Genomic DNA, 57,671 nt, shown 5'->3' on the forward strand with positions numbered 1-57,671 from the left:
ATATAACCCCCTTTAAAGTGTACGTATTATACAATGCATACACCTCAAAAAGCAAGGGAAAAAAGCTTGATTTTTCAATTGAATAACGCAAATGAGAGTGGTTTTTTGGCTTAAGGTGTGCGCTTTATCCCATTTTCAGGATACCACGACGTCATTTTTGCCCTTACCAATAGGAGTGTCACTCGGTGTTATTGGACAAAAAAAGGGGTGCCGACCTCACCGCCGGCACCCCTGATATTTTTTCAACCGCGCTATTTAATCAAACGTAACAACACCACTGAACGTGGCTTCTGTCTCCTGCAGACCATCCCCACTAGCCTTGACGGTAATCATCACATCCCCAGGGGCCTCTGGCTCAGTAATTGAATTGGTAAGCGTCACGGCGTAGGTTATAATTTCAACCTGGTCAGCTGCGTTTTTTCCATATGCACCCGCATTATCAGGTATAGTAATTTTCTTAGGATAAACGGTCACCTCTTTACCCGCGCTATCTTTTGCAGAAAACGCAATGGAGGCACCCGCAGGAAGATGGTTGAAATTGTGATCGCAAACAATCACATTGACCGATCCCGAGCCACCATTAGCAATCGTCTTATTCGTCTTGTCCCATGCGATATAAGGCTGGTCCCCTGTCAGGATAAAAGTCACATTTCCAAAAATGAGCTTATCCGCATCCCACGTTTTATTAAAACTGTCCCGTTGATTATTTTCATTGGCATCTTTAAAATACTCGCCCCAGTCCAAGGCGCCATTTCCATTGGTGTCGGTATAGGTATCACCAGCATCGAAGATTCCATTGCTATTCTTGTCATCCCAAACTTCTTCAGGATCCCATTTTCCATTCTCATTCTCGTCAAGATAGGGATCATCCTCAGTATCTACAAAAAGCTCACCCGAATCATAACTGTCGTTATGATTCGCCCCTTCTTTCTCGGTGAACCACTCTTCGCCACGGGTGTACCAAAGAACCGAAACCCGCCCGCGACTGGGGACTCCTAAGGGGTTATCACCGCTCCACCATAGATAAGCAGGTATCTCCGCCGGAATAGTCGCCTCCCAGGCACCCGCGCCTTTAAGATACCCGCCATCATGGGACCGGAGTACCGCTGTGGCAATGCCATTCTCAACCGTCACCGATTCAATGGTTGCCGCCCCGTCTTCCGCTCTAAAATGAACATTATCTTTGTGAACCAAGTCAGAATAAACACCATACCGGTCCTTAAAATAGACACTAAACTCCATTTTCTCGCCAATACGGTTTAAATAGGGATAACTCCCCTTTTCAACCCCTACACCGGTCATCCATTCGCTGGGCATCCCACCAGTCGCGCTGGTCCCACCGCCGTCATCCTTATCGCCGTCATCCTTATCGCCGGTATCCGTGCCCCCATCACCTGAATCCACTACACCACCGCTGGAGGACGGAGCATCGTCGCTCCCGCACCCGTTGACAACCAGCACCAGCCCAAGAAAAAGGACCGCAAAAAGGGTCTTCATGACAATCGGTCTTACTCCGATCAGGGTTTGTCTTTTCATATTCCGTCATCACCTTTGTCGAAATGATTAAAGGGGGTCGACCACATTACCCACAAAAAAATCCCTTGCAGGAACCTCATGCAAGGGATTTTTAATGATTGCTTAAATCTTCAATTCATCCATCTTCACCACCCGCGGCGTCAGGAAGACCAGCAGTTCCTGCTTCTCTTCAGTTCGCGTGCGGTTCTTAAAGAGCCAGCCCAACACGGGAATTTGCGAAAGCACAGGGTAGGCAGACTCGGCAAAGGTCTTATTGGACTTGATGATGCCACCGATGACGATGGTCTCGCCATCGTTCATGATGAGCTCGGTCTCCACCCCTTTGGTGGTGAGGCCCGGGATCCCGTCGGTGATGCTTCCCACATCGTTCTTATCAATCATAACCTGAAGGGCCACACGATTGTCTGCCGTCACATGGGGCGTCACCTCAAGCCTGAGCTCCACTTTTTTGAACTGAACGTCCACATCCCCGTCTTCGACCGTCTGATAGGGAATTTCAACCCCCTGCTTGATGGTGGCCTTCTTGTTGTCGAGGGTGAGAATCTTCGGAGAGGAGACGATTTTACCGGTGCCCTTGGTTTCAAGGGCTGTGAGCTTGGCGTCCAAAATCAGGGTAGAACCGGTGAGCCGGGAGAAGTTGATCCCGATACTGTTGTTGGTGTCCACGCCGTAGTCCATGGCCACACCGTACCCATAGGTGCCCCCGAGACTTTGCTTGTAATTCCCCTCACCCAACTTCGGAAAATCTTTGGTGTTGGCATTCCATGTCACTCCAAAAGCGCGGGTAAAGTTGGACGAGGCTTCTACAATTCGAGCCTCGATGATTACCTGGGGGGTGATTCGATCGATCTGGGCCACGATTTCACGTGCTTTGGCGACTTTCTCCGCAGTGTCTGTAATAATCAGCTGGTTGGTTCGGGTGTCTACACTGACACTGCCCCGGCCCTGGGTCAAAATTCGCTCAATGTGGGGCTTGATATCCGTTTCGGCATTGGAGTAGCTGATCAGGATATACTCCGTACTCGCAGGCGCGAGGGCCTTTTGGATCTCTTTGGAAAATTGCTGGGAAGCGATGTATTGAAGGCGGGCCTTCTCCTCATCCTTCAAATTCTTCAGGGTAGCGATACGGGTAATGCCGTTTTCTTTCACAGACCCCAGCAGGTTCATCTTCAGCACCAGGTCCAGAATCTGATCCCATGGAACCGGGTTCTGAAGCGTCATGGTCACCTGCCCTGTCACATCTTTATCAATGGCAAAGTTCTCCCCACTGATGGCACGGATAATACGGAACACATTCTTAATATCGGTCTCAAAAAAATCTACGGCAATTTTTTCGCCGCTGTAGCTCTTGGATTTCCCGACAGAGATAACCGGTTCCGTCGATTCCACCGCTGGGAGTAGATCAGGCTCGGCAACCACGGCGACGACACTCTCCGCCTCAGCAGCGGGGACGACCATCACCTCAGCCTCTGTGATCGCCTTCTTCCAGGTCGGAAGCTTGGCCTGGTCCTCTTTAAGAGGAGGAATGCTGGAAGGATCGATACTCACTTCGATCTGGCTGCCGCTCTGGGTCACCAGATAGGGCACCGCATCTCTGAGTTCAATAATAAAAAGGGTGTCGCCACCCAAGGTCTCGGTTTGAACCGGCAATATTCGGTTTACAGCACTGTTGAAGCGTGTGGTAATGATGGGGCGTTTCCGTGAATCAGGCAGGGTTGTTTCAGCAAGCTTGAGATAAAGGGTGGTCTCATCCTTTTTGCTGACCGTGTAAGCCACCGGCCCTGTGGTTCCGATTAAAACCGTGGAAGCACCGCTCTGGGTGCTCGTAAAATCAATCTGACTGACCGTGGCGGGTCCCACCGCTACAGGAGAGACCTCACGAGGTGCCGCGGTGACCGTCTCTTCAGATTCAACGGTTCTTTCCATCATGGACGCTTCTGCCGGGATATCCCCCAGAACACCAGCGACCTGCGGATTTGATACGGCTGAAGACAAAAAGATCACCTTCAATCCGTTGCCGCTTCGCACCACTTCATACTCCGACTCTTCTTTAAGAAGAATCTTAAGTTGTGTCGCATTGCCTTGGCTGGAAACCTTAATCGCGTCGATCACAGCATTTTCTACCGCAGGCTGAACCGCCGTTTCTTCAAAAGCCGCATCGGGAAAATGAAGAACCACTCCCGGAGGAAGAGACTGAGGTATCGAGGCATAGGTGAGCATGGCACTGCCCTGAATGGAGACAATTACCTCACCGGACTCCACACGGGTTGTCACATCCGTAATGACCCGTTCAGCCATGACAGAAGGCGATGGCGAGTCGACCACAGGCTTGACGATGCCCTGGTCGGATGCACACCCTGCCGTCAACGCCGCAAGAGAAAAAAAGAGCACGACTGCAGCTGCCTGCCTGCGCAACATTAAGGTCTTGTCAAACATATTATTCTTCTCCAAGAGGTTTCTGAAGTTTAAGTTCCCGTGTCCGAACCACTATTTTTCCAAGGAAATTTTCAACTTCCTCTTCAATCACCAACCGATCCCTTGCGATTTCCACAACCTGTCCCGAGTTGACTCCCATATAGGTCCCTTTACGAACCACATAGCCCTTGCCGCCGGTCTCTTGGACCATCGCCATGCTTCGGCCGGACATGCTGACAATCCCCACAAGCTTGAGCTGACCAATATCCAGCTTTTCAAGGGGGGTTAATCGGGAAATCCTGCTCTGCCGCACTGTCGGCCGAGAATCACCGGTCACAACGGAGGTACCGCCTCTACCCTTGGCATACAGAGGTTCAAAGGGGTCTACCCGCCCGGCAGGGTCATAGCTGCTTTTCCCATAAAGCATCTCATCAGAGGCCTTTTCAGAGAGCACTTCAGGCTGTGCTGCCTCCGGTTCCCCGAGCGGCACCTCACCGACAGCGGGAATCACAATGGGTGTCGGCCCGACCAGGTCGGGCTGAGGCTTCGCATCTTCGGCCTCTGTCTCTTTCTTGGACACCTTAAAGGTCTTCACAGGATCCTGGGACCGGGTGGCCTCATCGGCCGTGTCACATCCCGAAAAGAATGGCCCTGCAAGAAAGGCTATCGTCACTATCGATGTAATGATCTTTTTTGACATGGCTCTCGATCTTTTGTTTTATTATTTCTTGGCTTTTTTACCCGACGGGGCCGCTTTCTTCTCGATAAATTTGTAGGTTACAGCCGTACACTTGGCTGTAATCTTGCCCTCTTTATATCCACCTATTTTAATATCCCGTATATTCACAATACGATTTAAACCGGTCACTTTATCAAAAAACATCACCGTATTATGAAAATTGCCTTTCATTTCAAGTCTGACGGGAATTTCCCCATAAAATTCTTTATTGACCTCTTTCTGGGGCTGAAACAAAATAAACTCCAAACCTGTGTCCTGCCCGGATTGCGAGATGCTCGTCAGAAGGGAAGGAATCTCTTTCTTTTCGGGAAGAGCTCGCATCACTTTCCTGAACTCCGCCTCCTTCATCTTCCACTCCCGCTGCAAGGCGGCAAGTCGACCTGCTTTCTTCCTCGCAATATCCAATTGAGTCCCCAAGGATTGGAGTGTCTGCTTCTGCTGATTGATTTCTTCGTATTTAGGCAGGATGGAAAAGTAGAAGACAGACCCGATCAGAGCAATGCAGGTGATCACACAAATCGCGATTCTCTGTATCTTGTCAAGTTCTTCAACCCTTTTGAACAAGGGGTCCATCGATTGAAACACTGAGGACTTGTTCATCATTTTACCTTCATACCGGTTGCGTTGGTGGATTTTTGTTTCAACTTGGCCCGGGTACACACGATCTCAAAGTTCTTCATGGGCACGTTCTTCTCCGAGGCTCCCCGCTTCAAAAACCGCAGACTGGCACTGGAAAAATACTCCGACATTTCAAGCTTCCGTGTAAAATCAGCCACGGTAATCTCATCCAGAGCCGCCCCCTTAAGGGTCACATTGTTCCCCACTTCATCGTAATTCCGAATCCACATACGGTCCGGAATCACCAGCTCTGTCATGGCCCCAAGGACCCTGACGGGCGTTTTGCGAACCACTTGGAGGGTTTCAATGATATCGATTTTCTTCTGAAGCATCTTATTCTTCTTGTTGATGGCGTCCACCTCTTTGGCCTTCTTCTTGAACTTGTTCAGTTCGGCCTGGGTGTCACTAACCTTCTGCCTGTACTCATCAACCTTGGCACTCACGCTCAGAGAGAACCCGCCCATTCCCACAACAATTAAAAGGATCAGAAGAAGAAAGATCGTCACTTGACGTCGGACATTCTCTTTCGTTCGAGCATCTCGAAAAGGGAGTAAGTTGATTCGTATCATTTGTCGTTCACTTTCCTTATCGCAAGCCCCATGCAAATGGCGGCCTGAGGAGCCATCTGCTTGAGATAGTCATCGTCAATGCGACCATCCCCTAAATCCATAGCCTTAAAGGGATCGATGGTCTCAACCTCTGTGGACGTTCTTAATGCCAGCATCTTCTTAAAATCGGTGATATTACCCCCACCGCCACTGATGAGAATTTTCTGAATTCTCTCTTCAGGATAGGTGGAATAAAAAAAGTCGAGCGCGCGGCTGATCTCCGTACACCAGTCTGCAATCACAGCCGTCTCTATATCTTTGAGTTCATCGTTAGAGATACGCTCTCCGTTGTTGTTGAGCTTGATCTCTTCGGCCTCATCTGCCGAACAATCCAGCAGGGTAGAGATTTTCTGGTTTATCTGGCCGCATCCAAGGGAGACATCTCTCATGAACAACGACGCCCGCCCCCGGAGAATATTGAGTGATGTTTTGCTGGCCCCCACATCAATAAGCGCCACAAACTCCTCGCCCGTGGTTTCAGGACCCATATATCCGAGTTCATAGATATTCTGAAGGGCGAAGGCGTCCACATCCACAATACAGGAGGCAAGACCCGCCATTTCCAAAACATTGACATAATCAGCAATCATCTCCTTTTTGGCGGCCACGAGAAGCACACTCATCTGATTCGGGTTGTGCTCACTTTCACCCAGAATCTGAAAATCGAGATTCACGTCACTGATATCAAAAGGGATATACTGCTCGGCTTCAAAATGGATGGTGGACTGCAGGGCCTCTTCCGTCATGGACTGCACGTTAATTTTTTTTACAACAACGGAATAGCCCCCAATGGAAATGGCGGCGTTGGGGGTTTTGATATTATGAGCACGGAGGGCTTCACGGATGGTTTCAGCCACTTCTTCAGGGTCTCGTATCACCCCTTCTTCAATGGCACCATAGGGCATGTCGTAAAGGCCAAAGCGTTTCAGCGCATACCCGTTTTTCGTCTCCGTCACCTCAGCAACCTTGATGGTGCTGGAACCGATATCAAGTCCGATGAGCTGATCTTTCTTGCCAAATATCATAAGTACATCCTTACAGGAATGGGATTGATGGACTTAATGCATAATGTATTGAACCCCGCAGGGCACATCATATTCCATGAGAAGACCACGCCGACTAACAGCACTCTTTTATTCTCAAATTTTCGCAAATAATTCAAGATAAACAAAGCCCCCCTTCGAAGCGAATCACTGTTGATGGCTTTGTTTAATTTCAGTTACATATATTCAAGTATTGCTACTATGAAGTCAAGAGAAATATATAACCCGCTCGGATGACTAACATATCTTGTACCCCCGCGGTAAAGGTTCTCAAGATATTGTATTCATGAACAGTCTTTTTTTCTTTCTCAGGTTGCCAGACCCTCAATAGAGACAAAAAAAGGGGGCGTTCTTGTCGACTCTTGATGAGCAACACGACGGACATATATACAAGCGGTAAAGGGGAAACATGCACGAAAAACAGCGATTCATCCCGCTGAAAGCGAGGCTCAATTTTACAGGACACTCCTCTCGGGGGGATAGAGAGATCAAGCCTGAATGGAGAATAAAAAATAATATGTCTTAACAGGTTAGCCGTGGATCCATGAGTCTGTCAAGACTTTTTGGGATCAGGCAAAATGAATCATGAAATTCAGGAAAAGGGCCGGAAAGATCCATGATATCTCAAAAAACCAACAGATATCAACCATGCGCACCCACACGAAACATGCGATGACCTTCCCTCGGAAGCGTCATCGCACGAAGCGAAGACCGGCCCTTACAACCCTGCGACTTTATCTGCTGCCAGTTTTTTATACACAGAGGCCGAGTCGCTCTCCGCAAGATCACGGTACAACACCTCAGCGCCCGGAGTATCACCCTGGGACTCTTTGATGCGGGCAAGAAGAAAGGTCGCCTCTTCACGCTTCACAGACAACGCGCTCTTTCGAATTTTTTCATACAAAGGGACGGCCTCGGCCAATTTCCCCTGCTGCTCCAGAGCTTGGCCCTGACCGCACCAGGCAATATTAAGCAGGGAGCTGCCCGAACGGAAGGAACCGGCGGCCGTTCCATACCAGCCAGAGGCCAATTCAAAATCACCGTTTTCATAGGCAAGACCACCATACCAGAGAAGCGCGGCGGCGTAAGAGGAAGCCCCTCTCTTCAAGGTTCTAAGGACATCCGGAGCCTCGCCCAACCATCGAGCTCTCGCCATCTCACGCCCCTCGCTGGCTTCAAGGGCCTGGAAATCTGATTTCAAAGCCTGAAACGCCAGAGAAGCTTCTCCAGAAGCTCTCTGGTTAGACAGACCCACTCCGGAAACAATCGCCAGCAGAAGAACGACCCCGGCAACGCCTAAGCTCACCTGGGTCCGGTTTGCTTTGGCAAAAGCCACCGTTTTCTCGAAAAATACAACAAAGCGATCTTTCTCTGTCACCGCCTGCGGACTCTCTTTCTGCATCTCACACCATCCTTTCCGTATCCTATTGAAACCCCATCCCCTTATGCCTGCGGCAGCGCCTCCTGGATGCGAGCCCACCCCTCCTCAGGGATATCAGCCCCTGTCACACGGCACACCTCGTACCCACACGCCGACGCAATCCGTCCGCATATATCAACCGAATAGCCCATCACCAGACCGTAAAGGAAGCCTGCGGCCCAAAGGTCACCAGCGCCGGTGGTATCCACAATATCCACGCCCACGACGGGGGCAATCTCCGTCACCACACCGCCAACGGCAATGCGGCTCCCACGGGCCCCGAGCTTCAGCACCGCGACATCGGCACATTGGCTCATGGCAGAAAGGGCCGTCGCCTCATCCGCCGTCCCGGTAAACGCCCTGGCCTCATCCTCATTGGCAATCAAAATATCGACGGAAGGGATCACCTCAGCCTTGATAAAATCCAAGGCCTCTTCAACCACCGTAAAGCTTGCCAGATCCATGGCAACAGCGGCCCCGGCATCCTTCGCAGCGCGAAGGGTTTTCCGCATCAGGTCCTGATTAAAAACCAGGTATCCCTCGATAAGAACAATCGCGGCATCTTTGAATTTTTCTGGGGTAATCTCATCCGGAATGAGCTCAGAGGCCGCTCCCAGATAGGTAAACATGGAACGCTGGGCGTCCGGGGTGATGATGGACAGAACACGCCCCGTCGACGTATCAGAGGTCACAAGATTCGGCGTCACGCCGTTCTTTTCCAGATCTTTTTCAAAGCTGTCCCCGTAGCTGTCCCGGCCGCGTTTCCCCACAAAGGTGGCCCTGCCGTTGAGGCGCCCCACCCCGACGATCGTATTGCACGCGGCCCCACCGGGTACCACCGTCACCTCCGAGGTGACCTTATCGAGCACCCCGTCAGCAAAAGAAGCGTCAACGAGGGTCATCCCCCCTTTGACATCGCTGATCCCTTTCAGAAACGCGTCGTCCTCAAACACCAGGAGATCCATCAACGCCGACCCCACCCCGACAATGCCTCTCTTGTCGCTGCTCAACTTATCATACATCATCAACCACTCCTGCGAACCCACCGAATTCTATGGACGGGGGCCATTTGAAAAAAGGTGCGACCTACCACACCAGAAATTTATAAATCCACCCCTTGTCACCGTCCGCGTGCTGAACCTGAATCCAGTTTCCTTTTCGGGTCAACACCTTGAAAGGAACGCCGCTGTCCACCACAAAGGCCAGGGGCTTCTTGGCACCCGGCCCTTTTCTTACATTGCATCTCTGTTTTTTGGTGATGACAGTCTGGGTTTTCTTGACCAGTTTTTTAAAAATCCAGCCGGTGTCGTTCTCAAAATCCTTGACATAATACCAGGATCCGGCTTGATCTAAAATGAGAAGCGGGTAGTGCTTTTCCACCCCTTTCCAGACAATTTCATACTTGGTTCCGGGGCCGGTCCGCACATTCGCGGATTCGACACTGACACTGACCCGCTGCCCAGCCAGACAAAACTGGGGCAACGCCAACAGCACAGCAGCCACCAAAGGAATAAACGCACGAATTTTCATGCCTCTCTCCATCTCTGAGGTTTGAAATATTCATCAAAAATCACAGCCTGACGCGTCTCACACCCCGTCCTGTTCAACGAATCGGCTCCACCATTATTTTCTGCGCCATCCCTCGCCCCAGGATGTACCGTTTATTCTCAACGGCAATGACAAACTGGCCCCGTCCCTGGCAGGTGATGACTTCAATCACATCACCTCGCCGAAGGCCCATGGAGAGCAAGCGCCCTTCAAGGTTTTCACCACACAGATACTCACGAATCATCAATTTTTCGCCAGGCTTGGCCAACATAAGCGGCATCAGGGCCACCCTTTTTTTCAGGCAGGCGGAGCAGATGCCATAGATGTCCATGCGATGCTGCAGCATATGAAACCCATGTCGAGAGGCGATCCCCTCCTGCAAGCGCTCCAGCTCGGGCTCGGAGAACTCCGTGATGTCACCACACCGGGTACAGATCATGTGATCATGATGATGTCCCAGGTGCCGATGCTCATACAGAACAGGCCCGTTATCGAACAGGTGTTCCTGGGCAAAGCCATAATGACACATCAACTCAAGGGTCTCCTTGAGGAAATCCCTGTCCACCGTGTGTCCCTCGTCACCAAGAAGGCGATGCAGGTCATCGGCGGTGATGTGTTTTTCTGTTTTTAAAAAGGTTTCGAGAACAATGAACCGTTCATCAATATTATCAATTCCCTCGCCTTTAAAAAGCGAGATAAACTGCTGTTTTTCAAGATCATGGATCTGTATTGTCATTATCTATGCCTCCGCCACGGAGGATAGTACAGTGCCTGGGAGATGTCAACCGGCCGAGACACGCGATCCGCGCTGTTTTCAACGGCCTCCCTCCGGCACGTCCGGTCCGTGGCTTGTGGGTTAAAAAAAAGGCCCGCCCTCCATCCCATGGAGAGCGAGCCTTTATAAACCCTGCCAACACGCCACACCAGGAGGAAACGTCCCCCCTCACCGCCCCATCAAAGACGAAAGGCATGGCGTGTTTCGATCCCTTACAGCGCCTTTGCCATCAAATCGCCCACGCGCTGGGAAAAGAGGGCCGGATCTTCGACACGTCCCCCCTCGCTGATGATGGCCAGATCATAAAGAAGCCGGGCATGATCGGGCAGCACGGGATTGCCCGCATCTTTTTCAAAAAGGCTCTTCACCGCCTCAACGAGGGGATGGTCGCCGTTGAGTTCCAAGACCCGCTTCTGCTTGGGCATCTCCTGGCCGGAAGCCTTCATGATTTTTTCCATGTAAGCGCTCATGCCCAGGGCGTCCCCGGAGAGACAGGAGACAGAATCTTTAAGGCGACTGGAGAGTTTCACCTCTTTGATCTCCTCATCCAACTGTTTCGTCAGGTACTCCATGAAATTCTTGAACGCGTCTTTTTTGTCGTCGCCCACCTCGGTCAGGTCAAGATCCCCCATTTCGGCACTTTTCAGCTTCTTGCCATCAAATTCGGGAAGAGACTGCACCACCCATTCGTCCACGGGGTCACTCATAAGCAGCACTTCATAGTCCTTGGCCTTCAAGGCCTCAAGGTGGGGGCTGCCGGCAAGAGAGGCGAGATTTTCACCGGTGATGTAATAAATAAACTCCTGATCCTCTTTCATGTTGGCCACGTACTCATCAAAAGAGACGTAGGCCCCTTCAGACTTCGTGGTCTTGTATCGGATCAGCTTGGAGATCTTCTCACGGTTGTCATGATCCATGGGGATACCGGACTTAATCGCGGCCCCGAACTCGTCAAAGAAACCGTCGTAGGTCTCTTTTTCCATCTTGGAAAAAAGCTCGAGGACCTTCTTCACGAGATTTTTACGAATATTTCGAACCAGACGGTCCTGCTGGAGGATCTCCCGGCTCACGTTAAGATTCAGGTCGGAGGCGTCCACCACCCCTTTGATAAACCCTAAGTATTCAGGCATCAGCTCCGTGCAGTCATCCATGATGAACACACGCTTGCAATACAGATGAATGCCCGTCTTCTTCTCGCTGTAGTACATGTCCATGGGTGCCTTGGCGGGCACGTAGAGAAGGGCGTCGTACTCGGTCGTCCCCTCAAACTTCATGTGGATCTTATCCAGAGGCGCGTTCCAATCGTGGCTGATATGCCGATAGAACTCGTCATACTCCTCGTCGGTTACCTCGCTCTTGGACTGAGTCCAGATCGCCTTCATGGAGTTCAGGGTCTCATCCGCCCGGACCTTCTTGGTGGTCTCGCCAATGGGCTTGCCCTCACCATCCTTGATAATCTCTTCGTCGGGAAGGGGCTCTGTCTTTTCGACGTCCATGATCACCGGGTACGCCACGAAATCAGAGTGCTGCTTCACCACACGCTTAATGGCCCACTCCTCGGTGAAATCTTCCTCAAGCCCCTCTTCCTTGAGATACAGGGTGATGGTGGTCCCGTGCTCTTTTTTAGAACAGGTTTCAATGGTATACGCGCCCAGACCATCGGACTCCCAACGCACGGCCTCGCCCTCACCCGCCTTGCGGGTTTCCACAACCACCTTGTCAGCCACAATAAAAGCGCTGTAAAAGCCCACCCCAAACTGACCGATCAGTTCCGGAGCGATCACGTCGGTTTTCTTGGACTCTTCCATGGCCTTCATAAAAGCAGCGGTCCCGCTCTTGGCGATGGTACCGAGGTTTGCCACCACCTCATCACGGGTCATGCCGATGCCATTGTCAGAGACAACGAGAACCTTCTTCTCACTGTCAGGGGCGATACGAATATGGAGGTCGCCCTCCCCTTCCAACAGCTCCGTGTGGGTCTGCGCTTCAAAACGGAGTTTGTCGATGGCATCCGACGCGTTGGAAATCAGCTCCCGGAGAAAAATCTCCTGATTGGAATAAAGGGAGTTAACGATCAGATTCATCAGTTGCTGAACTTCCGTCTCAAACTGACGCGTCTCTTTGCTCATGGTCTCTCCTCACATCTGTGTGTATTCATATAATTACCCTGGACCCGCAATAAAATACCCGCCGTTGACGGCGGACACGCCCTGCAGAGACCCAATATGTCCCCTCCACCTTCGGCAGAGATATAATCCACATAAAAATTTAGGCAGAATTGCGTGATGTCAAGCGACCCTGCCAAAAAAAATATCGGACCCGCCATCCCCTTGAAAGGACTTGCACCACCCCACGATTCTAAGATAATGTGGCGTAATCATTCGAACCGACGCCTGAACTTCCCATACAAACCGACCCGAGTCCGTTGATTTTGTTGGGGGTTCCAAAAGAAATAGAGAGGCCTGAACAGGCATACCGGGTATGCCGCCATGGCCTTTTTCATCCATTTTCTCTGCGCCGCGTTCACAACGACGACCGAAGCAACGCTTTTTTTTATTTTACGGGACGGCGTTCTTCCTCACCCGATCGGATACAACTATGAATGACTACGGCATGGATTACGAAGGCATGATTTTTCGCCCCCCTTCGGAGGCGTACAGCATCCTGCTTCAGGTGACGGTGGGCTGTTCCCACAATAAATGCACCTTCTGCGAGATGTACAAAGAAAAAAAAATCTTCAAAATCAAAAGCGACGAGCAGGTCATGAAGGACCTCGCCTTTGCGGCAAGGCACCATCGCCACACCCGGCGCCTCTTCCTCTGTGACGGCGACGCCCTCATTCTGCCCCAGAAACGCCTGGTGAAGATTCTCAATGAAATCAAGAAGCAGCTCCCCTGGGTGGATCGTGTGGGCACCTACGCCAACACAAAAAGTATCGCAAAAAAAAGCGTGGAGGAGCTCAAGGAGTTGAAAAGCCTGGGGCTGTCCATCGCCTACATGGGCCTTGAGACCGGGGACGACACCACCCTTGCCGCCATCAAAAAAGGGGCGGATGCCGACCGCATGATCGACATGGGCAAAAAAATCCGTTCGGCCGGTATTCACCTCTCCGTCACTGTCCTTCTGGGCATCGCCGGACGTGAGCGGACCATGATCCATGCCCGGGAAACCGGGCGGGTTCTCTCGGCCATTGATCCCGAGTACGTGGGCGCCTTAAGCCTCATGCTCACCCCGGGCACGCCCCTGTACGAGGATCATCTCGCCGGAAAATTTCCGGTGCTGGAACCCGACGAGCTGCTTCGTGAGCTGGGCGCCATGATCGCGGCCACCCACATGACCAACGGCCTCTTTCACTCAAACCACGCCTCCAACTACCTTCCCATACGGGCCAAACTGCCTGAGGAGAAGGAAGAGACGCTTGCGTTGATCAACCGCGCCCTGGACGGAAAGGTGGCCTTAAAGCCAGAGCACTTGCGCGCTCTCTAATCCATTGATTTGGTTTGACAAAGGCCGGGAACCCCTGTACAGACTGTGGGTCATCCAAGAATCCGAGCGAACCAGGCCTGCCGGAAAACCGGTGCACGGTGGATGAGGTATCCCTCCAAACGGGAGATCTCGGTTCAATGTTTCTGCGTATTTTTACCGGGCATTGCATCCAGAGGACACTCTCCCAAAGAGCGTACCTCCGTCTCCAGGCCATGATAAATGATCTATTCGTAAAACAGTAAGGAGACAGTACGCCATGAGCGACAGCCAGCTCACCCTTGACGATCTTTGCATCAACACCCTTCGCACCCTGGCCATGGATGCGGTTCAACAGGCCAACTCCGGTCATCCAGGTGCTCCCATGGGGCTGGCACCGGCCGCCTATGTGCTCTGGACCAAACACCTCACGCACAACCCCAAAAACTCTGCATGGCCTGATCGCGACCGCTTTGTCCTCTCCGGTGGGCACGGCTCGGCCCTGCTGTACAGCCTGCTCCACCTCACGGGATACGGCCTCAGCCTGGATGACCTCAAAGCCTTCCGCCAGTGGAACAGCAAGACCCCCGGACACCCCGAATACGGCCACACCAACGGCGTGGAGATCACCACTGGACCCTTGGGCCAGGGCATCGCCAATGCCGTGGGCATGGCCATGACCGAACGCCACCTCGCCGCCACCTACAACACCTCTGAGCATACCATTGTGGATCACCGCACCTACGTGATGTGCGGGGACGGGGACCTCATGGAAGGCGTGGCCCTCGAAGCCATCTCCATGGCTGGCCACCTGGGCCTTGGCAAACTCATCTGCCTCTATGACGACAACCAGATCACCATCGAAGGCGGCACAGAGATTGCCTTTACGGAAGATGTGGCGGCCCGTTTCGAAGCCTGTGGCTGGAACGCTATCCGCGTGGAAGACGGCAACAACCACGAAGCCATCGATGCGGCCCTGACCGAAGCCAAGAGCCAGGATGAAAAACCCACCGTCCTGCTGATGCGCACCACCATCGCCTACGGCAGCCCCAACAAAGGCGGCACATCCGGTGCCCACGGTTCTCCTCTGGGAGACGAGGAGATCCTCCTCACCAAGAAAAACCTCGGCTGGCCTTACACCGAGCCCTTCTTCGTCCCGGAAGCCGCCCAAGAGGTCTTTTCCGGCTGCAGCGCCAAAGGGGAAGAGGCAGAAAACGAATGGCAGGCCCGCTTCAACGCCTACGCCAAAGCCCACCCCAAACGCACGAACCAGTGGGTGGACGGTGTCAGCGGATTTCTCACCTTCGGCTGGGATAAAGAGATCCCCACCTTCACCCCCGAAGATGGCAAAATCGCCACCCGCTCCGCTTCAGGCAAGGTCATCAACGCCATCGCCCCCAACCTGCCGGGCCTCATCGGTGGCTCTGCCGACCTGGCACCTTCCAACAACACTTACATGAACTGCAGCCACGCCCTCCAGAAAGGCTCCTTCGATGGCCGAAACATCCGATTCGGCGTGCGTGAGCATGCCATGGGTGCGGTCATGAACGGCATGTTCGTCCACGGCGGCGTCCGCCCCTTCGGCGGGACCTTCCTCGTCTTTGCCGATTACATGCGCCCCGCCATCCGCGTGGCCAGCCTCATGAAGCTGCCCATTATCTATGTCTTCACCCACGACAGCATCGCCGTAGGCGAAGATGGCCCCACCCACCAGCCCGTGGAACACGTGGCGGCCTTAAGGGCCATCCCCGGCCTCACCGTCCTGCGCCCTGGCTGCGCCTCCGAGACCGCCGACGCCTGGCGCCTGGCCCTTAAAATCACCGACGGCCCCACGGCCCTCATCCTCTCCCGCCAGGCCCTGCCCGTCTCCGACCGCAGCCAGTCAGAAGGCTCGGTACCCAGCGGCGCCTACATCCTGAAGGACACCGAGGGCACCCCCGACGCCATCCTCATCGCCTCCGGTTCCGAGGTCCACATCTCAGTCGAGGCCGCAGAAAAGCTGGCTGAAAAAGGCGTAAAAGCCCGTGTGGTGAGCATGCCCAGCTGGGAGCTCTTCGAGATGAACCAGCAGAATTACAAAGACTGGGTCCTCCTGCCCGAGGTGAAAAACCGCGTGGCCATCGAAGCCGGCATCTCCATGGGCTGGGATAAATACGTCGGCGATAAAGGCACCATCATCGCCATGGACCGCTTCGGCGCCTCCGCCCCCGGTGGCACCCTCCTGAAAGAGTTCGGGTTTACCGCCGACAACATCGTCGAGAAAACCCTGGCACTGATCGAGAAGAACAAAGCATAAAAAACGCTCGCACCAGGCGCCCTGTGCCTGGTGCGGCCGTCACGTGATCACAAAAAAAAGCCCGACAGCGCATAACGCTGTCGGGCTTTTTTTATAAAATAAGGGGCCACGGACGACCTCTGCCAGGCATGCCACAGGACGCGTTAACCGCTCCTGTGACACCGCGACACGGCCGCCAGAAGGCTCTTAGTATCGGTAGTGATCCGCCTTGTAGGGACCATCCACAGACACGCCGATATACCCGGCCTGCTTTTCGGTGAGCGTGCTGAGCTTCACGCCCAGGCGATCGAGGTGAAGACGGGCCACCTCTTCATCCATCTTCTTGGAGAGGGTATAGACCTTCACCTCGTAGTTCCCGGTGGCCAACTCAATCTGGGCAAGGGTCTGGTTGGTGAAGCTGTTGCTCATGACAAAGCTGGGGTGACCGGTGGCGCAGCCGAGGTTCACCAGGCGGCCTTCGGCCAGCATGATAATGGAGCGACCGGAGTTCAGGGTCCACTTGTCCACCTGGGGCTTGATGTTCAGGCAGGTGCAGCCTTCGTTGGCCTCGAGGTACGCCATGTCAATCTCGTTGTCAAAGTGACCGATGTTGCAGACGATGGCCTCGGTTTTCATCTTCTCCATGTCCGCGCCGGTGATCACATGGTAGTTGCCGGTGCAGGTGACAAAGATGTCGCCCTGGCCCACGGCCTCATCCAGGGTCGTCACTTCAAACCCTTCCATGGCGGCCTGGAGGGCACAGATGGGATCGATCTCGGTGACCAGAACACGGGCACCGAACCCACGCATGGAGCGGGCGCAACCCTTGCCCACGTCCCCGTAACCGAAGACAACCACGACTTTACCGGCGAGCATGATGTCGGTGGCACGCTTGATGCCGTCAGCCAGAGACTCCTGACAGCCATAAAGGTTGTCGAACTTGCTCTTGGTGACGGAGTCATTGACGTTGATGGCGGGGAAAAGCAGCCCGCCTTCTTTTTCCAGCTGATAAAGACGGTGCACGCCGGTGGTGGTCTCTTCGGAGACACCCTTGATCTTGGCAGCCATCTTGGTCCACTTCTGGGGATCCACTTTGTAAGCAGCCTTCAGGCGCTCCAAGAGGCATTTTTCTTCCGCGTTGCCGGGCTCACGATCGAGAAGCGAGGGATCTTTTTCTGCCCTTACTCCTTCATGGACCAGAAGGGTCGCGTCCCCGCCGTCATCCACGATCAGGTCCGGGCCACTGCCGTCAGGCCAGGTAAGAGCCATCTCGGTGCACCACCAGTACTCTTCAAGGGTCTCGCCCTTCCAGGCAAACACCACCGCAGACTCATTGGCTGCAATGGCTGCCGCCGCATGGTCCTGGGTGGAAAAGATGTTGCAGGAGGCCCAACGAATATCCGCGCCCAGCTCTTTAAGGGTCTCAATGAGCATGGCCGTCTGAATGGTCATATGAAGGCTGCCGGTAACCTTCATGCCTGCCAGGGGCTTTTCCGGGCCATATTTTTTACGGGATGACATGAGACCGGGCATCTCCAGCTCGGAAAGCTGCATGTCTTTGTTGCCCCACTCCGCCAAAGTGATGTCGGCTACCTTATTTTTAAGGGTCAAATCGAGTTCCTGAAACGCCATCTTGCGTCCTCCTTGGATGTCTGTAATCAATGACTGTTTTTTTAAATCCCCCAAGGGACTCGGTGAGCCCTTTGAAAGCAGATCTACAAATACGATGTGGAGAGCCTCATGTCAGGCACCCCGCAGCCGCATATATTTAAAGAATTAAGGTTGCAGGAAAAAATAAAAGCAAGGCCTCCGGTGAGGCATTGTATCATTTTTATTCCCACCCACTTACGTGTTGAGTCTTCCATGTATCCAGTGACAACCACGGAGGTGGAAAGTCACCGGGATCACGCCTGCAACGCAGGGCAAATCACGTTCTCACCGCCTGGCAAATCATGACGGCAGGACCCCGGGCGGGGGAAAAATGCCGCGTGCTCTCCACGGAAAATCCCGCCTCATGAATCCACCCCAAAAGCTCTGCTTCAGAAAAACCCAGCCATCGGTCCCCGAACCGGTCCCGAAGGGATTCGTCGGCATGCTGGCCAAATTCGGCGATAAGAAGCCGGCCGCCTTCAGCCACCACCCGGCCGGACTCTTTCAGGGCCAGCCTCGGGTTATCCAGGTGATGCAGGGCCAGAGAGATCACGGCCAGATCCACTTCTGCGTCTCTCATGGGGAGGTGCTCCAGCTCGCCCAGGCGCAGGTCAAACCCGCCCCCCAGCGCCTGCAGCCTTGCCTCGGCCTCCTTGAGCATGTTGGAGGAGCTGTCCACCCCCACCACCTGTTCCACACACTCGGCAAGGCGGTTCATCAGCGCTCCGGTCCCGCAGCCAAGATCCACCGCCATGCGGCAGGGTTGGATATCCGCCATCAAGGCCTCATTCAGGTCAAAATCCCCTATGAGATCGACCTTGAGATGCTCCCAGCGAGGTGCAATATCGTCAAAAAACTTCTGCCGACGGAGTCTCCGGTCATGAATCACGGCCTCAGCCCGCTTGAAATCGGCCTGGATCAGAGGCTCGTCCATGGAGAGAGATTCAACCAGACTGGCCATCAGCGCGGTGTCTCCCACCTTTTCAGCCGAATAAAAAGCCCACACCCCGTCCCGGCGGCACACCAGCAACCCGCAATCCGTTAGAATCTTGAGATGCCTGGAGATGCGAGACTGTCCCATGTCCATCAAGGCGACAATCTCGTTCACGCTCATCTCGTGGTGAAGCAGGATATGATAGAGTCGAAGACGGGTGCTGTCCGCCATGGCTTTAAAATAAATAAGACTTTTCATCCCAGAATCTTCTCCCGCTCAGTGGCAATATCCATATATCAAGATGTATTGATATATAGACTTTCCATGCTCCTGTCAAGAGGTTACCCGGACCGTCCGGGCAGGAAAATGACCTTGCACCCAGATGACGCCACCGCTATAATAAAGGGTAACGCAGGCTCCATAGACACCCGGCACGCGGCCCCATCATGATCGGCAACCGCCTCCCCCTGACGAACCACCGAAGGACTGAAACCCATGGACTTAAAAGCGATCGGAGAAGATCTTGGCTTGGAAGAGAGCGAATTCCTTGAAATCGTTGAACTCTTCCTGGAAACAGCAGACATAGATATCGACCGTCTGAAACAAGCCATCATAAGCGGCGACCGGCAAACCCTGACCGAAGCCGCGCACTCCCTGAAAGGGTCTGCCGGGAACTTGGGGTTTACGGAAATCTATCGACTCTCCAAAGAGATCGAAGCCGCGGTCCGTGAAAATACCCTGGATAGCCTGGGCCCCGTCATGGAAGCCATTGAGGCATTCAAGGTGGGTATCCAGAAGGCTCTGGAGACCCGTACAACCTGACCACGCCCCCCGGCACATCGTCCATACCCGATGAGGTGATCCATGTCCCCAAGCTTCACCATCCTGGTCGCCGACGACAACCCTGTAAACCGCGCAATGATGTCCAAAACGCTCCAAAAAGAGGGGTACCGGATTGTCACGGCCGACTCGGGAAAAAGAGCCCGACAAATGGCGACGGCGGAGCCTCCGGACCTCATTCTTCTGGATATCTGCATGCCAGGCGAGAGCGGATTTGATGTGATCAAACATTTTAAATCCAATGCCCGCACCGCCTCCATTCCGGTGATTTTCCTCACCGCCCTCTCCGATGTCGACTCCAAGGTCGAGGGCTTCAACCTGGGAGCCGTCGACTACATCACCAAACCCTTTCACCCCCAGGAGGTCTCCGCACGCGTCAGCCTCCACCTGAAACTCTCCATCGCCACCAACTCCCTCATCAACAGCCAGGCCGAGAAACTCCGCCAGCTCACCGAAGCCCAGACATCCTTCCTCATCACCCCGGAGCAGGAACCTGGGGCTCATTTCGGGGTCCACTACATGGCTCTCCACGAAGCCGGGGGTGACTTTTATGATGTCCTTCACATTTCAGAAGACATCTACGGTTATTTTGTCGCCGATTTCTCTGGACACGACATCAGCACCGGCTACCTGACCTCCTCGGTCAAAGGGCTTTTAAAACAGAACTGCACCCAGATCTACACCCCCATGGAGAGCATGAACCTCATCAACGGCGTCCTGGTGGAGATCCTGCCTGCTGAAAAATACCTCACCGCCTGCTACGCACGGTTAAACCGCCGAAAACGCGTGATGGAGATCGTCTTCGCCGGTCACCCCCCGGTCTGCTACGTCCCCGCGGACGCCCCTGCCCGGCTCATCGGAGCCGAAGGGGACCCCATGGGCATCTTCAAAAGCACCCTGTTCGGCATCGTCTCCCTATCGGTCTCCGAGGGGGATCGCGTTTATATCTACACGGACGGCCTGGTAGAGTCTCCCGCCACAAAAAAAATGTGGCACAGCGAAACGGAAAAAATGCTCGACGCGTGTGAAAAGGGCCGCTCGGTTCCCATCGAGCAGGCCCCGCGCACCGTATCTGACCATCTCTGTCCCAACCGGGAAACCCAGGAAGACGACATGGTCATCCTCGCCATGGAGATCTGATACTTATGGAACCGTTCTCCCTGAAAAAAATGCCCGATGGCCTGGAAATTAGGATGAAGCCCTCCCTCATCCTGGTGGACCGCGCCGTGGAAGAGGTCAAGACGTTCTGCAGGCAGCGCGACCTCTCCCTCTCTCTTTTTGCCATCATCATCACCATGCGGGAAGGCCTCACCAACACCATCCGGCATGGATCGGTCCTCTGCCCCGATGACCCGATTCGGTTCTCCCTTCTCCTCGACGAAAACACCCTGCAGATGGAATTTGAGGATCAGGGTCCAGGATTTGACTGGCAAGCCACGATCAAAAAAAAACGAGCCACAAATTCTGAAGGAGGGCGCGGTCTTGAGATCATACAAAAATATTGCCACACCATGGTTTACAGCCAGCGGGGCAACCATCTCCACATTACCCTCCATATTTGAGGTGAAAATACCATGATACGATGAGATCCATTGAATCACTGACTTTTCGCGATCCCGTCGATTAAGATTGAAAAAACGCACACAATTCTCTACCTTTACACCCATGGGACATGTATTTGATTTTCAGGAAGCCGGGCAGTATGCTCAATGGCTTGAAATGGACCGCCACAGCGATGCGGCTGAACGCCAGAGCCAGCTGATGATAAAGCTCATCAACCCGGCTTATGGGGACCGGCTGCTGGATATCGGCTGCGGCACGGGGGTTACCCTTGCCGGCATGGATCGCATGAAACCGGGCCTGGATCTCACCGGCCTGGATGCCTCCACCTACATGCTTGATATCGCAGGTAAAAAATTAAGAAATCGCGCCGAGCTCTTCAAAGGCAATGCCGAAGCCCTCCCTTTTGAGGACAACGCCTTCAATTTTGCCGTCCTGAACCTCACCCTGGAATTTGTCGAATCCCCGGAAAAAGCCATCGCTGAAGCGGCCCGCGTGGCCAAAGATCGCCTCTATATCGGTTTTTTCAATCGACTGTCCCTGGGAGCCGTTCCCTCCCTTGGCAAAGGACTCCACGGCAACACGGTCTATTCGAAAGCGCACTTTCTCTCCACATGGGAGGTACGGCAACTGATTCGAGGACTTCTGGGCAAAGTCCCCATCTCCTCGCGGACCATCACCTACCACCCGCCCGCCGGCGGACGCCTCATCGGGCGTCTCTTTCGCCGTCTGCCCTACGGGGCCTACACGGGTATGTCCATCAGCCTGGTCCCCCGGTTCACGACCCGTCCCTTATCACTGTTTGCCGAAAAAACCCTGTCGCAAAACATGAGCATCGGGGAACAGTTTTTTAAACCCGATCCCCAGTAAAACCGGAGAGGTCCCAGGAGCCCATCATGGTCGAAGCCCTGCTGTATGAACGGTTGGAAAAAAATGCGGTCCGCTGCAACCTTTGCAGCCACCGCTGCACTATTAAAGAGGGAAGACGGGGGCGATGCAGCGTTCGCGAAAACCAGGGCGGCACCCTCATCTCCCTGGTCTACGGCCGATTGGTGGCCGCCGCGTCCGACCCCGTAGAAAAAAAACCAATCTGGCATCTGGCCCCAGGGAGTCTCTCTTTTTCAGTCGCCTCCGTGGGCTGCAACTTCAGCTGCAGCTTCTGCCAGAACGCCGACATCTCCCAACTCGCCCCGGACGAAAACGACCCAACAGGCATCACCGCCACCCCAGAGTCTGTGGTGGACCAGGCCCTCGCCGCAGGCGCACGCAGCATTGCCTTTACCTACACCGAGCCCACGGTGGCCTTTGAGTTTGTCCTCGACACGGCCCGCCTTGCCAGAGAAAAAGGACTCTTCACCATCCTGGTCACCAACGGCTACCTGACCTTTGAGGCCATCGACCTGCTGGCCCCCTATCTCACCTGTGCCAACGTCGACCTGAAAGCCTTCACCCACGATTTCTACAAACGCTACTGCCGTGCCTCCCTGGAACCGGTGAAAGACGCCATCCTCTATCTCAAGCAGAAAGGGGTCTTTCTCGAGATCACCACCCTTCTCATCCCAGACCTCAATGACAGCATGGACGAAATCGACCAGATCGCCCGATTTATCGCCAGCGGGACAGGTCCCGACACCCCCTGGCACCTCAGCCGATTCTACCCCACCTACCGCATGACCGATCGTCCACCCACGCCCATGGAAACCATCCTCATGGCACGAGATATTGGCATCAAAGCCGGATTGCGCTATGTATACACGGGCAACCTCCCGGAGAACACGGGGGAAAACACCTTCTGTTACGGCTGCGGCCGAGCGGTGATCCAACGATCGGGCTACCGTCTTGTTACCGTGGATATCAAGGACAACCGCTGCATCTTCTGCGGCACCTACATTGACGGTATTGATATTGATGGACAGACTTCGTAATCGGCTCAAAGCGGCCCTGGCCACCCCTTTTGCCGCAAAAATCAAAGAGACCCTCCTCGTTTACGGGCGCATGATCAAGTTCAGCCACACCATCTTCGCCCTCCCCTTTGCCCTCTCCGCCGTGGTTCTGGCCACCCTCGAAGCCCCCTTAACGGTTGGAAAGCTGTTCTGGATTCTCGTGGCCATGGTGGGCGCCCGAACAGCCGCCATGGGCGTCAACCGCATCGTGGATGCGGACATCGATGAGAGCAACCCACGGACCGCCATGCGAGCGATCCCCAAAGGGGAGATCGGGAAAAAAGAGGCGTGGCTCGTGGTGGCTGGGGCCGCAGGGCTCTTCATCTTCGCCGCGTGGATGCTCAGCCCCTTGTGCTTCAAGCTCTCGGTTCCCGTCCTGATCCTCCTCTGTGCCTACTCCTTTACCAAACGCTTTACCTGGCTCTGCCATATCTATTTGGGTTTTTCCATCTCCCTGGCCCCCTTAGGCGCCTGGATCGCCATGACCGGCGGGTTCTCCTGGAACATCCTCGTCCTCTCCCTGGCTCTGCTTACCTACATCGCCGGGTTTGACATCCTCTACGCCTGCCAGGACAGCGACTTCGACCGGGAAAAAGGGCTCCACTCCATCCCGGCAAATCTCGGCGTCAAAAAAGCGATGCAGATCTCCACCGGCATCCACACCGCCACCTTCGGCCTCATGCTCCTGCTCTGGCCCCTCTTTCGCCTGGGCTGGCCCTACGGCCTGGCCGTGGGCCTCATCGGCGTCCTTCTCGTGGTGGAACACAAACTCGTTAAGCCCGACGACCTCACCCACGTCAACATCGCCTTCTTCCACATGAACAGCCTCATTTCCCTGGTGCTCTTCGCGGGCATCCTCATCGGGCGCCTCACAGGAACCGTATAACATGGCTCGCATCGTCACCGCCTTCACCGGGGCCTCCGGTGCCCTCTATGGGCTTCGGCTGGTCAAAGCCTTGGCCGAAGCCGTTACCGAGATCGATCTCATCGCCTCAAAAGCGGCCCTGATCGTGGCCAAAGAGGAGCTGGGGCTCTCAGCAGAAGCGTTTATAGAGACCCTCCACGCGCTCGTCCGGTCAACCTCCGGCTCCACCCTCCACCTCCACGAAGTCAACGACTTCACCGCGGGCCCCGCCAGTGGCTCCTGCCCGGTGGACGCCATGGTGGTCGTCCCCTGCACCATGGCCACCCTGGCCGCCATCGCCACCGGATGCGGCAGTAACCTCATCCACCGGGCCGCCGACGTCACCTTAAAAGAAAAGCGCCCCCTGGTCCTCGTCCCCCGGGAGATGCCCTACAACCTCATCCACCTCAAAAACATGACCGCCGCAGCCGAAGCTGGCGCCACCCTCCTGCCCGCGTCACCGGCCTTCTATTCCAGACCCCAGACCCTGGAAGCCCTGGCCGATACCGTGGTGGCACGCATATTGGACCACATCGGCGTCACCCCGGCCGCAGACCTGGTGCCAAGGTGGAAGGGATAAAAAAACAGCCTCCGGCGGCGAGGTGAGCCACCTCGAAAGCGGATTGCGAATGCTCCCGCCCCTCGTTCCTCGGGTCGATCACATTCGCTGCGGGCTTCGCTCATAAACAACACCTTTGATTTCCCGTAGCAAAAAGCGACCCACCGGAGGCCTTTTTTTGAAAAAACCGACAGAAAAAGCAGTCAAACTACTCAACCACGCACACATCATGACCCTGGCCACGTCCTGTAACGGAAAACCCTGGGCGGCAGCGGTGTATTATGTGGCGTACAAGGGGAGCCTCTACTTTTTTTCGAGCCCGGAGGCCCGGCACATTCTGGAGGGGGAAGGGGAAGCAGCTGCGGCCACGGTCCATGAGAACCCGTTTCATTTTCAGGAGATCGAAGGTCTGCAAATGGAAGGAGAAATCACAAAGGCAGGGTTAACGCCTACGGCCATGGCGGCTTTTTCCCGGTATGTGAAACGCTTTCCCTTTTTAAAGGACCTTTTCGCGTTGAAGAATCTGGGCAGCCTGGCCGGATTTCTTGCCGCCGGCAAACCAAAATGGTACCGGTTTACCCCGGAAACCGTCCTCTACCTGGACAACAGCGAAGGGTTTGGCCACCGTGTGGCCTTGGAACCGGAAGATCTTTTTCCAGATGAGGGATAAAAAATGCCTCCGTGAATTGACGCGGAAGCACCGACAGCTCATGCACGTGCGACATCCGTTGTCACCCCTCACCCCTCGCGCGAATGCGGACGCATTTCAGCCCCGAGTGACGACTCCCGATGCGCATTCGCAAACCCGCTTTCAAGGTGGCGCCACCTTGCCGCCGGAGGCTTCTCTTTTTCTTTTGTTTGCTTTACCCAATATGGAGTTGACCCGAGCATGACCTATGCCAGCATGAGAGAGTGTGTGGAGGACTTGGAGACCCACGGCCACCTGATTCGGATTAAAGAGGAAGTCGACCCCTATCTGGAGATGGCTGAGATTCACAGGCGCGTTTACGCGGCAGGGGGACCGGCCCTGTTCTTCGAAAAAGTGAAAGGCTCGCCTTTTCCGGCGGTTTCCAACCTCTTCGGGACCTTGGAGCGCTCTCGGTTTATCTTCCGGCACACCCTGGACCGAGTCGCCCGGCTGGTGGAAGCCAAGGTGGATCCAAAATCCCTTTTGATGCACCCCATAAAAAATCTCATGCTGCCCTTCGCAGCCACCAAAGCCCTGCCCCGAAAGGTCAAGGACGCTCCGGTGATGGCGTGCACAACCTCCCTAAGCAAGCTCCCCCAGATCACCTGCTGGCCCGACGACGGCGGTCCCTTTGTGCTGCTGCCCCAGGTCTACTCTGAAGACCCCTCAAGCCCTCATATCTTACGGTCCAATCTGGGCATGTACCGCATCCAGCTGGCCGGAAACGACTACGTCCCGGACAAAGAGATCGGCCTTCACTACCAGATCAAACGGGACATCGGCCGCCACCACGCCCACGCCATCGAAAAAGGGGAGCCCTTGAAAGTCTCCATCTTTGTGGGTGGCCCACCCGCCCACACCTTTGCCGCGGTGATGCCCCTTCCCGAGAATCTGCCCGAAGTGGCCTTTGCAGGCGCCCTGGCCGGTCGGCGGTTCCACTACGCCAAAGAAAACGGCCACACCCTCTCCGCCGATGCTGATTTTTGCATCATCGGCACCGTGGACCCAAAAGCCGTAAAGCCTGAAGGCCCCTTCGGCGATCACCTCGGCTATTACAGCCTCACCCACCCCTTTCCCTTTTTGAAAGTGGAAAAAGTCTACCACCGGAAGGACGCCATCTGGCCCTTTACCGTGGTGGGACGGCCGCCCCAAGAAGATACCAGCTTCGGCGCCCTCATCCACGAGATCACCGGACCCGCCGTGCCCGACGCCATCCCCGGGGTCTCGGCCATTCACGCCGTGGACGCCGCTGGCGTGCACCCGCTGCTTCTGGCCATCGGCAAGGAGACCTATGTCCCCTACTGCGAGAATGAGGACAAAAAACCCATGGAGCTCCTCACCCTCTCCAACGCGATTTTTGGTTTCGGTCAGTGCTCCCTGGCCAAATACCTCTTTATCGTGGCCGAAGGGGATAATCCCCAGCTTGATATCCATGACGAGCGGGCCTTTCTCATCCATCTTCTCGAACGCATGGATTTCACCCGGGACCTCCATTTCCAGACCCGCACCACCATGGACACCCTGGATTATTCGTCCGACGGCTTAAACGAAGGCTCCAAGGTGGTCTTTGCCGCCGCCGGAGAAAAAAAACGGGGCCTCACCACCACCCTTCCCACGGGTTTTTTACTACCCGAAGGATTTTCATCCCCGCACCTGGCCCTTCCCGGAGTTATGATGGTCCAGGCTCCTAACTTCACCGATGAAGCTCAAGGCGAAGCCACCGCCCAACGCCTGGCTGACCACCTTCATGAGACGCCCACCAAGGGCATGGCTCTGGTGGTACTCACCGAAGACCCGGCCTTCGCCGCAAAAACGTTAGGCAACTTTCTCTGGACCACCTTTACCCGGTCCAACCCCAGCCACGACATCTACGGCGCCGGCGCCACCACCATCCACAAACACTGGGGATCCACCGGCCCCCTCATCATCGACGCACGGCTCAAACCCCACCACGCGCCTCCCCTCATCGAAGATCCTGAGATCTCAAAACGGGTGGACGATCTCTGCCAGAAAGGCGGGTCGTTATATGGGATTGTGTAAAGAGACAAAAAAAGCCTCCGGCGGCAAGGTGGCGCCACCTTGAAAGCGGGTTTGCGAATGCGATTCGGGTGTCGTTACTCTAGCGACCTTGCGTCCGCATTCGTGCTGCGTGTGACACGATGCATCGTTCATCACGATTACGTGAGCTGTTAGAAATTACACATCAACTCAGATGCTCTCTCGTTCCCAGGCAAAGCCTGAAAAGCATCCAGTAAATCTATGGATCGCCACCTTTGCCTTCCCCCCCATCTGTGATAAAAAGCCCCTATGAACTGGAAAGAAATACTCAAAAAATCGGTGGTATCAGCGGAAGAGTTGGAAGGAATGCCTGGGGTTGACGTGGACGAGGCCAATCGGGTCGCAGAAGTCTACCCCATGCGCATCAACCCGTACTGGCTCTCTTTAATGAAGACGGCAGGCGGCCCCCTCCAGCGCCAGGCGGTGCCCTCGGCAGCAGAACTCATGGACTCCCCCCTCTTGGAAGACCCCCTCTGCGAGGAGAAGGATTCTCCGGTATTCGGCCTCACGCATCGCTACCCGGACCGGGTGATTTTTCTGGTCTCTAACCAGTGCGCACTCTACTGCCGCCACTGCATGCGGAAACGAAAGGTGGGAAAACACCTGGGGACGGTCACCGACGCCACCATCGAGGCAGGACTCACCTACATTGAGCAGACGCCGGCCGTCAGAGATGTTATTCTCACTGGTGGAGACCCCCTCCTCTTAGACGACGAAAAAATCGACGCCATTTTAGCCCGACTCTCAGAGATCCCCCATGTGGAAATGATCCGCATCCACAGCAGGATCCCTGCGACCCTTCCCATGCGCGTCACCGAAGAACTTTGTGCGATGCTGAGCCAATACGAAAACCTCTGGATCAACACCCACTTCAACCATCCGGACGAGATCACCCCCGAAGCGGAAAAAGCGCTGAGGCTTTTAAACCGCACCGGAGCGCCCCTGGGATGCCAGACGGTTTTATTAAAAGGTGTCAACGACACGCCGGCGGTCATGGCCGAGCTCATGCGCAAACTCACAAAAAATCGGGTCCGGCCCTACTACATCCACCACGGAGACGCCGTCAAAGGCACCGGCCACTTCCGCACGACCATCGAAACGGGCCTGGCCGTGGTCAAGGGCCTTCGCGGCCACCTCTCTGGGCTCTGCGTGCCTGCCTATGTCATCGATCTCCCCGGCGGGGGCGGAAAAATCCCTCTTCTGCCGGAATCCATTCTCGCCCGGGACGAAGAAAAACTCACCGTTCGAGGCTACGACGGCAAGACCTACACCTACCCCCTGTAAGAACGCCCGATTCAACGGAAACTGTTGAATCAGGCGTTTAAAGCAGGCCATAGCCCATGGCTTTATTTTCGTTCTTTTGTAACTATTCAGCGTCCAAAAAGCCTCCGGCAGGGCCGCCGGAGGTATAAGCTGAATAGTTACATATCATTCTACCCTTTTCGCCCCACCCTCCCTGTGAAATTCTTGTCACACAACGACGGCTCATACATCCCGCGCAAGGTATAAATACCAAGACAGGTGGAGGACCTTGCAGCAGGCGTCCTCGGTGGACGCCATGCCAACCCAAATACGGAGAACAGGCGATGAACATCTTGAGACGTATCCGTGGAACAGCAGTGCTATTGCTTATCGGATCCATAGCCCTGACCGGATGTGCGAAACCAGGGCAAACAAACGAAGAAGCGCCACACAGTACCTATCAGAAGCTCCCGAGTCATGAAGAGGCGATGGGGGGCCACCACGACGCCGAACCTCTCAGCCATGCGGAAGACCCACACATGCAGCACATGCAAGAGGTCAAAATCTGGTTACAAAAAGAACTGGGCCATACATACGATCTGCCGCTTCCCCCGGCCACGAACGAGCAGCTCACGGCCGGCAGAAAAATCTATCTGCAGTCATGCGCCCCTTGCCATGGGGAAAAAGGCAGGGGCGACGGTCCGGTCTCCGAGTCTCTTGAGCAAAAACCATCCGATTTCACAGCCACAAAACACACGAAATTTTACTCTGAGCAAGGACGCCTTCATATCATCAAAAAAGGAATTGAAGGCACCCCCATGGCTGGCTGGGAAAACGCGCTCAATGAAGCGCAGCTCCAAGGGGTCTATGCCTATATTCGCTCCCTTTCCCCCTTCGAACCTGCGGGGGCACATCATCATCACTGATGAACCAGCAGCAGGCACTCATCTCTATTTGTGGTAGAAAAGCGTGCGCAGGACGCGCCCGTTTAACACCCCGTTCCAAACACAAAGCCCGATTCGACACGCGTGGTCGAATCGGGCTTATAACGTGCTGCACACGTCCCAGATACCGTGCCGTCCCTGTCTTTATTCTGCAACGTGGGTGAATGTATCTTTCACGGTTTTCTCACCAATCTTGATCTTTACGGTCACCTTATAGTTGCCTTTTTGTTTCATATCGACATCCGCCCCGTGCCCGCCGCCCATCCCCATGGCCATGATTTTCTTCTTTTTGCCATCGGGGCCCGTCACGAGAAAACCGACCCGGGCGTCATGGGCCAGACTCCCATCACTTTTTTTCACGTTCACCATCAGGTGATGCGAGGCCACCTTGCCCTTCATCTTCTCCATCCCCTCCATGTTTTCCATGCGTTTCTGCATATCAATAAGGCGATAAGTCAAGGTCACGCCATCGGTGGTATGGGTTCGGATCACCGTCTCGTCCATGTCCATGGATGTCTCCATGTCATGCCCTTTCATCTTTCCCGTGTTCATTTTCGTCTCTTGCATTTTTTTCATCTCTTTGCCTTTGCCGGAAAGATTCTCTCCATGCTGAGCAAAAGACACAGAGGAAAAACTCACGACTAAAAGCGCCAAAAGGCCAAAAATAAAAGTATGTCGTTTCATGATTTATCTTCCTTTGGTTCACGGTTGTTTGTTGTAAAAAACGGATTCAGGGGATCATCCCCTGACCGGAGGCTTTTTTTTCATCTCCCTGGCCTTCAACCCATAATAGATGGCCGGAATAATAATCAGTGTCAAAAAGGTGGAGGAGATAAGCCCCCCCACCATGGGGGCGGCGATGCGTTTCATAATCTGAGCGCCGGTTTCACTGCCCCACATCACGGGCAACAGCCCGATGAGGGTGGTGGCCACGGTCATGAGTTTGGGGCGAACCCGGTCCACGGCCCCTTCGATAACGCCCTCATAAAGATCGGACGGAGTGTTCATGCGTCCCTCTTCCAGCCGCCTGCCATAGACTTCATTCAAATAGACCAGCATCACGACCCCGGTTTCCGACGCCAGACCGGCCAGGGCGATAAAACCCACCACCACGGCCACCGAAAGGTTGTAATCCAGCCAGTAGATCAACCAGACCCCGCCCGTAAGGGCAAAGGGAAGACTCGCCATGACAAGGGTCGCCTCAGCGAGACTTCCAAAATGGAGATAGAGAAGCACAAAAATGAGAATAAGCGTGGCAGGAACAATGAGTGTCAGAGATTTCCGCGCCTTCTCCATGTATTCAAACTGACCGGACCAGACGAGAGAATACCCGGACGGAAGCGTCATGCTGTTCTCAATAAGGGCTTTTGCCTCTTTGACATAGCTCCCGACATCCACGCCTTTCAGATCCACATAGACCCAGGCCGTGCGTCGGGCATTTTCACTCTTAATGCCGGCCGGCCCGTTTTTAAAGGAGAGGGAGGCCAGCTGAACCAGGGGGACATGGGCCCCGGATGGGGTGGGCACCAGCACCCGGCCCAGGCTGTCGAGGTCGTTCCGGTACTCCCGGCTGTACCGCAGGTTCACCGGATAACGCTCCAGTCCCTCCACGGTCCAGGTGATGTTCCTCCCGCCAATGGCGGTCATAATGACCTTCTGCACATCATCCACCGAGAGCCCGAAACGGGCAAGGTGATCCCGGTTGATGGCGATATCCAGGTATTTTCCTCCGGCGACCCGCTCAGAATAGACCGACAGAGTCCCGTTCAAAGGCCGCAACAGCGCCTCAATCTGAGTGCCCAGGTCAGAGAGCACCGACAGATCGGTCCCCATGATCTTAATGCCCACCGGGGTCTTGATGCCCGTGGAGAGCATGTCGATGCGAGTGCGGATGGGCATGGTCCAGGCGTTGGTCAGCCCCGGGAACCGAACGGCTTCGTTCAACTCATCAGACAATTCCGTAAGGGTCATGTACCGCTCTTCCGGCAGCACCCAAGCCAGGGGCTTGCTTAAAAACGATGGCCAGTCGGAAAAAAATCGATCCACGGGCCGCTTACGCCACTCATGAAGGATCTTCCCCTCCTTCTCCTTTGGAAAAACCAGGGAAAGCGGGCGCACCAGCCCCCCCGGCCACCCATCGTAAAACCGATCCACGGTCAGCCTTTCGTGCTCCACCTTCGGCCGCAGCACGATGGTGGTCTCAATCATCGAAAGGGGGGCCGGGTCTGTGGAGGTTTCTGCCCGCCCCACCTTGCCCAGGACATGCCGCACCTCGGGAAAACGCTTGATGATCTTGTCGGTCTGCTGCAACAGCTCCCGCGCCTTGGTCACCGAGATCCCGGGCAGGGTCGTGGGCATATAAAGAAGATCCCCTTCATTCAAAGGCGGCATAAACTCGCTGCCCAGCCGTGAAAAAGGAAACCAGGTCGCGGCCAGAATCAAAACCGCAATGGCGATTGTCAGTTTTCGCCATGACAGCACCCCATGAATCACCGGACGATAAATCCGAATTAAGAATCGGCTCAAGGGGTTCTCCTTTTCGCTCAGGATCCGCTGGGGTAAAACCATCATCACAAGCAAAAAGCCCGCGATCATCGCGCCCCAGAAACTCCAGACAGGAAGATCAACCCCAAAAGAACGGGCCGCCAGGACCGCCAGGGGAGGAAAGACCCCCGTCAGGCCATACATCAGACGGCGACGCCTTTTGGGCTGGGCATCAAAGACGCCCTTTTCCCGAACGAAAAAAGTCATCAACACTGGAATAACCGTCACCGCAAGCACAGAAGAAGCGGCCATGGCAAAGGTCTTCGTGTACGCCAAGGGGCGAAAAAGACGTCCCGACTGCTCCACCAGGGTGAACACAGGCAGAAAGGAGACCGTAATAATCAGAAGACTGTAAAAAAGTGCCGGCCCCACTTCCCGGGACGCATCGATAATGATCTGCTGATGGGAGCGCGTCCCATCGTTTCTCTCCATGTGCTTGTGGGCATTTTCCACCAGCACCACCGAGGCGTCCACCATCACCCCGATGGCAATGGCAATCCCTCCTAGGCTCATGATGTTGGCGTTGATGCCGTTGAGATACATGACGGTAAAAGCGATGAGAATACCCACAGGCAGCGTGAAAATCGCCACAAAGGCCGACCGGAAGTGCAGGAGAAAAATCACGCAGATAAGCGCCACCACGGCCATCTCTTCCACCAGCTTTACCTTGAGGGTGGAGACGGCCCGCTCGATGAGCCCCGAGCGATCGTAGCCCGCTTCGATGGTGACCCCCTCGGGCAGCCCCTGCTCAAGCTCTTTGAGTCGTTTTTTTACCCGTTCGATGGTGGCCAGAGCGTTTTCGCCGTAACGCATCACCACGATGCCCCCCACCACCTCGCCTTCCCCGTTCCACTCCAGCACACCGCGCCGCAGCTCCGGACCGATCTTCACCCGGGCCACATGCTTCAACAGGATCGGGGTGCCCTTCTCATCCACACCCAATGAGACCTTTTCCAGGTCCTCCACCGAAGAGAGATAACCCAGCCCCCGCACCATGAACTCTGTCTCCGCCATCTCCACCAGACGCCCCCCCACATCGGTGTTGGAGCGCTTAATGGCAGAACGAATCTGGTCGATGGAGAGGTTGTAGGCATTGAGACGCGAGGGATCCACCTCCACCTGATACTGCTTCACAAACCCGCCGATACTCGCCACCTCGGAGACACCGGACACCGCCGTGAGTTCATACCGCAGATACCAGTCCTGAAGACTGCGAAGCTGCTGGTTGTCCAGGGCACCTGAGCTGTCCTTGAGCACATACTCATACACCCAGCCCACCCCGGTGGCGTCTGGCCCCAGTGCCGGAGTGACCCCCTCTGGAAGTCGCCCGGCCACCACGTTCAAATACTCCAGCACCCGGGACCGCGCCCAGTAAATATCCGTGCCGTCTTCAAAGATAATGTAGACAAAGGAGAGCCCGAAAAAGGAGTACCCCCGCACGGACTTGGCGTAGGGAACGCTCAACATGGCCGTGGTTAAGGGATAAGTCACCTGGTCCTCCACCACCTGGGGTGCCTGCCCGGGAACGTCCGTGTAGACGATCACCTGGACGTCAGAGAGATCCGGGATCGCATCCAGTGGCATCCGCGATATGGACACAAGGCCCGCCACCACCACAAAAAGCGTCACCAGAATCACCAGAAACCGGTTTCGCACAGACCATATAATCAGTTTTTCTATCATCTTGATCCCATGCCTTCTCTGGGTAAAACAAGGTGGCGCCACTTTGAAAGCGGGTTTGCGAATGCGCTACGGCTGTGGGTACACTGGGCACCTCGCGTCCGCATTCGCGTGAATGTTAAGGCTTCGCAAATGATCTCAACCCGAGGAACGAGGGGTGAGATCATTCGCAACCTGGGGTCCAGGGGATCATCCCCTGGCCGCCGGAGGCTGTTTTTTTTACATATCTTCAAAAAAATCATCGTCCTCAGAATCCGGCCCGGTCTTGGGAGGTTTTGGGTTCTTCACCTCCATCATTTTGGCCACGGCCTCTTTGAGCTGGGACTCCGAATCGAGGAGGAACTGGCCGGAGACCACCACCTCATCGCCGGGGGCGATGCCCCTAAGGACATGAAGCCGGCCATCATCTAAGGTAATCCCGGTGATCACCTCACGGGGGGTGAATCGGCCCTGACCGGTTCGCACAAAGACCGTCTCTTTGCTGCCGGAGTGGAGGACGGCTTCAGCGGGAATCACCACCCCGTTTTCGCCGGTATCGGTTATCAGGCTGACGTTGGCGTACATGTCGGGTTTCAGGTAGTCGTCACGGTTGTCGAACTCCAGGCGCACGGTCACATCCCGGGTGCGGCCCTGCATAAAGGGATACACATAGGCCACCTTGCCGGTAAGAATTTTCCCCGGGCTGAAGGGAAGGGCCATGGAGGCTGCCTGGCCCTGACGCACCCGCCCCACCTCATATTCATAGACATGGGCTTCCACCCAGACCCGAGAGAGGTCCGAGAGGGTGTAGAGCGTGGTGCCGGCATTAAAATATCCCCCTTCCATGACGCCCTTGGTCACCACCACACCGGTGTAGGGGGAGGTCACGGTGACACTCTCAAGGGCTCGTCCCAAGCGCTCTGCCCGCCGAATTTCGGGCGCAGGCATGGCATAGTTCTGAAGCTTTCGTTTGGCCGAGGCGAGGAGCCTTCGGTGGGTCTCACTGCCCCCTTGTGCAAGCCGTGACCGCGCATTGAGGTACTCCTCCTGGGCGGCGATGAGTTCCGGGGAATACACCGTAAAAAGGGGTTCCCCGCGATTCACCTTCTGCCCTTCAAAGTTGACATGAAGGGTCTGGATCCAGCCGGAGAAACGCGGGCTCACCCGATAGGTTCGGGTCTCATCGTAGGTCACATGCCCCCAGGTATGCAGGGTGCGAGAGAGCGAGGCCTGGGCGGCCCGTTCCAGACGGACCCCCATGTTCTGCTCCATCACCGGATCGATATGAATCGCGACCCCGCCCACCAGCGCATCCTCGTACACAGGCACCAGATCCATCCCCATGGCACTCTGGCCCGGGCCATCATAGATTTCAGACGGGTTCATCGGGGCACGCCAGTAGGCCACCACCCGTTCTGCCGGGCTTTCTGACGCGGCCGCTTCCGCGATCTTGGGGATCAAGTTCATCCCACAAACCGGGCAATCCCCAGGCTCATCCACGAGGATAAAGGGATGCATGCTGCAGGTCCAAAGCGCTTCCACCGTCTCATGGTCATGGCCGTCCCGCGTGATGGACGTCCTCTCCCCTGGTGGATGGCCCGATTTCAACACGGGCATCAACACCCCTCCGACCAGAACGGTCACAGCCACCCCCACGCCAAGCCCCAGAAGCCACGCCATTGCATTATTTTTCAGTCTCATTTCGCCACTCCCTGCGCCTCGGAACGTTTAAAAACTCGCTCACGTGTCAACGCCTCACGATTCACAATCGATGCCACCCCGGGAAAAACATCCCCGGCAACCACCTTAAGATTCGCTTCCGCCACCAGCGCGTCCCGTAAAAACATCCTGGCCTTCAACTCCGATCTCAAGACGGCCATCACCGCATCAATCATCTGGTCAAAGGAGGCCCCCCCGACCTCATAGCGTGAAACCGAGGCTTCGGAGAGCTGCCGGGCCCTCGGGACCAGATCGTCTCTATAGAAAAGGTGGCGATCCAAGGCCGTCGCCATATCCGTGGACAAGCCCTCAATGCGATGGGGCAGCTCCCGCTCATAGCCTTGATACCCCAATATGGCCGCGCGCTCCCCGGCCCTCCGGGATGCGATCAGACGATCCTCCCGACGGTGCTTCCAGACCGGCACGGGAATCGAGACAGAGAGAGAAAAAAAATCATCCCGGTTGTTTCCCATGGGGTCATCCTCCCGCTGCCCGTAGGCCACTTTGATATCCACATCCGGCATCGCCTCTTTTTCTGCCAGCGACAGCGAGATACGGCTCAAGTCGAGGGTCCTTCCAAGCATCTCAAGACGAGGATTTTCGGCATCGGCCCGGGCCACCCACTCCTGGGCCGCCCTCAGCTGCGGGAGATCCAGGCGTACTTCCGGCCTCACGACACGATAGTATTCTCTCTGCAACAATCGGTTGAGGCCAACCTCCAGGCTGCGACGACGCCCCTCCAGAAGCATCCGCTCGTCGGTCAACTGGCTCAACTCCAGCTCCCCTGCAAGGACGGCGCGCTGAACCTCACGGCCTGCGCCATACCGTGATGCAGAGGCCTCGGTGGCCTGGGTGACCAGCTCAAAAAGTTCCGTGTTCAACCTCAGGCTCTCGCCCACAAACCAGAGCTCATAATAAAGGCTGGCCACCTCACGCTGAAGGACAAGCACCTGCTCTTTTAAACGGGATTCTGCCTTCTGAGCCGACACCCGTTTGGCATCGGCGGCAAGGCTCCGCTTTCCCGGCCAGGGAAAGCGCTGGGTGATGGAGAGCTGTTTCTGGGTCATGGGCTCCTGGTCCATGGCCAACCCATCCACCGGCAGGTTGATAAGCCCCACCCCGAGTTTCGGGTTAGGCAGGGCCCCCGCATACCCCGACGCGGCCAAGAACCCGCGGACCTCTTCCCGGGTGGCCTGGATCTCCGCATTGTTCGCCACCGCCTCCAGAACGAGCGAAGAGAGGGACACTTCCTGGGCCATGCCCAGGCTCGGGACAAGCCCCCACACCGCCACCACCAACATGTTAAAAATAAATCGTCTCATTCCCTCTGTCCCTGTGAATTAATCTAAAAATCAATGAAGCGACACGCACCACATCTGCCACCTTACCGGCCAACAGTGCAGCGACTGTGCCAACCGCCTGGCGGTCCTTTTATAAGACTGTTTTTTAAGGATAAAATATCTGGATAATAAATATTTGCTTCCCCACGATCCAGGAACGTTAAAGAGTATTCTCTACAACGCTGAAGAGTATTGTGAAGGGCTGACGTAAATCATTGCAGGAAACAAAAGGCCCTCAGGGCAGGGGCCTGAAATATAGGGAGAGGAAGAAAAATATGCGGAGAAGAAAAAAAGGACTCGGGCAAAACCACGCAGCGTCACCCAAACAAAAAAATCGATTCACTATTCAGCTCCCAAAAAAGCCTCCGGCGGCAAGGTGTGCCACCTTGAAAGCTGCTTGCGAATGCGCTTTGCCCCCATGTCACGGCGTAGCCGCAGGCGAAGACGGATTCCTCGGGCCAAATCACATCCGCATTTGGGTCGATGTAAAGCTGAAATATATATTTAAGACCTGTTTGTTAAACTTTTCAAAAGCTTAGCCCCCGGCAGGGCCACCGGAGGCTTAAGCTGAATAGTTACAAAATCGGTTCAGTTTAACATAACGATTCAAAAATATACATCATTCTCCCATTCCGGTCATGCCGCAGCGCAACCCGCCCAAAAACACGTCCGCACTTTTCCAGCTGGATGAAAACTGAAATGATTCTCTTCCGTTGTCTCCGTTACGTATTTTGGGTAACATGCATGGAGACACACCACCCATCCCCCGTTCCAAGGAGACCCTCATGCACCACAAAACCCCACTCGTCATGGCCCTTGTCCTCGTTTTTCTCATCACCGGCTGCGGCACCAAAAACCGTTCTCCTCAGGAGCGGCCCACGCCCTTTACGGTGACCCTCCACAACCTCTCGGAGACCTCAACACTCCCCACGGCCATCGGCGCCGGGCTCTGGGCTGTCCATACCGTGCCTTACCCCCTGTACAGAGCGAAAAAAGTCGACAAAGAGTCGGGCCTTGAAGCCCTGGCCGAAGACGGCAACCCCGAGGCCCTCTTAACCCATCTTTTAAAAATGGAAGATGTCGCTGCAGCCGGTCTCTTCCCGGCGTCCTTACCGGTGAAGGCTGCCGTCCCTCTGGCACCCGGTGGGTTCTACACGTTCACCTTCCTCGCCATGCCCGGAGACTCTCTCTCTTTTGCTGCCATGGTCACCGAATCCAACGATCTCTTCTTCGGGACCCCGTGTGCGGGAATTCCCCTGTTTCATGAAGGCACCCCACTAAACGGCGACATCACCGCCCATATCCGGCTCTGGGATTGCGGCACGGAAATCAATGAGAAACCCGGCACCGGAAAGTACCAGGCCGCCCGACAAAAAGGCCCCGGCAGGGGGGCCCCCGAATATCGCAATGTCCATCTGGCCACCGGCCCCGCCCCGAAGGTTACCGACATGATTTGGGTCACCCTCACCCCCGTGATAAAACCACCCGCCTTGCCCCAGAGCGCCCCACCGTCAAACGACAGGATAAAATAAGCAGGCAGGCATATCGCCACGTTCATCTAAGCGGCGGTATCAGCAGGAGACATTGCATGCGCCCGGTGTCGGTTTTCCTGATCCTTTCTGCGCGCATCCTTAACCCGGCTCGCCCGAAGGGTGAGAAAATCAAACAGAATACCGTGGATTACATTTTGCATTTTTGAAACGACTAAAAATATTACTACAAAGAACTGTAATTACGAATTATTCCTTAGTCCTGATTGTTTTCTCATGAAATATCCGGGTTAAAACCCTGAGAGCCCCAACGAACACACCATCAATAAGGGCGGGGACCCTCCAAACACGTCCAAACACGCCTTTAACAAATGATCGTTTGTTTATTTAAACAATTGTCGATAAAGTATTTGTCCCTAAATACGGGATATTGCGCACGTCGGCGGGCTCAACACTCACAAAATAAAACACCCATCGACCAAACAAGCCAATCCGGTCACAGCCCATGACGCCCCCCTGCTTTTTAAGACTCACCCACACCCCAAAAAAACCGATAAAAATCATTTCACGCTCTCCACACTCTGATTTTCTCGCTTAACCATCGCACCCAGTTAAACGATCATTCGTTTACTTAAATAATTGTTAATAACGCTATTGTACTGAAATAACGAGACCCGCAGCGCATTCGCAAGCCCGCTCTCAAGGTGGCGCCACCTGCCGCCGGAGGCTGTTTTCTGTTTTTTCGTGGGTTCGCGGTGGCTTTGCGGTTCGCCCTTACAGGGCCTCTCCACGGTCGTGGGGACGCCATACCGCGGCCCGTCCCTGGGCCGTCCGCGCCTTGACACCACAGAGCCAATACCGTATTATTTTTATTTATTGTTCTGATTTCAATGCCACCCAGCCTGAAGATAACACCTGAATTCTGAGTAAAAGCCTTCGTCACAGCACATGTCCCCTGGCGGGACATCCTTTTTCCTATTTTGACTCTCCCCGGGAATCAACCCCCTGGGTGACGGCTCCAGGAGTTCCCATGGTTTCTCCGGTGCAGCGCACATATGGTCTCATGACCCTCATCATCTTCTTTTGGGGCATCCTCCTGGCCACACCTTCCTCTGTGTCCGGGGCCACCCTTCCCAAGCGGGTGCTTCTTCTGAATGCCTACCACAAGGGCCTCTCCTGGACGGATGGCATCACCGAGGCGGTGACCCAGGCCTTCGCAAAAGATGAAGTCGTGCTTCATGTCGAGTATCTCGACAGCAAGCGCTCCCCCATGGCCCGGATGGTGGAACCGATGACGGAATTTCTGGCCAGAAAATACGAGACGACCCCACCGGATGTGATCCTCTGCTCGGACAACAACGCCCTCGCCTATCTTCGGCAATACGGCCCACGCCTTTTTCCAGGGATCCCCGTGGTCTTTTGCGGTATCAACGACTACGAGCCCGCCATGCTCAACGGCTTTCACGGAAACATCACCGGGGTGGTGGAAAAGACAGACCCCCTGGGTACGGCCCGACTGGCGCTCTCCCTCCTGCCTGAAACCAGGCGGCTTGTTGTCATCACCGGAATCACTCCCACCGCCCGGGCGATGAAGCACCAGGCTGAAAACGTTCTCACCCCATTATCAGAGCAGGTCGACCTCCTCTGGTGGAGCGAACTCTCCAGTGAGGAACTCGCCCATCGACTGAAACGTTTAAAGGAAGGAGATGTGGTTCTTCTCATCCTCTACAACCGAGATAAATCCGGAGAATATTTTTCCTTTGAACAGAGCGGCCAATTCATCACGGGCAAGGCCCGGGTCCCCGTCTTCGGGCTCTGGGACTTCTACCTGGGAACCGGGGTGATGGGTGGGCGCATGGCGAGCGCCACAGACCAGGGAAAAAATGCGGCGTCCCTTGCCCGCCGAATCCTCAAAGGCAAAAAAGCAAGTCAGCTGCCGGTCATTGACTCAAGCCCAAACATCTATATGTTCGATGACACCGTGTTAAAAAAATTCCGAATCAGTCAGGAGAAACTGCCCTCGGGAAGTGTTGTTCTGGGGGCTCCTGAAGGGGAACTGCCCCGCCCTTTTTACTACATCAATGCCGTGATTATTTTTTTCTTCTCCATGGCTCTGCTTTACATCATCCTGATCCTGTCCCGGATCTTCCGAAAAAAAGCCTCTCTCCCTCAATTTTCGGCACAGCTTTCCCAGATCGTCATTGCGGTCCCCGCCATGGCTCTGATTCTGGCGACCCTGCTCTGGGCGGGTCACGACTATCTGCAATTCAAGGAGAACAGCCGAAACCTCAACCGAGAGCTGATGGAAGAGTTGCGTCAGACCATCATCTATCAGGTGGACCGAGCCATGGAGGCCATTGCCTTCCAGCGGGAGACCGAACGGGTTCGGCTGCGAAGGGACTTAAAATCCCGCACCGAAGAGGCCCTGGGCATTACCAGCCACCTGTACAATACTTACCGCCACCTGCCCCCGGCAGAGATTGAAGAGCTGATCCACGATGCCCTCTACGCCCTGCGGTGGAATGACATGAGAGGCTACTATTTTGTGCTGGACCTGAAAGGCCGCATGGTGGTCCACCCGCTGCTGCCTGAGCTTGAGGGACAAAACCTCCTTTACCTCACCGACGAAGACGGGGTGTTCCTGAATCAGAACTTCATCGCCACGGCGAAAGCATCGGGAGAAGGGTTCAGTCAATACAAATGGACCAAGTCCCCGGGGGCGACATTCCAGAGCCCGAAACTCACCCACCTGCGCCTCTTCGAACCCCTGGGGCTCATCATCGGCAGCGGAGAATACCTGGATGACATTCAGGGAGACACCCAGGCCCTTGCCCGGCAACAACTTGAGGACATCTCCTACGCCAATGGAAAGGGATTTGTCTTCGTTAAGAACTACAAAGGGGTGGAGCTAGTCAACCGCACCCGCCCCGACCTGATCGGTAGGAATCTCTGGGACCAGACCGATGCCCAGGGCCTGACAATCACCCAGGAGGTTATCGCAACAGCCAAACGAATGGATGGGGGATTTGTCACCCACCTATGGGAAGACCCTGTAGAAGGGGACCTCCAGAAAACACTCGCCTACGTTCGCGGGGTGGATGACTGGCAGTGGGCCGTCGGCTCCAGCCTCTCCCTGGACGAACTCAACCAGGCCGTCATCCTGGCCAGGCGCAAGATGCTCACCAGTTTTTCGGTTCGTCTCGGCCTGATGCTGGCCGCCATGGGAGCTCTCGGCCTCTTCTGCACATGGCTGGGCCGCCGATACTCCACCCGCCTGGCCTCACAGTTCCAGACCTTCCAGGAGGATTTCACCGCCTCGGAAGGCAACCCCATGGATATCACCATTTACGGCCACGCCGAATTCCGAAACCTGGCCGTGGGCATCAACGAGGTCCTGGAAGAGCGCCAGCGGGTCTCCATGGTCCTGCTCAAGCAACGATCCCTGCTGGAGGCCATCTTCGCCTCCACCACCGATCTTCTGATGCTCAAGGACAAGAGGGGAGTCTATCGCATGGTCAATGCCGCCTGCACGGCCTTCATGGCATTGGATCGCCAGGCCATCGAAGGACGAACCGACTGGGAGCTGTTCCCCCCTGAACAGGCAGAACTCTTCTCCAAGGGGGACCCAGAGGTCTTAAAACAGGGGGAACCCATCATCGATGAGTGGGCCTTTACCCGAAAGGGAACCTTGAAAAGCCTTTTAATCTCTAAAACAGCCGTACTCGAAGGGAATGGAACGATTACCGGGGTCCTCTGCTCTGCGAGGGACATCACCAACGTTCGCCTGGCCCAGGAGGAGCTGCAGCAAAGCGAAGAGCGATTCCGCAGCCTCTTCCGGGATACGGCCGATCCGGTCTTTCTCATCGAAGAAAATAAATATATTGACTGCAACCAGGCGGCCCTGCACATCCTTCGGATGGCCACCATCGAAGAGGTGGTGGACACCCATCCCTCCCGATTCTCCCCCACCCTGCAACCCGACGGCACCCCTTCCGCCCCTGCCATCGACCGCCTCATGTCCAAGGCACTGAACGAAGGGCCCATCACCTATGAATGGATGCACCGAAGGGCGGATGGGGAAGCCTTCTGGGCTGACGTCAGCCTCACCCCTATTGCCTTTCAAAAACGGCAGGTCCTGCACTGTGTTATGCGCGATATCACCGAGCGCAAAGAGATGGAGCAGCAGCGACGGGACGCCCTGGGGCAGGCCAAAGAGGCCAGTCAGGCCAAGAGCTCTTTCCTGGCCAACATGAGTCACGAAATCCGCACCCCCATGAACGGCGTCATCGGGATGATCGAACTGCTCCTGGACACCCGCCTCACGGAGGAGCAACGGGAGTATGCCAAAACAGCTCAGGCCTCAGGAGAATCCCTCCTCTCCCTCATCAACGACATCCTCGATTTCTCAAAAATAGAGGCGGGCAAACTGGACTTAGATATCCTCAACTTCGACCTGCGGGCCATGCTCGATGACTTAGTCAGGATGATGGCCCTCAACGCCGAGGAGAAAAAAATAGAGTTTATCTGTGCCCCGGCGCCTGAGATCCCCTCCTACCTGAAGGGAGACCCCGGTCGCCTGAAACAAATCCTCATCAACCTCACAGGCAATGCAGTAAAATTTACTGAAAAAGGAGAGGTCTCGGTACATGTGGAATTGCTCGAGGATACCGGGCAGAAAGTCCTCCTTAAATTTTCAGTCAAGGACACCGGCATCGGCATTTCCCCTAAAAAACAGCCCCTGATTTTTAAGAGTTTTCAGCAAGTGGATGCCTCCACCACCCGCCAGTTTGGCGGCACCGGCCTCGGCCTGACCATTTCAAAACAACTGGTGGGGTTAATGAAAGGCCAAATCGGGGTCATCAGCCAGGAAGGTAAAGGCTCCCATTTCTGGTTCACCCTTCCCCTCGACAAACAAAAAACCCAGCCCCCTCCCCCCCCTCTCACCATCCTGAAAGGTCTGCGCATGCTGGTCGTGGATGACAACCACACCAACCGCCGCCTTCTCACCTCCCAGCTGACGGCCTGGGGCATCCGCTCCGATGCCGTGAGCAGCGGAGCGAATGCGCTGAGTCACCTCACTCTGGCCCAGACCGAAGGGGATCCCTATCGCCTGGCCATCCTCGATATGCAGATGCCGGAAATGGACGGAGAGACCCTGGGCCGAACCATTCGGAGTCACAGCGAACACAAGGAGACCCGACTCGTCATGATGACCTCCATGGCACGCCGAGACGACGCCAAACGCATGCAGGAGATCGGTTTTTCAAGCTACCTCATCAAGCCCGTCAGGCAAAAAGATCTGTACGAGGCCCTCTCCCTTGTGATGGAGAGCAAGCCCGCAGGCGATGGAACGCCAACCCTTGTCCCCCCCCAGGTTGTCGAGGAAAGCAAACGCCGCACAGAGCGAATCCTTCTGGTCGAGGACAACCTCACCAACCAGAAGCTCGCCTTGCTCCTTCTGAAAAAAATGGGGTTTCAGGCCGTGGCCGTGGCCAATGGAAAAAAAGCGCTGCACGCCCTCTCCGAAACCTCCTATGACCTGATCCTGATGGATGTCCAGATGCCGGAGATGGACGGCCACGAAGCCACCCGACGTATTCGAACCCCCGACTCCCCTGTCCTTAACCGGACCGTCCCCATCATCGCCATGACCGCCTTTGCCATGAAAGGAGATCGGGAGGCCTGCCTGAACGCTGGGATGGATGACTATCTCAGCAAACCCATCCGACTGGCTGAACTGTCCCGCGTGATCGATCAATGGCTCCCCACGCCCCCAGAGGTTCCCTGAGAACAGCGCAACTGTCGCCCCACCCATCGCACCCAACCCCCTGAAAACAGACAAACCTTGACACAGGCACGAAACAGTGGTTATCAATGGAATACATCGTTTACTACGCATGCAAAATCCAGGGTTGGCCTATTGCTTGCTCGCATCTCGCCACAAGCAAACGGCCCCCACGCCTCGGAACGAAACCCCATGGTTTTTGTCATCACATCAACTGCCCTGGCCGGGATCATTCTGGCCATCAACGCCCAACCGCAGACGGGCGGTACCCACCGAAGGCGCCACGCCAAAAGCAAAGGCTGCCCCCATAAAATCTAAAGAGCCTGCCAAAAGGCAAAAACCCTGCAATCCCGCACCCTCCCCCTCCCTTTGGGTCCCTTTCCCCCCCATCTTTTCTATTGATCCCATATACGCATTGTCGTATCGTCTTGGCATGTTAACCGGCCCCTTTTTTGTCCGAAGGGGCCGGTTCTGTCTGTGGCCCATCCTGGTATCGCCCCCAAAGGGAGCTTCCCTGATCGGTCCCTCGTTTTAACCACCCATCCGTTCTCACGGAGTGCCTATTATATGGAACTATCTCAGCAGCAGGAAGCCGCCGTGGAACACCTCGGCTCCCCCGCCCTGGTTGTGGCCGGCGCAGGTTCTGGAAAAACCCGAACCCTCACGGCCCGTTTTGCAAGACTCATGGAACGGAACGTGGACTCCCGACGCATCCTGGCCATCACCTTCACCAACAAGGCCGCAGGGGAGATGAAAAGCCGTCTCATGCAGATGACCGGGCGTCTCGACACCGACTTTCCCTGGGTTCGTACCTACCACAGCGCCTGCTACACCATTTTGAAGAAGCACTGCACCAAGCTGGGCTACCACATGCCCCTGGAGATCTTCAGCAGTTACCACCAGCAGAAGACCATCAAGGAGATCGCCCTCTCCCAGAACATCGACAAGAAACACGCTCCGGCCATCCTCTCGGAGATCTCACGGGCCAAAAACTCCGGCAACGTCAACACGTACCTGGACGCCCTGCCCCTGATCACCCGAAGCCGCACCGAGGGAATTTACCGGGACTATGAACGCATCCTGAAAGAAAAAAACGCCCTGGACTTCGACAACATCCTCTGCCTCACCCGCGACCTGTTAAGGGATCACCCCGAAATCAAGGCCGAATACCGGGACAAATTCCAGCACATCCTGGTGGATGAATACCAGGATACCAACAACCTGCAGGAAGAGATCACCCGCCTCCTGCTGGGCCATGAGAACCTCTTTTGTGTGGGCGATGACTGGCAGGCGGTTTACGGATTCCGAGGGAGCAACGTCAGCCATTTTCTCTCCTTTCCCGATAAATACCCCAACGCCCGAATCTTCCGACTGGAGCAGAACTACCGCTCCGCCGACGAAATCGTCCAGCTGGCCAACGGCATCATCGGCAACAACGAAAGCCGTATGGACAAACACTGCTTCTCCGAAAAACGGGGGGCTGTCATCGAAACCCGCACCTTCTTCAATGAATTTGAGGAGGCCGAATGGGTCGCACGAAAGATTCGCACCGAATACAAAAGCGGTGTGGACTACGAAGACATGGTGGTGATGTACCGCACGAAAGCCTTGTCTCTTTGGTTTGAAAAAGCCTTGAGGCAGCTCCAGATTCCCTATCAGATGGTGGGTTCCAAGGGGTTCTTCGAACGAAAAGAGATTTTGGATATCAACTGCTACCTCCTGGCCGCGGCCTTCCCCAGTGACGATGTGGCCTTTGAGCGTATCGTCAACACCCCCAAGCGGGGTATCGGCCCCTCCATGATCTCCAAAATAGCCCAGGCGCGGGTGGGCATGATGAGCTTCCAGGAGTCGGCACGATGCATGGTCAAAGAGCGCGTCCTCTCCAAAAAAATCCATGAAGGCCTCACCAACATCTTCGAGCTCCTGGACACGATCAAGGTGATGACCCCGGCCATGGCCATCGAAGAGGTGTTGGGCCGGACCGGCTACCTGGATCATCTCCTGAGCTACTGCAAAACACGGGAAGAATTTGATACCCGCAAAGACCAGATTGATGAGCTGATCCACACGGCCTCCCTGAAAGAGACCCTCCACGACTACTTAGAGGACGTCAACCTCATCCGGGAAGACAAAGACGAGGACGACGGAGGCGGCAAAGGGGTTCACCTCTCCACCGTCCACGCCAGCAAGGGCCTGGAATACCAGATGGCCTTTATCGTCGGCCTGGAAGAGCAGCTCTTTCCCCACTGGCGCTCCATGGAGAGCGACCGGGAGCTTGAAGAGGAACGCCGCCTCATGTACGTGGCCGTGACCCGTGCTGAGAGCCACCTCTACATCACCTCCGCCTCCTCACGCCGAAAAAAACGCACAAAAAAGAGCCGGTTCTTCTACGAACTCGACTCGGCCATGGATGAGTTGGGCATTTAAACCGCCCCCGCGAACAACACCCCGCCTCTGACAACGTTTGACAGCCTCACCCGTGAGCGCATGGGGCTGTCACACGTGGTCCGTGCCCGGCCTGTCGGCCATTCTTGGCACAAATGATGCCCAAAGCGGCAACCGCTGCGATTGTCTGTAAATTAAAACCGTTCCCCTTCTGCTCTCAAAAAAGCATGCCATTTCCTGCCGTTTCGCCCCCCTCTGCCCACAGCACCCGGCCTTCATAGAAAACGCATCATTTCAGTCTTTTATTTGATTTTTATACCGAGATGGCATCGAATGTGCTTTATCCGTCCCCCATCAACAGGGGAGTTGCGAGGGCGCCCCCTTTGTTAAAGGCAAGGCCATGGCCTGCCTGTCACCTGAGGCGGTCACAGAACACAGCCAGCCATGCGTCTTCTCTCCTTTGAAATAAACCGCAGCCCCCGGCAAGACTCTCCCGCCTCATGTGTATCGCAAACCGCCCCTATGGCCCTTTACGATCAACCTATCCATGGAGTGACATATGCTCGATAATCTCAAACTGAAAACCAAAATGATCGCCACGATCTGCACCATTGTCCTGGTCTCCTTTGCCGCCGTGATCACCGTCATCACCATCCAGGCCTCCGGCGTCGTCAAAAAAAATGCCGTCCAAACAGGCCTGGAGATGGCCCACCGGTACGGAGAAGAGATCAAAGGGGAGATGGGAAATGCTCTGGATACGGCCCGCACCCTTGCCCAGACCTTTTCGGCTCTGAACACCGAAACCCGTCCCCTGGAACGGGAGACGGTAAACGACATCCTGAAGCACGTGCTTAAAGACAACAATCACTTCATGGCCACCTGGTGCGCCTGGGAAAACATGGACGGCCGGGACGCAGAGTCGATGAAACGAGTCGATTCCCACCCCAGGACGGGGGCCTTTGTGCCTTACTGGTATCGATCGGGCGGACAGATCGAGCTCGATATCTGTGACAGCTACAATGCCGCCGACAGGGAAAAATCCGCCTATTACTCGGTCCCCATGTCCACCAACCGGGAATTTCTCATGGAACCGACCACCTACACGGTCAACGGCAAAGACGTGATGATGATCAGTCTCATTGTCCCCATCCGGATGGCCGGCCATCCGGTCGGCGTGGTGGGGGTGGACTTCTCCATGGAAGATTGTGCCAGCCTGGTTAAGGCCATCAAGCCTCTGGAGACCGGATACTGTACTCTGATCTCAAACCAGGGATTAATCGCGGCGAATCATGAAAACAATGATGTGGGCAAAAATCTCAGCGAATTTAAAGACCAGAGAGAGAGACTTGAGGCCATCCGAAAGGGCGAAGAATCCATCGAGTTCAGGCGCTCATCTCTCCTGGGTGAGGTGGTCTCCACCTACAGCCCCTTCACACTGGGAGAGACACAGACGCCCTGGAGCTGTGTCATCACCCTCCCCATGAATAAAGTGCTGAAAGATGCCAAAAGCTTACGAAACACGAGCCTTCTCATTGGCCTTCTCTCGGTGCTCGCCCTCTTCGGGGTCGTCTTTTTTATTGCGCACACCATCATCGTCGCGCCCATCAACAAGGTAGTCGACGGCTTAAAAGATATCGCCCAGGGTGAAGGGGACCTCACCATGCGCCTGGACATTACCAGCCGGGACGAAATTGGCGAGCTCGCCCGCTGGTTCAATACCTTTGCCGAAAAAATCCATACCATTATCACCGAAACCGCATCAAACGCCCAAGAGGTAGGGGCGGCCTCAAGCGACCTCCTGGGTCTTTCCCGAGACATGTCAAAAGGCGCGGAGTTCACCTCCGAACGATCCAACACCGTGGCCGCGGCCACGGAAGAGGCCGCCACCAGTATTAACTCTGTGGCTGCGGCCATGGAACAGGCTGCTACAAATATCAATATGGTCTCCGTGGCCACGGAGGAGATGACCTCCACCATCCAGGAGATCGCCAGGAATTCAGAGAAATCCAGAACCATCAGCAGCGAGGCCGTGACCGGATCGAAAAACGCCTCGGCCGTGATGCACACCCTGGGTGCGGCGGCTCTTGACATTGGCAAAGTCACCGAAACCATCTCAGACATCTCCGAGCAGACCAATCTTCTGGCGTTAAACGCCACCATTGAAGCGGCTCGGGCGGGAGATGCAGGGAAGGGATTTGCCGTGGTGGCAGGGGAGATCAAGGAGCTCTCAAAACAGACCGCGATTGCCACCCTGGAAATTCGTCAAAAAATACAGGGGATCCAAAGTGGCACGGAGACAGCGGTGACCGAGATTGATGGCATCTCGCAAATCATCAATGACGTCAATGATATCACCATCACCATCGCAACGGCCATTGAAGAACAAACCGCGGTCACCAATGAAATCGCCGGCAATGTCTCCCAGGCTTCAGCGGGACTGCAGAGCGTCACCGAAAGCATGGCCCAGGTGTCAGGCGCTGCCTCCGAGATTGCATCGGATATCTCAGCCGTCAACACCTCCGCCGGAGAGATGTCAGACAACAGCAGCCAGACCCAAGCCGGGGCCGACAAGCTGGCCCGACTCGCCCGGACCCTGTCCGATCTGGTGAGAAAATTTAAAATTTAAAGGATCGTTTCGGGCATCAGGGCGTTCTTATCACGCCCTGATACCCGGCAGTGCATTCGCAACCCCGCTTTCAAGGCGGCCCCACCTTGCCACCGGAGGCAGTTTTTAGCGCTGAATCATTACCCAAGCGCCACATCCAGCACCATCATCACGGAAAACCCCACCATGGTGGTCATGGTCACCATATCAATGTGTTTGTGCTCGGCCTGAGACTCTGGGATCAACTCCTCCACCACCACAAAGATCATGGCACCGGCTGCAAAGGCCAGGGCGTAGGGGAGGATCCCCTGCATTTTCAAAACGAAATACGCCCCAAACACTCCGGCAATCGGTTCCACCATCCCGGAGGCCTGGCCCATAAGAAAGCTCTTCCCCTTGCTCAATCCCTCGCGCCTCAACGGCATGGACACGGCCGTGCCTTCGGGAAAATTCTGGAGCCCGATCCCAATGGCCAGGGCGATGGCTCCCCCCATGGTGGCGGAAGGAAGATTGGCGGCCACCGCTCCGAAGGCAACCCCCACGGCCAGCCCCTCAGGAATATTGTGCAGGGTGATGGCAAGAACGAGCAGGGTACTTCGCTGCCAGGAGGTCTTGATCCCCTCACTCTCATCCATCCCCAGGCCGGGGTGAAGGTGGGGAAGAAATTTATCCGTAAGCCGCATAAAAATCCCCCCCCCCATAAACCCGATCACGGCGGTCAGCCATGGGATGTACCCCAAATGCTCCGCCATCTCAATTCCAGGCGCAAGAAGGGACCAGAAGCTGGCGGCGATCATCACGCCAGCGGCAAAACCTAAAAGGGCATCCATCAGCTTCCGGTCTACTGCGGTGACAAAAAAAACAAGTGAGGCCCCTGCGGCCGTCACTCCCCAGGTAAAAAGAGTGGCAATAAAGGCCTGCATCACGGGGTGAAACTGCCGCATGAATTCAATCATAACGCCTCCTGTTTGATAACAGATCGATAAGAGTGGGAACCAAAGGATCAAAGGCTGGGGGACAGGAAAAGCCTCCCGGTATATCAACGGATGATTCTCCTATTGTAACCAAAATTACAGGTTCTGCACAACGCCAACCTGCATGGCTCAGAGGAAAAGAAGAGGCGTCCCCGCGGGGCTCCTCCCAGGAGACAGAAAGGCCGCAACGCCCGAAGCCCCCCCACCCATAGGTCTCTCTTTTTTTTGCGGTCTCCACATTTTGCTTGACACAAGTATGGCAAGGAAATACCTTTGCATACAAAGTATTAATTTAAATTAAGAGAACGGCTCTATTTTAGATAATATCACCGTTTTATTTAAAAAAAAGACCAATTAGCCTTAATAACCAGCGTTTTCTAAAGGCTAGCTCTACAAACTTTAACGCAAACTGTATGACCGATGGAACCAGACAAACGACGCAGTATTCTTATTAAAAGCACGCGCATATCAAAGAGGCCCGGAAACGTTCCAACCGCCGTCCCGTGTCCGGGGCTTTTTTTGTTGGGGCATCGGTACAAACACATAAGACATTGACTCACATGATAAACAGCTATGAAGATTGTATCTGCTTCCTTTTTGCGAAAGCCAACCAAAAGGCGCAGGCAACCCTTAAAAAAACGCTCAAGCCATACGGCATCACAGCGGTTCAGATCCTCATCCTTGAAGCACTCTGGGAGGACGAGGGGCTGACGGCCGGGGAGATTGGAAAACGCCTTGTTCTCGACAACGCCACCACCTCCGGCGTCCTCGACCGCCTGTCGGAAGCCGGGTGGATCTCTAAAGAGACCGCAAGGGACGACAAAAGGGCCTTAAAAATCACCCTTTCTAATAAGGCGAAAGAATATCAAGGGGACCTTTTCCAGATCCGTGAGAATGTCAATGACATTGTTTTACAAAGCTTTTCCCAGGAGGAGAGGCTTCTTTTAAAACGTCTTTTAAAGGACTTGAGGTAAGGAGGTCTTGAAAATACGTCTGCATGCAGGCGGATCGTCTCCGCGATTTTGCCCGCCGATCCCAGGCCTTCATTCAAGCAGCTTCATAACCGTATTAACACCCTTACATCAATGAAGAAGGAAAGGAATTGAAATGGATTTCAACTTAACACCTCTGAACAAGATGGTCATCAAAACGGCAAGGGCGTTCTGTGAGACAGAGATCCCCGCGATTGACGCCTACATGAAAGAGCATAACGACTATCCCCCCTATCTCCAGGAGATCTTTGCCAAGCACCACATGCTCGGTATGGACATTCCCAAAGAGTTGGGCGGCATCGGTGCGGACAACTTCAACCTGATTCTCATTGCCGAGGAAGTGGGCAAAACCGCATCCACCTGTATGCTCCCCTTTTTCATGAACAACTCCGTCGCAGAGACCATCTGCCACTGGGGCACCGAAGAGGTGATCAAAAAATTCGTTCCGCCCCTGTGCGACGGAACCGCCTGGGCCTCCATGGCTTTTACCGAGCCCAACACCGGCTCAGACCCCCGCGCCCTGACCCTGACGGCAGAGCCTGACGGCGACGATTTTATCTTAAACGGCACCAAGCGTTTCATCAGCATGGCCAACAAACCCGGCCCCGGCGTCTTCTTCGCCAAAGACCTCTCCATGAAGGGCAAGCCCTTCGACACCACCGCCTTTATCGTCGACAAAATGTCTCCGGGCATCACCTTCTCCGGCCACTACGAGCTGATGGGCCTGGATGGCGCCGACACCTGCGATGTTTTCTTCACGGACGTCCGTGTGCCCAAAGCCAACATCCTGGGCAGGCAGGGCAAAGGCTTCCCCATCCTCCTCAGATGGATCGCCGGCGAACGCATCCAGCAGTGTGCAGCCACCATCGGTGGTGGCCAGGCCGCCCTGGACGAATCCGTCAAGTACGGCAACCAACGCGTTGTGGGCGGCTTCCCCATGGGCTACATGCAGGGTTTCTCCTGGATGCTGGCCGACATGAAGACCCGCGTCGAAGCATGTCGCCTCTTGTGCTACAAGACCGTCAAACTCCAGGACGAAAAAAATAAGGGGTTTGAAGCGGCCTCGTCTGAGCTCAAAGTGCTGACCGTGCCCCTGATCCAGGAAGTCTGCCGCCAGGCCGTTCAATTCCATGGATCCTACGGGTATTCCAAGGAGTACAAGGTCGAAAAAATCTTCCGAAACGCCATGCACTTAGGCGTTGTCGCATCAAGCCTTGAGATCAACAAAACCATTGCCGGCATGACGATTCTGACTCAAAAATAAGGCGCCCCTGAAACGTCAGCCACCCCGCATGCCAACCCTGACGCGGAGTGAGGCGATCGTTCAACAAGGCGGTCACACGTGAATCGACGACTTTACTGATTAAGAGGATTTTAAGATGAAAATCATTGTATGTATAAAGCAAGTTCCCGACGTCACCGAGGTAAAATGGGACGAGAACGGCTCCCTCATCCGAACCGGACTTCCCAGCATCATCAACCCCAACGATAAGAACGCCATCGAGGCCGCCCTCACGCTGAAAGAGGAGAAAGGGGCCGAGATCACCGTCGTCTCCATGGGCCCTCCCCAGGTGGAAGAAGCGCTTCGCGAAGCCATGGCCATGGGATGTGACCATGCGGTCCTTCTCACCGACCGCAAATTCGGCGGTGCAGACTGCTGGGCCACGGCGTATACCCTCGGCATGGCGATCAAAAAACTGGGCCATTTCGACCTGATCTTCTCCGGCGTAGAAGCCATGGACGGTAACACCGCCCAGGTCGGACCCGAAATCGCGGACTTCCTGGGGCTGCCCCTGCTCTCCTATGCAGAAGCCATCGAAGTGGGCGAAGGCACCGTAAAAATCCATCAGAAACTCGGTGACCTGACGCGCGTCATCGAAGGCCCCATGCCTGCCCTCATCACTTGCGAAAAAGAGCTCAATGTCCCGAGAATCCCCCGCATGGACCTCGTCTTTGAATGCTTTGAAAAAGAGATCAAGGTGCTGGGCATGGCCGATGTGGACGGTGAACTTGAAAACTTCGGCCTCAAAGGCTCCCCCACACGCCTCCGCAAGGTCTTTTCGCCCAAGCGAGCCAAGGCCCAGGTAGAGTTTCTGGAAGGAACGCCGAAAGAGTCCTCACAGAAGCTGGTCGAAAAACTGCATGAAATCAATGCTATCTAAGGAGACGATCATGACTGCAATAAAAGATCTGAGCGCATATAAAGGTGTCTGGGTATTTATCGAACAGTTCGAAGGCAAGCTGACGAACTCTACCCTCTCCCTGGAAATCCTGGGTGAAGGGCGCAAGCTGGCCGATAAGCTGGGGACCGACCTCACCGCCGTCATTCTCGGCGAGAACCTTGAAAAGACCGCCGGGGATCTCATCAAATACGGGGCGAACACGGTCCTGGTGGCCGATGCGCCCGTGCTGGCCAACTACCGCACCGAACTCTACACCGACATTATCTGCCAGGCCGCCAAAGAGAGAAAACCCGAGATTCTTCTGGTCGGCGCCTCGGCCACCGGCCGCGATCTGGCGCCCCGCATCTCGTTCAGGCTCCACACAGGCTGTACGGCTGACTGCACCGAGCTCGACATCGACGACGAAAAGAAAATTCTGGTCTCTACCCGTCCGGCCTTTGGCGGCAACGTCATGGCCACCATCCTCTGCCCCGATCACCGTCCCCAGATGTCCACGGTCCGCCCCGGCGTGATGATGCTGCCCACCTGGGACGAGGCCCGCACCGGTGAGGTGATTAAACTGGAGGTCACGGCCAAAGAAGAAGACGCCAAGGTCAAGATTCTGGAAGTCAAAAAACACGAAGCCTCTGCCCAGAACATCCAGGAAGCGGTCCGTGTCGTCTCTGCCGGCCTGGGCGCATGCACCGGCAACTGCTTTGATCAGCTCAAAGAGCTGGCCAAAGAGCTGGACGCAGAGATCGGCGGCACCCGCCCCGTGTTTGAAACCGGCCTCATCTCCCATGATGTCCAGATCGGCCAGACCGGCAAGACCGTCCGACCTGAGCTTTACATGGCCGTGGGAATCTCCGGCACGGTTCAGCACACCACCGGCATGGCCAACTCCAGGACCGTGGTCGCCATCAACAAAGACCCCAACGCGGAGATCTTCAAATTTGCCCATTACGGCATTGTCGGAGACGCAAAAGCCGTGGTTCCCGCGCTGATCGCACAGCTCAAGGCGTCCAGAAACTAATGATTTTACCAAGGTCACGGGGCCTGTCAGAATAGACAGGCCCCGCCCTTTTGCCTGTTGATGCGGCAGCACACGATGCGACCCGCGACCGTTGGCGCTCACCCCTTTTGTGGTGACGCCACCCTGCCACGGAGCACTCACCGATCCGGCCGCCGCCTTCAACCTTAAGGAGGAACGGTGATTCAGACAAAAATAACCGAGATGTTCGATATCGACTACCCCATCATCTGCGGTGCGATGATGTGGATCTGTAAACCGACACTGTGTGCAGCCATCTCCAACGCAGGCGGCATGGGAAACATCACAGCGGCAATCTACAAAACAGAAGACGAATTCCGGGCCGCTCTCAAAGAGACCCGAACACTGACGGACAAGCCTTTCACCGTCAACATTACCCTGCTGCCCTCCATCAATATCGGACCGGAGCATCACAAGATGTACCTCAGGGTCTGCGCCGAAGAGCGCGTGCCTGCCCTTGAAATCTCCGGTGCACCCATCGACAAGGCGTGCGGCATGGAGTACATCGACATGCTCAAGAAAGCCGGCGTCAGACTCTTCCACAAGGTCGGGTCCGTCCGTCACGCCCTCCACGCCGAAAAAGCCGGGTACGATGGCATCTACGCCGCAGGCATCGAAGAGGGCGGGCATCCCCTCTCCGACGACGTCACCACCATGCTCCTCACCCCCCGTATCGTGGAGTCCGTCAGCATCCCCGTCGTTACCACCGGAGGCATCGCCAACGGCAAAACCATGGCCGCCGCCCTGATGCTCGGCGCCGACGCCGTTATGATGGCCAGTCGGTTCATGGCCACGCAAGAGTGCGAAATCCATCCCAAAATTAAAGAGGAGCTGGTCAAGCGCCAGGAGCGCGACACCACCCTGATCTGCAAGTCCGTCAACCTCCAGGGCCGAGCCCTGATCAACCAGACCACCCAGTCGGTTCTCGATGTAGAACGCGAAGGCGGCGGGCTTGAAAAAATCATCCCCCTGATCACCGGAGACAAATGCCTCAGGGCCTGGGACACCGGCGATGTCAACATCGCCCCCATGATGGTGGGGCAGTCCATCGGACTGATCCACGAGGTCCTTTCCTGCAAAGAGCTCATCGCCACCATGGCGGCAGAAGCCGAGGCGCAGATCGGTCGCGTCACGGAGAAAATTCGCGCATAAAACACGGCCATTTTTCTATCCCACCCGTGACAAGGGCGGAACGTTTAAAAACGTTCCGCCCTTTTTTTTGGCGGCCACACAAACAAGGCCTTTATCCCCACCTCAAGACCTGTTGGCTTGAATAAATCGACCAGGGGTTGTCCCCACCACACGCTTGAAATGGCGGGTAAGATGACTCTGATCCGAAAATCCGGTGGCCAGAGCCGCGTCACCGATAGCGGCCCCTTTCACCAGGAGCTTCCGGGCTTCAGCGATGCGATAGTGAGTCACATACCGATGGGGTGAGATGCCATAATGAAAGGTAAAAAGGCGTTGAAGATGAAAGGGGCTGAGGCAGGCCACGTCCGACAGGGACGCCAAGCTGATCGGCGCATCATGGTGGGCCTGGATATAAGAGCGTACCCGTGCCATGGCTCCCTGCTGCCGTCCCACCCGGCACACCTCTGGAGGGGCCTGGGCAAAGGCAAGGACAATCTCCGCAAGAAGGGTATAAAGATGACTCTCTTTCTCAAACGAAGGAGACAATGGATCTGAAAGCATCTCAAAAAAGTCGCCGAGTCTTCGACTGATCATTCCATGCGTTCTGTGAACACCCTCAAACCACACCCCGGGCTCGGCTCTTTCCGAAATCTGAGAGGCCACACGGGCCAAAACAGAAGAGGCGATGGAGAGGAGCGCGTAGCTGTGAGCGCCCCCTTCCCCGGAGGTACAAGCATGCACCAGCCCGGGGTTCACAACAAAAAGATCCCCACAGGGGATGCGCACCTCATCCCCATCATGGGAGATCATCCGAACCCCCTTTTGAACCCGCCCCACAATACAGGTCGCGTGGATGTGCTTCCCAAAAACGTTGGTGACATCCTCCCCTGACACGGCTTCAATGCCTCGCAAAAAGGGGAGGCTCGTAAACGTGATCCGCTCTCGTGTTCCCATGCCGCGTCCGTTCCCTCCAAAAACTTTTCTGGCTTTAAGCCTTCCCCCAGTTTAGACCAGAGCCGGGAAAAATTTGGCAAGGAGCATCAACCCCGCATCCCCGGCCGTCACGCTGTGGTCCTCGCCTTGGGGGATCACTGCCATGCGTCCCATATGGTAAGGATAACTCGCCCCGCTAAACTCAAGGAACCCGTCCCCGCCCACCACCTCATGAAGTTCCCACTGCCCCTGGTGCGCATGCTGCTCCAGGGTACAGTTCGGCTCGATGCGAACCACGTGGGCGCTCAAGGCCCCTTCTGTCTTCTCCCCCGTGATGAGGGACTTCAAATACACCCCTTTTAAACTGGGGTGCGCGCACCACGCCCCGGCCCCTGAGGACACCTCGTCCCCTTTGTATGTCACTGAGCCGTTGGCCATCGCTGCAAAAAATTCTCTTTCCATAAGATCCTCCAGATACAAGACATGTGGGTTGATGTTGACTACAGGGACAACCTACCGACATCCCTTTCGACCGTCTTGAAGGATCTTGCGAAAATGGCCGGGTGCCTGTGTAAAGACAACCCGGCCAACAGCCTTCGTACCCTGCGTTCAAGGTGGCACACAGTGCCGCAGGGTGCTTATTTTCTATTGATTTTCGTCTCTCTCCAGAGCGTACCAGTCAATCTGTCGGCTCATATACATAACCCCGGTCAAGGCCAGAAAAAGGCCAACGCTGCCCATAATCAAGGCATAATCTTCCAGTTGAAGGACGATGTAGAGGTAGGCGTACAAGATGGCCAGGATGCCAAACACCGTCAAGGAGAACTGGTTGTTTCTCAAAATTCCCCGGGAATAACCCGTGATGAGGACGGTGACGGCCGACGCCGACAGGAGATAGGCCAGATCGAAGGTCAGGTGCTCAGAGAGGGAGAGCAGCAGGACGTAGAAGAGGAGCACGGCCAGCCCGATCAGGAGATACTGAATCGGGTGAACGCGTTTTTTGGTGAGGATCTCGGAAAAAAAGAACGCCGAAAAGGTAAACACGATAAACATCACCGCATATTTGGAGAGACGCATCGATTTCTGATAGATATCCGCCGTGATCAGCAGCTTCAGCCCAAAGGCTGCGTCACCCACCTT

At 55.4% G+C, this 57,671-nt stretch carries 45 protein-coding genes (1 of these 45 running past the window's edge); 23 read left to right on the forward strand and 22 right to left on the reverse strand.

Features of this window, described 5'->3' with window-relative positions:
* Positions 1 to 255: 255 nt before the first annotated feature.
* From Q1Q75_RS09530 to htpG, 11 genes are all read right to left on the reverse strand, one after another.
* Positions 256 to 1,536, reverse strand: a complete 1,281-nt coding sequence (locus tag Q1Q75_RS09530; protein ID WP_300669775.1) for a hypothetical protein — start codon at positions 1,534 to 1,536, stop codon at positions 256 to 258.
* A 102-nt stretch (positions 1,537 to 1,638) separates the two neighbouring features.
* Positions 1,639 to 3,972, reverse strand: coding sequence for a type IV pilus secretin PilQ (gene pilQ / locus Q1Q75_RS09535; protein WP_300669777.1), 2,334 nt, complete (start codon positions 3,970 to 3,972; stop codon positions 1,639 to 1,641).
* Between the two features lies 1 nt (position 3,973).
* Complete coding sequence (locus tag Q1Q75_RS09540; RefSeq protein ID WP_300669779.1) at positions 3,974 to 4,651, reverse strand: pilus assembly protein PilP; 678 nt, start codon at positions 4,649 to 4,651, stop codon at positions 3,974 to 3,976.
* 21 nt (positions 4,652 to 4,672) lie between these two features.
* A complete protein-coding gene (locus Q1Q75_RS09545) occupies positions 4,673 to 5,293 on the reverse strand; it encodes a type 4a pilus biogenesis protein PilO (protein ID WP_300669781.1) in 621 nt (206 codons plus the stop codon).
* Positions 5,290 to 5,877: a PilN domain-containing protein gene (locus tag Q1Q75_RS09550; RefSeq protein ID WP_300669783.1), complete on the reverse strand. Its 588-nt coding sequence runs from the start codon at positions 5,875 to 5,877 to the stop codon at positions 5,290 to 5,292. Before Q1Q75_RS09550 ends, Q1Q75_RS09545 begins: the two co-directional genes overlap by 4 nt.
* On the reverse strand, positions 5,874 to 6,941 hold the full coding sequence (pilM, locus tag Q1Q75_RS09555) for a type IV pilus biogenesis protein PilM (RefSeq protein ID WP_300669785.1): 1,068 nt from the start codon (positions 6,939 to 6,941) through the stop codon (positions 5,874 to 5,876). Before pilM ends, Q1Q75_RS09550 begins: the two co-directional genes overlap by 4 nt.
* A 736-nt stretch (positions 6,942 to 7,677) precedes the next feature.
* The gene (locus tag Q1Q75_RS09560; protein ID WP_300669787.1) at positions 7,678 to 8,361 is read right to left on the reverse strand and encodes a tetratricopeptide repeat protein; all 684 of its coding nucleotides are present in this window, start codon (positions 8,359 to 8,361) and stop codon (positions 7,678 to 7,680) included.
* 41 nt (positions 8,362 to 8,402) lie between these two features.
* Entirely contained in the window at positions 8,403 to 9,404 is a 1,002-nt protein-coding gene (locus Q1Q75_RS09565) for an adenosine kinase (protein WP_300669789.1), read from the reverse strand.
* Between the two features lie 61 nt (positions 9,405 to 9,465).
* Positions 9,466 to 9,909 carry an SH3 domain-containing protein gene (locus Q1Q75_RS09570; RefSeq protein ID WP_300669791.1) on the reverse strand — a complete coding sequence of 148 codons (444 nt, stop codon included), beginning with the start codon at positions 9,907 to 9,909 and terminating at the stop codon, positions 9,466 to 9,468.
* 73 nt (positions 9,910 to 9,982) lie between these two features.
* Positions 9,983 to 10,663, reverse strand: coding sequence for a transcriptional repressor (locus Q1Q75_RS09575; RefSeq protein WP_300669793.1), 681 nt, complete (start codon positions 10,661 to 10,663; stop codon positions 9,983 to 9,985).
* Between the two features lie 251 nt (positions 10,664 to 10,914).
* Complete coding sequence (gene htpG, locus Q1Q75_RS09580) at positions 10,915 to 12,831, reverse strand: molecular chaperone HtpG (RefSeq protein WP_300669795.1); 1,917 nt, start codon at positions 12,829 to 12,831, stop codon at positions 10,915 to 10,917.
* 484 nt (positions 12,832 to 13,315) lie between these two features.
* On the opposite strand from htpG, the gene Q1Q75_RS09585 reads away from it, so the two are divergent.
* Positions 13,316 to 14,188 carry a radical SAM protein gene (locus Q1Q75_RS09585; protein ID WP_300669899.1) on the forward strand — a complete coding sequence of 291 codons (873 nt, stop codon included), beginning with the start codon at positions 13,316 to 13,318 and terminating at the stop codon, positions 14,186 to 14,188.
* A gap of 256 nt (positions 14,189 to 14,444) precedes the next feature.
* A complete protein-coding gene (gene tkt, locus Q1Q75_RS09590) occupies positions 14,445 to 16,460 on the forward strand; it encodes a transketolase (protein WP_300669797.1) in 2,016 nt (671 codons plus the stop codon).
* A 186-nt stretch (positions 16,461 to 16,646) separates the two neighbouring features.
* On the opposite strand, the gene ahcY is transcribed toward tkt, so the two are convergent.
* Positions 16,647 to 18,071 carry an adenosylhomocysteinase gene (ahcY, locus tag Q1Q75_RS09595; RefSeq protein WP_300669799.1) on the reverse strand — a complete coding sequence of 475 codons (1,425 nt, stop codon included), beginning with the start codon at positions 18,069 to 18,071 and terminating at the stop codon, positions 16,647 to 16,649.
* A 295-nt stretch (positions 18,072 to 18,366) separates the two neighbouring features.
* Positions 18,367 to 19,281 (reverse strand): metalloregulator ArsR/SmtB family transcription factor, encoded by a 915-nt coding sequence (locus tag Q1Q75_RS09600; RefSeq protein ID WP_300669801.1) that lies wholly within the window; start codon positions 19,279 to 19,281, stop codon positions 18,367 to 18,369.
* Positions 19,282 to 19,518: 237 nt separating this feature from the next.
* Here Q1Q75_RS09600 and Q1Q75_RS09605 point away from each other — a divergent pair, with 237 nt between their 5' ends.
* From Q1Q75_RS09605 to Q1Q75_RS09655, 11 genes are all read left to right on the forward strand, one after another.
* Positions 19,519 to 19,845 (forward strand): Hpt domain-containing protein, encoded by a 327-nt coding sequence (locus tag Q1Q75_RS09605; protein ID WP_300669803.1) that lies wholly within the window; start codon positions 19,519 to 19,521, stop codon positions 19,843 to 19,845.
* Between the two features lie 42 nt (positions 19,846 to 19,887).
* Complete coding sequence (locus Q1Q75_RS09610) at positions 19,888 to 21,003, forward strand: SpoIIE family protein phosphatase (protein WP_300669805.1); 1,116 nt, start codon at positions 19,888 to 19,890, stop codon at positions 21,001 to 21,003.
* Between the two features lie 5 nt (positions 21,004 to 21,008).
* A complete protein-coding gene (locus Q1Q75_RS09615; RefSeq protein WP_300669807.1) occupies positions 21,009 to 21,425 on the forward strand; it encodes an ATP-binding protein in 417 nt (138 codons plus the stop codon).
* A 67-nt stretch (positions 21,426 to 21,492) separates the two neighbouring features.
* Entirely contained in the window at positions 21,493 to 22,293 is an 801-nt protein-coding gene (locus tag Q1Q75_RS09620; RefSeq protein ID WP_300669808.1) for a class I SAM-dependent methyltransferase, read from the forward strand.
* Between the two features lie 26 nt (positions 22,294 to 22,319).
* Complete coding sequence (gene amrS / locus Q1Q75_RS09625; RefSeq protein ID WP_300669810.1) at positions 22,320 to 23,348, forward strand: AmmeMemoRadiSam system radical SAM enzyme; 1,029 nt, start codon at positions 22,320 to 22,322, stop codon at positions 23,346 to 23,348.
* The gene (locus Q1Q75_RS09630) at positions 23,332 to 24,252 is read left to right on the forward strand and encodes a UbiA-like polyprenyltransferase (RefSeq protein WP_300669811.1); all 921 of its coding nucleotides are present in this window, start codon (positions 23,332 to 23,334) and stop codon (positions 24,250 to 24,252) included. Before amrS ends, Q1Q75_RS09630 begins: the two co-directional genes overlap by 17 nt.
* A 1-nt stretch (position 24,253) precedes the next feature.
* Entirely contained in the window at positions 24,254 to 24,850 is a 597-nt protein-coding gene (locus Q1Q75_RS09635) for a UbiX family flavin prenyltransferase (RefSeq protein ID WP_300669812.1), read from the forward strand.
* A gap of 157 nt (positions 24,851 to 25,007) precedes the next feature.
* Positions 25,008 to 25,499, forward strand: a complete 492-nt coding sequence (locus Q1Q75_RS09640; protein ID WP_300669813.1) for a pyridoxamine 5'-phosphate oxidase family protein — start codon at positions 25,008 to 25,010, stop codon at positions 25,497 to 25,499.
* A gap of 219 nt (positions 25,500 to 25,718) precedes the next feature.
* Positions 25,719 to 27,557, forward strand: coding sequence for a UbiD family decarboxylase (locus tag Q1Q75_RS09645; protein WP_300669814.1), 1,839 nt, complete (start codon positions 25,719 to 25,721; stop codon positions 27,555 to 27,557).
* A gap of 267 nt (positions 27,558 to 27,824) precedes the next feature.
* Positions 27,825 to 28,859 (forward strand): KamA family radical SAM protein, encoded by a 1,035-nt coding sequence (locus Q1Q75_RS09650; RefSeq protein ID WP_300669816.1) that lies wholly within the window; start codon positions 27,825 to 27,827, stop codon positions 28,857 to 28,859.
* A 302-nt stretch (positions 28,860 to 29,161) separates the two neighbouring features.
* Complete coding sequence (locus tag Q1Q75_RS09655) at positions 29,162 to 29,743, forward strand: cytochrome c (protein WP_300669819.1); 582 nt, start codon at positions 29,162 to 29,164, stop codon at positions 29,741 to 29,743.
* Positions 29,744 to 29,905: 162 nt separating this feature from the next.
* Here Q1Q75_RS09655 and Q1Q75_RS09660 read toward each other — a convergent pair whose 3' ends face one another.
* The 4 genes from Q1Q75_RS09660 to Q1Q75_RS09675 all read right to left on the reverse strand — a co-directional run bounded on the left by Q1Q75_RS09660 (position 29,906) and on the right by Q1Q75_RS09675 (position 37,005).
* Positions 29,906 to 30,445, reverse strand: a complete 540-nt coding sequence (locus tag Q1Q75_RS09660; RefSeq protein WP_300669821.1) for a hypothetical protein — start codon at positions 30,443 to 30,445, stop codon at positions 29,906 to 29,908.
* A 54-nt stretch (positions 30,446 to 30,499) separates the two neighbouring features.
* On the reverse strand, positions 30,500 to 33,988 hold the full coding sequence (locus Q1Q75_RS09665; RefSeq protein WP_300669823.1) for an efflux RND transporter permease subunit: 3,489 nt from the start codon (positions 33,986 to 33,988) through the stop codon (positions 30,500 to 30,502).
* 216 nt (positions 33,989 to 34,204) lie between these two features.
* A complete protein-coding gene (locus Q1Q75_RS09670) occupies positions 34,205 to 35,665 on the reverse strand; it encodes an efflux RND transporter periplasmic adaptor subunit (RefSeq protein ID WP_300669825.1) in 1,461 nt (486 codons plus the stop codon).
* On the reverse strand, positions 35,662 to 37,005 hold the full coding sequence (locus tag Q1Q75_RS09675) for a TolC family protein (protein WP_300669827.1): 1,344 nt from the start codon (positions 37,003 to 37,005) through the stop codon (positions 35,662 to 35,664). Before Q1Q75_RS09675 ends, Q1Q75_RS09670 begins: the two co-directional genes overlap by 4 nt.
* A gap of 803 nt (positions 37,006 to 37,808) precedes the next feature.
* Between Q1Q75_RS09675 and Q1Q75_RS09680 the strand changes: the two genes are divergently transcribed.
* Positions 37,809 to 38,555, forward strand: coding sequence for a spondin domain-containing protein (locus tag Q1Q75_RS09680; protein WP_300669829.1), 747 nt, complete (start codon positions 37,809 to 37,811; stop codon positions 38,553 to 38,555).
* Positions 38,556 to 38,900: 345 nt separating this feature from the next.
* On the opposite strand, the gene Q1Q75_RS09685 is transcribed toward Q1Q75_RS09680, so the two are convergent.
* A complete protein-coding gene (locus tag Q1Q75_RS09685; RefSeq protein ID WP_300669831.1) occupies positions 38,901 to 39,077 on the reverse strand; it encodes a hypothetical protein in 177 nt (58 codons plus the stop codon).
* A gap of 466 nt (positions 39,078 to 39,543) precedes the next feature.
* Between Q1Q75_RS09685 and Q1Q75_RS09690 the strand changes: the two genes are divergently transcribed.
* The 4 genes from Q1Q75_RS09690 to Q1Q75_RS09705 all read left to right on the forward strand — a co-directional run bounded on the left by Q1Q75_RS09690 (position 39,544) and on the right by Q1Q75_RS09705 (position 49,309).
* Positions 39,544 to 44,301, forward strand: coding sequence for a cache domain-containing protein (locus Q1Q75_RS09690; RefSeq protein ID WP_300669833.1), 4,758 nt, complete (start codon positions 39,544 to 39,546; stop codon positions 44,299 to 44,301).
* 189 nt (positions 44,302 to 44,490) lie between these two features.
* Positions 44,491 to 44,616, forward strand: a complete 126-nt coding sequence (locus Q1Q75_RS09695) for a hypothetical protein (RefSeq protein ID WP_300669835.1) — start codon at positions 44,491 to 44,493, stop codon at positions 44,614 to 44,616.
* A gap of 249 nt (positions 44,617 to 44,865) precedes the next feature.
* Complete coding sequence (locus Q1Q75_RS09700) at positions 44,866 to 46,725, forward strand: ATP-dependent helicase (RefSeq protein ID WP_300669837.1); 1,860 nt, start codon at positions 44,866 to 44,868, stop codon at positions 46,723 to 46,725.
* A gap of 517 nt (positions 46,726 to 47,242) precedes the next feature.
* Positions 47,243 to 49,309, forward strand: coding sequence for a methyl-accepting chemotaxis protein (locus tag Q1Q75_RS09705; protein WP_300669840.1), 2,067 nt, complete (start codon positions 47,243 to 47,245; stop codon positions 49,307 to 49,309).
* 119 nt (positions 49,310 to 49,428) lie between these two features.
* On the opposite strand, the gene Q1Q75_RS09710 is transcribed toward Q1Q75_RS09705, so the two are convergent.
* Positions 49,429 to 50,244 (reverse strand): ZIP family metal transporter, encoded by an 816-nt coding sequence (locus tag Q1Q75_RS09710; RefSeq protein WP_300669842.1) that lies wholly within the window; start codon positions 50,242 to 50,244, stop codon positions 49,429 to 49,431.
* Positions 50,245 to 50,822: 578 nt separating this feature from the next.
* Here Q1Q75_RS09710 and Q1Q75_RS09715 point away from each other — a divergent pair.
* The 5 genes from Q1Q75_RS09715 (at position 50,823) to Q1Q75_RS09735 (ending at position 55,619) form a co-directional block, all read left to right on the forward strand.
* Positions 50,823 to 51,236 carry a MarR family transcriptional regulator gene (locus Q1Q75_RS09715; protein WP_300669844.1) on the forward strand — a complete coding sequence of 138 codons (414 nt, stop codon included), beginning with the start codon at positions 50,823 to 50,825 and terminating at the stop codon, positions 51,234 to 51,236.
* Between the two features lie 133 nt (positions 51,237 to 51,369).
* On the forward strand, positions 51,370 to 52,518 hold the full coding sequence (locus tag Q1Q75_RS09720) for an acyl-CoA dehydrogenase family protein (RefSeq protein ID WP_300669846.1): 1,149 nt from the start codon (positions 51,370 to 51,372) through the stop codon (positions 52,516 to 52,518).
* A gap of 115 nt (positions 52,519 to 52,633) precedes the next feature.
* Positions 52,634 to 53,416, forward strand: coding sequence for an electron transfer flavoprotein subunit beta/FixA family protein (locus Q1Q75_RS09725; RefSeq protein WP_300669848.1), 783 nt, complete (start codon positions 52,634 to 52,636; stop codon positions 53,414 to 53,416).
* 10 nt (positions 53,417 to 53,426) lie between these two features.
* Complete coding sequence (locus Q1Q75_RS09730; RefSeq protein WP_300669850.1) at positions 53,427 to 54,449, forward strand: electron transfer flavoprotein subunit alpha/FixB family protein; 1,023 nt, start codon at positions 53,427 to 53,429, stop codon at positions 54,447 to 54,449.
* A gap of 177 nt (positions 54,450 to 54,626) precedes the next feature.
* The gene (locus Q1Q75_RS09735) at positions 54,627 to 55,619 is read left to right on the forward strand and encodes a nitronate monooxygenase (protein ID WP_300669852.1); all 993 of its coding nucleotides are present in this window, start codon (positions 54,627 to 54,629) and stop codon (positions 55,617 to 55,619) included.
* A 102-nt stretch (positions 55,620 to 55,721) separates the two neighbouring features.
* On the opposite strand, the gene Q1Q75_RS09740 is transcribed toward Q1Q75_RS09735, so the two are convergent.
* From Q1Q75_RS09740 to creD, 3 genes are all read right to left on the reverse strand, one after another.
* Entirely contained in the window at positions 55,722 to 56,552 is an 831-nt protein-coding gene (locus Q1Q75_RS09740) for an AraC family transcriptional regulator (RefSeq protein ID WP_300669855.1), read from the reverse strand.
* A 51-nt stretch (positions 56,553 to 56,603) separates the two neighbouring features.
* The gene (locus Q1Q75_RS09745; RefSeq protein WP_300669857.1) at positions 56,604 to 56,993 is read right to left on the reverse strand and encodes a cupin; all 390 of its coding nucleotides are present in this window, start codon (positions 56,991 to 56,993) and stop codon (positions 56,604 to 56,606) included.
* Between the two features lie 183 nt (positions 56,994 to 57,176).
* On the reverse strand, positions 57,177 to 57,671 hold the 3' end of the coding sequence (gene creD / locus Q1Q75_RS09750) for a cell envelope integrity protein CreD (protein ID WP_300669859.1). The gene runs 843 nt beyond the window's last position; 495 of the gene's 1,338 nt are visible here — the last part of the coding sequence; the start codon falls outside the window, past its right edge; it ends in the stop codon at positions 57,177 to 57,179.

The organism is Desulfoluna sp., from assembly GCF_030145185.1.
Lineage (GTDB): Bacteria > Desulfobacterota > Desulfobacteria > Desulfobacterales > Desulfolunaceae > Desulfoluna.

Coding starts and splice junctions, on each gene's coding strand:
- Q1Q75_RS09530 (WP_300669775.1), bottom strand. CDS start 1,536: ATGAAAAGACAAACCCTGATCGGAGTAAGACCGATTGTCATGAAGACC.
- pilQ (WP_300669777.1), bottom strand. CDS start 3,972: ATGTTTGACAAGACCTTAATGTTGCGCAGGCAGGCAGCTGCAGTCGTG.
- Q1Q75_RS09540 (WP_300669779.1), bottom strand. CDS start 4,651: ATGTCAAAAAAGATCATTACATCGATAGTGACGATAGCCTTTCTTGCA.
- Q1Q75_RS09545 (WP_300669781.1), bottom strand. CDS start 5,293: ATGATGAACAAGTCCTCAGTGTTTCAATCGATGGACCCCTTGTTCAAA.
- Q1Q75_RS09550 (WP_300669783.1), bottom strand. CDS start 5,877: ATGATACGAATCAACTTACTCCCTTTTCGAGATGCTCGAACGAAAGAG.
- pilM (WP_300669785.1), bottom strand. CDS start 6,941: ATGATATTTGGCAAGAAAGATCAGCTCATCGGACTTGATATCGGTTCC.
- Q1Q75_RS09560 (WP_300669787.1), bottom strand. CDS start 8,361: ATGCAGAAAGAGAGTCCGCAGGCGGTGACAGAGAAAGATCGCTTTGTT.
- Q1Q75_RS09565 (WP_300669789.1), bottom strand. CDS start 9,404: ATGATGTATGATAAGTTGAGCAGCGACAAGAGAGGCATTGTCGGGGTG.
- Q1Q75_RS09570 (WP_300669791.1), bottom strand. CDS start 9,909: ATGAAAATTCGTGCGTTTATTCCTTTGGTGGCTGCTGTGCTGTTGGCG.
- Q1Q75_RS09575 (WP_300669793.1), bottom strand. CDS start 10,663: ATGACAATACAGATCCATGATCTTGAAAAACAGCAGTTTATCTCGCTT.
- htpG (WP_300669795.1), bottom strand. CDS start 12,831: ATGAGCAAAGAGACGCGTCAGTTTGAGACGGAAGTTCAGCAACTGATG.
- Q1Q75_RS09585 (WP_300669899.1), top strand. CDS start 13,316: ATGGATTACGAAGGCATGATTTTTCGCCCCCCTTCGGAGGCGTACAGC.
- tkt (WP_300669797.1), top strand. CDS start 14,445: ATGAGCGACAGCCAGCTCACCCTTGACGATCTTTGCATCAACACCCTT.
- ahcY (WP_300669799.1), bottom strand. CDS start 18,071: ATGGCGTTTCAGGAACTCGATTTGACCCTTAAAAATAAGGTAGCCGAC.
- Q1Q75_RS09600 (WP_300669801.1), bottom strand. CDS start 19,281: ATGAAAAGTCTTATTTATTTTAAAGCCATGGCGGACAGCACCCGTCTT.
- Q1Q75_RS09605 (WP_300669803.1), top strand. CDS start 19,519: ATGGACTTAAAAGCGATCGGAGAAGATCTTGGCTTGGAAGAGAGCGAA.
- Q1Q75_RS09610 (WP_300669805.1), top strand. CDS start 19,888: ATGTCCCCAAGCTTCACCATCCTGGTCGCCGACGACAACCCTGTAAAC.
- Q1Q75_RS09615 (WP_300669807.1), top strand. CDS start 21,009: ATGGAACCGTTCTCCCTGAAAAAAATGCCCGATGGCCTGGAAATTAGG.
- amrS (WP_300669810.1), top strand. CDS start 22,320: ATGGTCGAAGCCCTGCTGTATGAACGGTTGGAAAAAAATGCGGTCCGC.
- Q1Q75_RS09630 (WP_300669811.1), top strand. CDS start 23,332: ATGGACAGACTTCGTAATCGGCTCAAAGCGGCCCTGGCCACCCCTTTT.
- Q1Q75_RS09635 (WP_300669812.1), top strand. CDS start 24,254: ATGGCTCGCATCGTCACCGCCTTCACCGGGGCCTCCGGTGCCCTCTAT.
- Q1Q75_RS09645 (WP_300669814.1), top strand. CDS start 25,719: ATGACCTATGCCAGCATGAGAGAGTGTGTGGAGGACTTGGAGACCCAC.
- Q1Q75_RS09650 (WP_300669816.1), top strand. CDS start 27,825: ATGAACTGGAAAGAAATACTCAAAAAATCGGTGGTATCAGCGGAAGAG.
- Q1Q75_RS09655 (WP_300669819.1), top strand. CDS start 29,162: ATGAACATCTTGAGACGTATCCGTGGAACAGCAGTGCTATTGCTTATC.
- Q1Q75_RS09660 (WP_300669821.1), bottom strand. CDS start 30,445: ATGAAACGACATACTTTTATTTTTGGCCTTTTGGCGCTTTTAGTCGTG.
- Q1Q75_RS09665 (WP_300669823.1), bottom strand. CDS start 33,988: ATGATAGAAAAACTGATTATATGGTCTGTGCGAAACCGGTTTCTGGTG.
- Q1Q75_RS09670 (WP_300669825.1), bottom strand. CDS start 35,665: ATGAGACTGAAAAATAATGCAATGGCGTGGCTTCTGGGGCTTGGCGTG.
- Q1Q75_RS09675 (WP_300669827.1), bottom strand. CDS start 37,005: ATGAGACGATTTATTTTTAACATGTTGGTGGTGGCGGTGTGGGGGCTT.
- Q1Q75_RS09680 (WP_300669829.1), top strand. CDS start 37,809: ATGCACCACAAAACCCCACTCGTCATGGCCCTTGTCCTCGTTTTTCTC.
- Q1Q75_RS09685 (WP_300669831.1), bottom strand. CDS start 39,077: ATGATTTTTATCGGTTTTTTTGGGGTGTGGGTGAGTCTTAAAAAGCAG.
- Q1Q75_RS09690 (WP_300669833.1), top strand. CDS start 39,544: ATGGTTTCTCCGGTGCAGCGCACATATGGTCTCATGACCCTCATCATC.
- Q1Q75_RS09695 (WP_300669835.1), top strand. CDS start 44,491: ATGGTTTTTGTCATCACATCAACTGCCCTGGCCGGGATCATTCTGGCC.
- Q1Q75_RS09700 (WP_300669837.1), top strand. CDS start 44,866: ATGGAACTATCTCAGCAGCAGGAAGCCGCCGTGGAACACCTCGGCTCC.
- Q1Q75_RS09705 (WP_300669840.1), top strand. CDS start 47,243: ATGCTCGATAATCTCAAACTGAAAACCAAAATGATCGCCACGATCTGC.
- Q1Q75_RS09710 (WP_300669842.1), bottom strand. CDS start 50,244: ATGATTGAATTCATGCGGCAGTTTCACCCCGTGATGCAGGCCTTTATT.
- Q1Q75_RS09715 (WP_300669844.1), top strand. CDS start 50,823: ATGATAAACAGCTATGAAGATTGTATCTGCTTCCTTTTTGCGAAAGCC.
- Q1Q75_RS09720 (WP_300669846.1), top strand. CDS start 51,370: ATGGATTTCAACTTAACACCTCTGAACAAGATGGTCATCAAAACGGCA.
- Q1Q75_RS09725 (WP_300669848.1), top strand. CDS start 52,634: ATGAAAATCATTGTATGTATAAAGCAAGTTCCCGACGTCACCGAGGTA.
- Q1Q75_RS09730 (WP_300669850.1), top strand. CDS start 53,427: ATGACTGCAATAAAAGATCTGAGCGCATATAAAGGTGTCTGGGTATTT.
- Q1Q75_RS09740 (WP_300669855.1), bottom strand. CDS start 56,552: ATGGGAACACGAGAGCGGATCACGTTTACGAGCCTCCCCTTTTTGCGA.
- Q1Q75_RS09745 (WP_300669857.1), bottom strand. CDS start 56,993: ATGGAAAGAGAATTTTTTGCAGCGATGGCCAACGGCTCAGTGACATAC.